The organism is Alkalibacterium putridalgicola, from assembly GCF_900109825.1.
Taxonomy (GTDB): domain Bacteria; phylum Bacillota; class Bacilli; order Lactobacillales; family Carnobacteriaceae_A; genus Alkalibacterium; species Alkalibacterium putridalgicola.
The window spans coordinates 1-57,671 of sequence record NZ_FOBL01000015.1 but is presented as its reverse complement, the minus strand read 5'-3'; the positions used below and the strand labels follow the sequence as shown (position 1 = coordinate 57,671).

The following is a 57,671-nucleotide window of genomic DNA, read 5'->3' as shown; positions in this document are numbered from 1 at the left end:
GGCTTCTAATGATTCACTTTAATAATGAAGATTTGGTATACTTAAGTTGCTTAAGAGAAAACTAATCAGATATACAAGGAGAATCACTGTGAAAACCTTAATTATTGTCTCTCACCCGACGGTCGAAGAATCTGGCAGTCAGCAATTCCTGATTCAGTCATTACCGGACGATGAAGAGATCACTTTACATGTACTTGAACAAACCTATCCTGATGGAGAAATCGATGTAGACAAAGAGCAGGCACTTCTTCGCGAACATGATCGGATCCTTTTTCAGTTTCCGTTTTACTGGTATTCCTCGCCGCCGCTTTTAAAGAAGTGGCAGGATGAAGTCTTGACGGACCATTTTGCTTTCGGTTATCGCGGGACCAAACTGCATGATAAAGAGTTCGGACTGGTGCTGGTCATTGGCTTGCCGGAAAAGGAATACCAGACAGGGGGACAGGAAGGGTTCAGTATCAGTGAGTTGACTAAACCCTTTCAGGCCATGGCCAAAAAGACTGGGATGCATTATCTGAAACCTTTAACGATTTTTCAGTTCCCTTATCTGGCGGAACCTGAGAAAAAAGCGCTGCTTGTCGATTACCAGCAGTATCTCAGTCTGCCTCAGCCTATTTCATTGAAGAGAAAGGAAAACTGGGTACTCGATCAGCTGGCAAAGACATCGAAAGAAACCTTGCCGACTGAAGATGCCGCATTCGTTCTTGAAGCCGCTGCGGAGGCTATTGAAGACAATCGCATGGAACTGGACGAGCTGCGTCTGCATATCGATAACTATGATATATAAAGGAAGTAGAGGGATAGTATGGAAGAGCATCAGTGGCTGGTAAAACAGCTGGAACAGCTGGAAAGTGACAGCCGGGACTACAAACAGAAAGCACTGCTTCAGGCAACGATCGCTTTGCTTGAAGAACAGGAAAAACGAAGAGAACAGCTGCAGGGGGAACTGGACGGAACACTCTGGAGTCCGGGAAACTGGAATATTTAAGCGTATATATCTGAAAAAATGAAAAATCAGTCCTAAGACCGTTATCATTCAGACCTGTCTTTTATATACTAGTAACAAGAGGAAAAAATGGAGGACGTACTAATGAAAAATAGTTGGATAGGTTGGATGCTTGTGTTGGTGTTCAGCTCAATGATGGTCAGCGGCACCGTTCATGCTCAGGAAAATGAAATGACTGAGATGCGCGTATCGGTCGAGCTGCTTGAGAACGGGACAGGCATTATTACGGAAGAGAGAGACATGATCCTGGACAGCGGCACGGAACTTTATATCGTCATCAATGAAGAAGATGGGTTGGAACTCCTTGATTTTCAAGTGGATGGTTTGAGGGAAGTAGACGACTGGGATTCTGATCTGTCTCGGGAAGAAAAAGCCGGGACTTATGGAATGATTCAAGACGGGGACAGCATAGAACTGGTCTGGGGCATAAGCGAATACGGAGAACAGTCGTACACACTTTCTTATGCTGTAGCCAATGTGGTCAGACAGTTGAATGACGGGCAGTCGCTGTTCTGGGATTTCAATACTTTCGGAGAACTTGAACCGGAAAATCTGGTTATTGAAATAAGCGGGCCACAGCCTTTTTCTGAAGAAGATACACGTCTTTATGGTTTCGGATATGAAGGGCAAGTGGATCTGGTTGACGGCGTCCTGCGCTCAACTTCAGAAGGTGGAGTCGAAGCCGACCGGCCTGTAGCGATACTGATGCAGTTTATGAATGATCCATTCATCCCGTCTTATTATGTCGATGAAACGCTGGAAGAACAGGTCGAACGTGCTGAGGCGGAAACCAGTCGAGGTGGAGAGGGATCCATTGACAGTTCCATTCTTGCGACGGCCCTCGCTTTTCTTGTCGCGGGCTTTCTGGCCTTTATCTTTGCTTTATTTAATATCGATGCCAGGAAAAAAGAACAAGGCAAAGTCCCGTCGGCATCCATTCAACGCAAACGCAATAAGGGCTTGATGTTTACAGCGATCCCTTACAAAGATGGGGAACTGACGGATATTGCCTATTTCCTTCAACACCTTCACAAAGGGACATATGAGCAGTATATCTTTGCCTATTTGCTTAAATGGTCAAAAGAGAAACTGGTTTCTATCAAAACAGAAGCAGATGAGTCAGGTGATGCAGAAACAACAGTCCTGACTTTTGCTCCACACACTTTCCGGAAGAAAAGAGAGAACAGTCTGAATACCTCCCATTTTGAACTGGAACTGTGGGAACTCTTCGTGGCAGCATCGGATGACAAGAATCAACTGACAAATGAAGAGATGACCAGTTGGGCAGAGAAGAACGGTAAAGAGCTTCAGGCACTGCAGCAAAGTCTGATGGATGAATCACAGGCTGTACTGATCAAGGAAGGTTACCTGAAAGAGAAAATGCTGAAATTCATGACAATGAAGCTGCCTTTTATGGGGATCACCAAAAAAGGTCAGAAGCTGTATGACCGGTTGACCCAGTTTGAAAATCATATCAATGCCTTGAAAAAAGACCCGTCACTGTCTTACCGACAGCTTATTGAAGAAAAAGATTTTCTGATCTGGGCAAGTCTTTATGGCAAGGAAGAAGATGTCATCAGCCAGCTGGAAGAGGTTGTACCTGAATGGCAGACACAGCTGATCGAGGGGCTCCCTTATTTTTACACAGGCTATTATGGGATTCATATGATGTCGACCAGCGTGCATACCGGTTTGTCCAATGGCGGCTATACGCACACAGGGGGCACGGGTGGCCCGACGTCGATCGGCGGCGGTGGCGGCGCGATCGGTGGAGGCGGTGGCGGTGTACGCTGACTCCGGCGGGATCATCGCCAGGCATGAATAAAAGAGTAGAAAGGATCGAACGGCTGACGTTCGATCTTTTCTACTCTTTTTACTTGCACTCGCTCAGTGCTTCCCGTAAGATAAAAGCAGTTTCAGTCAATTTTACATACAAATGTTTACAGAAAGAGGCAATGATAATCATGAAGAAAACCTCTATAATGAAAGGGCATCCAAAAAAGGAGGATCATTTCAGTTTCGCGCCGAACCTTATCGCACAGGCAAGTGTAAAGGGTTTAGCGATTCCGTATGAGTTCCATTCCCATCAGCAGTTTGAAATCTACGTTCTTCAGGAAGGAAAAGCCCAGTATCTGATCAATAATCAGATATTCGAGCTGCATCCGGGAACGGTTATTCTGCTCGACGGTACGGAACTTCATAAAGTCCAAGTGACCGGGAACGAGAAAGAGTATGTCAGGAGCCATACCCACTTTGATCCGAAGTGGCTGGAGGATTTAATAGCCGGGAGTGATGCGTCGTTTCTTCTTGATTATTTTAAAGCCTTTCACCACCGGATATTTACATTTGATGAGCCGGAAGACTTGGATGAAGTCATCCGGCTCATCGAGAAACTGAGTCACATCACTCATAGAGAACAGTCGGGTGTGAACGAAGCCGATGCCAGGATCACCCTGCTTTATCTCCTGATGAAAGTCTATCGATCAGAAAAGTCTGATGTGATGAAGGACAGTTTTGCCAAGACAGACAAAGCCAGGATGGCGGAAGAGATCGCTTCATATGTCCAGCAGCACTTCAACCAGAAGATGACTATCAAGGGGATCGCCAAAGCGCTGAATCTGAGCGAATCCTATGTGTCGCATCTCTTTAAAGAAGTCACGGGCTACACGGTGATGGAATACCTGATGAATTATCGGCTGATCCAGGCTAAGGCGTACATGGGTCTCGCTCCTCATGAAACGACGATCAAAGAATGTGCGTTGGAATGCGGTTTTGAAAGCGATGCCCATTTTAATCGCTTTTTCAAGAAGCGAACGGGGATGACTCCAAAACAGTATAAAAAAATGATCATAACTGAAAGGGAATAGGTGAATAGAATGAGTAAAAAAGTAAGATTAGGCATTATCGGATTAGGTACACAAGGCGGCATGTATGCGAAATTTATTAAAGACGGCATGGTGCCGAACATGGAGATCGCGGCGATCTGTGATATCGATGTTTCTAAAAAAGAAACAGTAGACGCAGAATATCAAGGCGTTCCTTTTTATGAAGACTACATCGAAATGCTGGACAGCGGCAAAGTGGATGCGATCATTACAACAGTGCCTCACTACCTGCATCCGGAGATGGGTATTGCCGCTTTAAAACGCGATATTCATGCATTAGTTGAAAAACCTGCAGGTGTTTACACGAAACAGGTCAAGGAACTGAACGAATTTGCTGCTTCAAAACCTGAATTGACCTTTGGTATCATGTTCAACCAGCGTAACAACCCTTTATACAAAAAAATCAAAGAGATCGTGGATAATGGTGACATCGGTAAGATCCGTCGTACCAACTGGATCATTACGACCTGGTGGAGACCACAGCCTTATTATGATCAAAGCGAATGGCGTGCAACATGGGGCGGCGAAGGCGGAGGCGTCCTGGTCAACCAGGCACCGCATCAGCTGGACTTATGGCAGTGGATCTGCGGCGTGCCGGAATCTGTTTATTCTAAAGTTTCTTATGGTTTCCGTCGCAATATCGCTGTCGAAGATGAAGTGACTGCAGTCGTTGATTACGGTTACGGCGCGACAGGAACGTTTGTCACAGCCACACATGACATCGTTGGTACAGACCGCTTTGAGATCCTTGGAGATAAAGGTAAAATTGTCGTAGACGGCAGCCAGGTAGCTACTGTGACACGACTGAAAAAACCTGAACAGGAATTAAGCAGCGAAATGGGCATGGAAGATGTTAAAAAACTCTTCATGGGTCAAATGAACATGGATGACTTGTACACACAGGAAACGATCGAGTTCGAAAGTGCCTGGGGCGAACAGCATGCTGGCGTTCTTGAAAACTTTGCAGCCAATGTTCTGGACGGCACACCGCTTCTCGCACCCGGTTCTGATGGGATCAACGGCGTGCGACTGGCCAATGCTATCCACTTGTCAAGCTGGACTAAAAAAGAAGTCAGCCTGAAAGATCTGGACGAAGATTTCTATCTGGAAGAATTGAACAAGCACATCAAAGAAGAAGGCAAATTCGAAACGAAATAATCTGCAAGTCAAAAGCTAAACGAAACGGGAAGTGAGTGTTTTATGTTAAGAGTAGGATTGATCGGTCTGGGCGATGTGTCGCCGATACATGTGCATGCGATTCATGTAAGTGACCATGGTGAACTAGTGGCAGTCTGTGATACGAATACGGAACTCAGTTCAAATTTTCCTGAGATCCCTTTTTTCTCCAATGTCGACCGAATGCTTGAGAAAATGAATCTGGATATTGTGCATGTCTGTCTGCCTCATGACTTGCATTATCCGATCACACAGAAATGTGTGGAACACGATGTCCATGTTTATCTGGAAAAACCTGTGGCAATGACTTACGAAGAGGCGCTTGAACAATTAGAGGTAAAGAATAGGACAGACAAAAAGATATGTGTGAGTTTTCAGAACCGCTATAATGCCAGCTTTATCCGTCTTATGGAGATCCTTAGAAATGAAGATGTCGGAGAGGTGACCTCCATCAAAGGATTGGTCACCTGGTTCCGGCCTGAATCCTATTACACATCTAAACCCTGGCGCGGTCAGAAAGACAGAGCCGGCTATGGTTCGATCATCAATCAGTCGATCCACACACTGGATCTCATTCAGCTCATCGGCGGCGATCTGAAGAGCTGTAAAGCCGTCCTGTCTAACCTGACTGACTATGATATCGAAGTAGAAGATACGGCCAGCGCGACCTTTACCTTTACATCCGGAGTCAAAGCCTTTTTCCATGCGACGAATGCCTATACGGAGAATTCGTCAGTGGAGATCCAGGTCATTACTGAAAAAGAAAAATTCACGATCAAAGACAGCCGCTTATATATCACGAATGATGAAGGCAGAAAAGAAGTAATCGTTGAAGATGACAAACTGCCAGGCTCCAAGTTTTATTACGGTGCCGGTCACATGCATCTGATCGACCGCTTCTATGAAAGTATCTTGAACGATACAGATGATTATGTAACGATCGAAGACTCGATACCTTCTATGCAGATGATCAAGCTGATGGATCTGTCTTCCAATAACACGAAACGACCTGAACGAATCGAACTGGAGGAGATAAACTATGTCACAAGCTAAAATTGGCGTTCAAGCCATGATGTTGAAAGAAAAATTCGAAGAACTGGGTGCCTATGAGACATTAAAGAAAGTCAGCGAATTGGGTTACTATTCGATCGAAGTCTCTCAGATCCCTATGACACCTGAAAATGTGGAAGCCATCAAAAAAGCCTCGACGGACTTCGGTATGGAGATCGCGTCCATGTCAGCCGGACTGAAACCGATGACAGAAGGACAAGAGTCTTTAAGCACACACTTTGATAAAATCGTTGCGGACTGTAAAGCCGTCGGTGCAGAAATACTGCGTATCGGTATGCTGCCGTTCGATGCGATGGCTTCTTTAGATAAAGTCATCGCATTTGCCCGCGAAGCAAACAGCTATGCCGAAAAACTGGCCGAACACGGCATCAAGCTGTATTATCACAACCACCACATCGAATTCACTAAATATGACGGCAAGTTCCTGCTGGATATCATCCGAGAAGAAGCACCGCTTTTAGGGTTCGAACTGGATGTTCACTGGGTCCAGCGCGGCGGCCGCAACCCGATCGAAGTCCTGAAAGAATATGAAGGCAAAGTCGATCTGGTCCACTTGAAAGACTACCGCGTGACACAGCTTCCAGACGAAGCCTTTGAAGCCCTTAATAATGGCGATATGGAAGCCTTCATGCAGGCCTTCACGAATATCATCCAGTTCGCTGAATTAGGTGAAGGGACTCTGGACCTTCCAGGGATCATCGAGCAGAGCCTCAAGAGCGGGGCCCGTTACCTATTAGTCGAACAGGACGACCAGTACGGCAGAGATCCCTTCGACTGTCTGGCGACATCACGGGACTACTTATACGAAAACGGCTATAAAGATCTATTTTAATACTAGAAATAATAAGAGAAGGTGAGAGTATTTGAGTAATAAAGACGGAATGAATTACGCACCTAAAGGGAAAGTGAACCGTGTCGTTGACGAAGGCGAATTTACCTTCGGCGTGGCTGCCTTGGATCACGGACATATCAATGGGATGACCAATGGTTTGCTTGAAGCGGGTGCGACATTGAAATGGGTCTATGATCCTGATCCTGAAAAGGTCAAAGAATACAGAGAACAGTTCCCTCAGGCAGAAGTGGCTGAATCGATCGATCAGATCCTGAAAGATCCGGAAGTCAAACTTGTCGCGGCAGCGGCGATCCCCAACGAGCGCAGTGCTCTAGGGAACCGCGTGATGAAAGCCGGGAAAGATTATTTCTCAGACAAGACAGCTTTCACGACGATGGAACAACTTGAAGAAACCAAAAAAGTCGTTGAAGAGACCGGGCAGAAATACTGGGTGTATTTCAGTGAACGTCTGCATGTGGAAGGCGCGATCTTTGCCGGTCAGCTGATCGAAGACGGCGTGATCGGTGACGTCATTCAGATCACAGGGTTCGGTCCGCACCGCTTGAACAAGGAAAGCCGTCCAGACTGGTTCTTCAATAAAGAACAGTACGGCGGTATCCTCTGTGATATCGGCAGCCACCAGATCGAGCAGTTCCTGACTTTCACAGGCAATAAAGATGCGGAGATCCTTCACAGTAAAGTAGGGAACTATGCGAACCCTGACAAACCGGAACTGGAAGACTACGGCGATGCGACGCTTGTAGGTGAAAACGGAGCGACGTTCATCTTTAAAGTGGACTGGTTCACGCCGGACGGTTTGAGCACCTGGGGAGACGGCCGTATGTTCATCACAGGGACCAAAGGCACGATCGAAGTGAGAAAATATGTGGATGTGGCTAAAGAAGAGAGCGGCGACCATGTTTATCTCGTCAATGAAGAAGGCGAAAAGCATTATCATGTCAGCGGAGAAGTCGGTTTCCCGTTCTTCGGGGAAATGATCAAGGACTGTATCGACCGTACAGAAAATGCGATGACGCAGGAGCATATCTTCAAAGCACAGGAACTCTGCATCCTGGCTCAGGAAAAAGCCATTCGAGTCAAAAATTGAAAAAACAAATCGGAAACGAGATAACATCACCGTTATCTCGTTTTTACTATATAATAATAAAATAAATTCAAATCTGTACAAACGATAAAAAATAGGCTTTATACTTTTTTTGGCAGGTTTGACACATTTGTTTCTGATAAGGTGCTGGAATAAGCGAACTACGTCAACCTCAGCTTATAGAAGGACGGTAAGAGCAGAGTTGAACCAAAAGGAGTCTGAATATAAGTCGGTCAGAGTTATTTTTGTTAATCTATCAGAAAAAGAACGATTTCAGACATTTTTCACGTAAATTTCCGCTAAAAACTAACATTTTTTGCATTTTTGTGTTATATTTTTAGATATTAGTATATAAGATAGCGATTACATAAAAAAGAAGGAAGATAAAAAATGATGCAGAACATTACCTTGCAAGATCAGACATATGAAAAATTACGTGATTTGATTATAAAAACTGAACTTTACCCGGGACAGAAAATATCAGAATCCAGTCTGATGGAACTGCTGGAGGTCGGACGTACTCCTATCAGGGAGTCATTAAAACAGTTGAAGAAACAAGGACTAGTTTATACTTTCCCGCAGTCGGGGACTTATGTTTCAAAAATCGATATGGAGCAGGCGATTCACTCACGCTTTGTCAGAGAATGTATAGAAAAAGAAGTGATGGTCGAATTGAGTGCTAATATGAATAAAAAAGCCGAGACTCGCTTGCAGGCTATTCTGGATAAACAGAAAGTGGAATTTGAGAAAGGCAATATTTCAGGCTATCATGATCTGGATAATGAATTTCACCGAACCTGTTATGAAATCGTAGGGAAAGGTCAGATCTGGAGTTGGATCAAAGAGTTCAGTGTACACTTGGATCGTTTCAGATGGCTGCACCTGAAAAATATCACATTTGATTATAACCAGATCCTGGAAGAACATAAAGATATTCTTGCAGCAATAAAAGCCAGAAAAACGGAAGAAGTAAAATATCTTGTCGTTAACCATATCCACTTCATGGTCAAATCTCAAACAAACATTATTGACAAGTATCCGGAGTTTTTTCTGGAAGAAACGGTACAACCGTTAAATGAAGCAGATGACGCTATATTGTGATAAAAAGAACAGATAAGCATTTTATTCAAATTATCGTCAAAGTTGAATGATTAAAAAAGCCTATAACAACAGCCTTGAGACCAATATCTTCAAGGGGTAGTTGTTGTAGGCTTTTTTTCTTTAAAAAGGGTGTGGATTTATTTTAACACATATGCTAGTATACTAGTATACATGTTAGCGAAAACGATTTAATTGAAAAAAGCACTTATTTTTTAAACGTTTATGTAAGCATATACAAATAAAGAAAAGAGAAGGAGTTTTAGTAATGGATATAGCACAAGAAAACAATAGAGCTCAAGGCGAAGCTAAAGTGAAATCGGTGTCAGGAAAGAAGCGAGATTTCAATAGAGCGAAAGTCTGGCAGATAGGCTTTTTTGCAGCTAACAATACGGCTACGAATGCCTACATGTTCTTAATGATGAACGTTGCTTATTTTGCAACCGGTGTCGTTGGCTTAGGAACAGTACTTGTATCAACGATTATTACGGGCAGCCGTATTTTTGACGGTATCACGGATCCGATCATTGGCATGTGGATCGACAAGACAAATGGAAAGTTCGGTAAATTCAGGCCCTTTATGGTGGGGGGCTATCTGTTAATGACAGCAGTCATGCTGCTTCTCTTCTTTACGAACCAGCTTGTACCTGATTCATTGAAAATGCCATACTTTATTGTATTGTACGCCTTATACATTATCGGTTATACTTTTCAGACGGCTGTAACGAAATCTGGTCAGTCGGTTATCACAAGTGATCCGGAACAGCGCCCGCTGTTTTCAACATTTGATATTTCAATGACGTCCATCTTTTTTGCCGGCGCAGGCATTTACTTGTCAAACTATCTGGTACCCAAATACGGCGGATGGAACAGTGAAGGATTGTTCCACGAATTTGCTTTGACCTTTATCATCTTCTCAGGTGTACTGACTACTTTAGCAGTTATCGGAATCTGGGCAAAAGACCGTCCGGAATTTTTCGGTACGGGGGAAGTCAAAAAAATCACCTTTAAAGATATGTGGCAGATCCTTAAAGGGAACCGACCACTGCAGATGCTGGTCATCACAGCGTCCACAACTAAATTAGGCCAGCAGGTCGCGACAAACTCGATCGTTATGGTTATGCTTTTCGGTATTATCATTGGTGATTATGGCATGTTTGGTATCCTATCGGCTATCATGCTCATTCCCAACGTTGTTATTGCGTTCTTTGGCACACGAATTGCCGGGAAATATGGAACGAAACAAGGCTACATCCTGTCAACCTGGGCTGCCATTGCAACCTTCGTCGGTATGTTCCTGCTGTTAGTTATTGGCGATCCAAGAGCTATTGCGATGGACAACTGGGGTTTCATGACGATCGCCTTCGTTACTCTTTATGTGATCGGTAATGGTGTGCGTACGCTGTCAGGTGGACTGGTCATTCCAATGATCCCGGACGTCACAGACTATGAGACCCATAAAACTGGACGCTATGCACCAGGTGTGATGGGAACCATATTCTCATTCGTTGATAAAATGATCTCCTCATTTGCTCAGACGATCATCGGCTTTTCACTAGCCCTGATCGGTTATGAACAGCTCTTCCCTGATGTCGACACACCATACTCAGATAATATTTTATGGGTCACGATGTTCCTGTTTGTAGGTACGCTTGTATTTGCCTGGGTCGCCTCTCTGATCGCCATGCATTTCTATGACTTAGATAAAGATAAAATGCTGATCATCCAAAATGAACTGCAGGATAAAAAAGGTGAAATACTCGCAAAAAAGGATCAGTAATCAGTGTCTGATTTTTTATGAAAAGTTAAGATGTATAAAAAAAGAGATAGCTTCAAAGCTATCTCTTTTTTTCGAAAGATAATGTAAGCCTTACCATAAAAACAAGGGTCATTTTGCAAGAGAACTGGAAGAAGTCCTAATATCTTAACTAGAAAGGAAGGTATGAGCGTGCTGAAAAATATAACGATTCAGGATCAGACATATGAACAGTTGAATGAAATGATCATAAAAACTGAGCTGTATCCAGGACAGAAATTATCGGAATCACGATTGATGAATCTCCTGGAAGTGGGGCGTACGCCGATCCGGGAATCCCTTAAACAACTAAAGAAGCAAAATCTGCTGTATACTTTTCCGCAGTCGGGGACCTATGTATCAAAAATAGACATAGATCAAGCGGACCATTCCAGATTTTTCAGGTTATATACGGAGAGAGAAGTGATGGCTGAACTATGTGATGTTCTCGACCATAACTCTGAGAAAAGCCTGCAAATCATACTCGATCAGCAGAAGCTGGAGTATGAAAATGGCAATATATCTAACTATCACGACCTTGATGATGCATTTCACCGTACCTGTTATGAAATCGTGGGTAAAGGTCAGATCTGGAAGTGGATCAGAAAGACCAGTGTGCATTTGGATCGCTTGAGATGGCTGAACTTAAAAAATATCACCTTTGACTATAATCTGGTTTTAGAGGAACATGAAAATATCCTGGCAGCGATTAAAGCTGGCAATAAGGTAGAAGTGAAAAAGCTTGTCGACAAGCATATCCTCTTTATGGTCAGTTCCAAGACATGCATTATTGACAAGTATCCCGACTATTTTCTCGAAGAAGCAAAACGGTCTATACTAGGTTAGAAAGGTGTTTCGTTGTGATATGATTCCAGTAGATAGGGCAGTTCGAATGACCGTCACACATTCTCTGACCGTTAACACGTCCCTTAACTAAGGCTTACACAGAGCTGCTATATAAATGAGAAAAGGTAGAGATCTGATTTTTTTAAAGAAATTAAGAAAACGGTGTAGATTTATCAAAATACATATGCTAATATACTAGTATACATGTTGTTGAAAACGTTTTATATGGAAGAGCATTTATTTTTTAAGCGTTTTTGTAAGCATATACAAATTCAAATACAGAAGGAGTTTTTCATCATGGATGTAGGACACAGAACAAATGAAGCTAAAGGCGAATCAGATATGAAAGCGGTAGCAGGAAAGAAACGGAATTTCAATAGAGCTAAAATATGGCAGATAGGATTCTTTGCGGCTAATAATACGGCAACGAATGCCTACATGTTCCTGATGATGAACGTGGCCTATTTTGCAACCGGTGTCGTGGGCTTAGGTACAGTGATCGTATCTACAGTTATTACCGGGAGTCGTATTTTTGATGGCTTTACAGATCCGGTCATCGGGATGTGGATCGACAAGACAAGCGGTAAATTCGGTAAATTCCGTCCCTTTATGGTGGGTGGTTATCTTTTGATGACGATCGTTATGCTGCTTCTCTTCTTTACGAACCAGCTGGTCCCTGATGCGATGAAGTTACCGTATTTCATTGGATTGTATGCCCTTTATATTATTGGTTATACCTTCCAGACGGCTGTAACAAAATCTGGACAGTCGGTCATCACAAGTGATCCGGAACAGCGTCCGATTTTCTCTACTTTTGATATTTCAATGACGTCAATATTCTTCGCAGGAATCGGTATTTATCTCGCTAACTATCTGGTACCCAAATATGGCGGCTGGAACAGTGAAGCACTGTTCTATGAATTTGCTTTAACCTTTATTGTTTTCTCAGGAATATTGACTACACTGGCCGTCATAGGTATCTGGTCAAAAGACCGTCCCGAGTTCTTCGGTACAGGTGAAGTGGTTAAAATCACCTTCAAAGACATGTGGCAGATCCTTAAGGGGAATCGTCCGCTTCAGATGCTGGTCGTTGCCGCTTCTACAGATAAACTGGGCCAGCAGGTCGCAACTAACTCGATCGTTATGGTCATGCTGTTCGGTATCGTTATTGGGGATTATGGCTTGTTCGGTGTCCTTTCGGGAATCATGCTTATTCCGAACGTGATCATCGCGATATTCGGTACAAGGATCGCGGCGAAATTTGGTACGAAACAAGGCTATATTTTAGCAACATGGGCATCCATCGCCGCTTTCGTCGGGATGTTCCTGCTTATCGTTTTAGGTGATCCTGGTGCAATATCCATGGATAACTGGGGATTCATGACGATTTCATTCGTTACATTATACGTTGTCGGTAATGGAGTACGAACACTTTCCGGTGGTCTTGTCATTCCGATGATCCCGGACGTTACAGATTATGAAACGTATAAATCCGGACGTTATGCCCCGGGTGTCATGGGGACTATCTTCTCATTCGTTGACAAAATGATCTCATCTTTAGCTCAGACTGTTATCGGATTCACGTTAGCTTACATCGGGTTTGAACAGATCTTCCCAGATGTCGATACACCATATACCAGCGAGATTTTATGGGTCACGATGTTCCTGTTTATAGGTATCTTGTTGTTTGCCTGGATCGCTTCACTGATCGCTATGAAATTTTATGACCTGGATAAAGAAAAAATGCTGATGATCCAGAATGAACTGCAGGACAGAAAAGACGAAGTACTGGCTAAGAAAGAAAAAGCGAAAGAAAACCAATAAGAAAAGAGCGGATATGAATGCCTAAATTAGTCGATTTAACAAAGAAACCTTATCAGCTTGACGAAAGTCAGATCAGCTGGGTCGAAGATACGATCAGTAACATGTCTGATGAAGAAAAAGCAGGTCAGCTCTTCACCAACCTCTTTTTCTTTGGAGAAGATAAGTTCAGCGGGAATGATTTCACCAATGACGAGATTATCGAACGGTTCCATATCGGGGGTGCCCGCTATCATGGAAGCAATTCAAAAGAGATTCAGGAACTCATCAACTCGCTGCAGGAAAAATCTAACATCCCGCTGCTCGTCGCTGCGAACTGCGATGCAGGCGGGAACGGTGCAACAAGTGACGGCACGTATATCGCTTCAGGTGCTCAGGCTGAAGCTTCCAGAGATACACAAGTGGCCTATGATGCCGGTTATGTATCGGGACGGGAAGAAACGGCACTCGGTGTCAACGTCAACTTTGATCCCTGTGTAGATATCCTGAAGAACTGGCGCAATACGATCGTCAATACGCGTGCCTATGGAACGAATGCGGACGATGTCATCAAGTACACGACAGCGTACCTTGAAGGACTGACACAGAGCGAAGTCATCCAGTGCATCAAGCACTTCCCGGGTGACGGCACGGAAGAACGCGACCAGCATCTGGTATTAGGCGTTAACGAAATGTCTATAGATGAATGGGAAGACTCCTTTGGACGCGTGTACAGTCATCATATCGATAATGGTGTAGAAATGATCATGGCGGGGCATATCGCTTTGCCGGAATATCAGAAAGCACTCGACCCTGAACTCGAAGACAAAAATATCCTGCCGGCCACTCTGGCACCTGAACTGATCCAGGATCTTTTGAAAACGAAACTGGATTTCAACGGTATGGTCATCACTGATGCGTCTCACATGCTCGGCATGACTGCAGCCATGCGCCGTGAAGACTACGTGCCTCAGTCGATCGCGGCCGGGTGCGATATGTTCCTGTTCTTCAATAATATTGAAGAAGATTTTAACTTTATGCTTAAAGGATACCAGAACGGCGTGATAACTGAGGAACGCATGACTGATGCTTTGCGTCGGATCCTGGGATTGAAAGCCAAATTGAACCTGCCTCAGAAAAAAGAAGCCGGTACATTACTGAAATCAGAAGAAGACCTTAAAGTGATCGGCAGTGATGAACACCTTGAGATGCGAAAAGAAGCGGCAGATAAAGGGATCACGCTGGTCAAAGATACACAGGGAAACCTCCCGATCAGCCCAGAAACGCATCGACGCATCCGTCTATATTACCTTGAAGGGGAAAAAGGCGGCATGATGGCAACAAGTGACGAAACAGTAACCTTCATTAAAGAAGAACTCGAGCGTCGCGGATACGACGTGACATTGAATGACGGTAACTCCCGTGTCAAAGGAAGAACGCTGGAATATCGGGAAAATGTAGACCTCGCTCTGGAAGTGGCTAATGTTGTGGGATACGGTGCACAGAACAACTACCGGATCCAGTGGACAGTGGCCATGTCTAATGAGGTGCCATGGTTCGTTCATGAAGTACCGACTGTGTTCGTCTCATTGAACTACACGACGCATCTGCATGATGCTACGATGGTGAAAACGTACATCAATGCGTATCATGATAATGAAGAAACGATCAGACAGCTGATAGATAAACTTGAAGGGAAATCTGAGTTCAAAGGCGTTCCTAATGAAAATGTCTGGGCAAACAAATGGCAGGCTAAACTGTAAATAATATTAGGAAAACCTCCGATAATTAGAATGTGTCTAATTTATTGGAGGTTTTCTTCCTGTGATATAATTAGAAGGGATTTAACAGGATTTTCTTTAAATTAGTGTTGTAAATGAAGGGGTTTCATGCTAATATACTAGTATATTAGTTTTACAAATCAATTATGAGGTGAAAAAATGAAACAACGCGTAGAAGAGTTCGAAAAAAGGCATGAATATCTAGTCTGTGTGGACTCTGATGGTTGTGCCATGGATACAATGGATATCAAACATTTTCATTGTTTTGGGCCAAGAGCCGTTGACGTATTCGGGATCGAATCAGTAAAAGACGAATTTTTGAAAATCTGGAATGAAATCAATTTATTTTCTATGACACGAGGCATCAACCGCTTTAAGGGTCTGGCTTTATCGTTTGACATTGCTCATGAAAAAGGACTGGATGTTCCTGAACTTGCTCATGTTAAAAAATGGACCGAAGAATCGGATGAACTATCTAAACCTTCTTTACAGAGAGAAATCGAAAAAACTGGAGAAGAAGAACTCAAACTGGCTCTGGAGTGGAGTGACCGTGTGAATCAGTGCATCGAAGGCCTTTCAGGAGAAGATCACCCATTTGACGGTGTCAAGGAAGGCCTGGCAGAACTGAGCAAAGTGGCGGATATAGCAATCGTTTCCTCCGCTAATGGTGAGGCTGTCTATAACGAATGGACGAAACATGATTTGGCTCCTTATGTCGAAGTGATGCTTGGACAGGAAGCTGGATCGAAAGCTTACTGTATCTCTCAGCTGAAAAAGCACTATGATTCAGAAAACCAGATCGTCATGGTCGGTGATGCGCCCGGCGACCTGGATGCTGCGCAGCAGAACGGCGTACATTATTACCCGATCGTTGTCGGTAAAGAAGCAGAATCGTGGGAAAGACTGAAGACAGAAGCAAAAGACAAACTGGTCAATGACGACTTTGACGAAGATTACCAGGAACAGCTTATCAAGGAATTCAAGGATGCATTAAGCAAATAGATCCGTCACTGACACTTACATGGAGGACTAAAATAATGCGACAAATTTTATCATTAAATAAAGACTGGAAATTTACAAAAGAATCAGTGGACACGAATAATCCGGAGAATGCATCTGGGTGGACAGCAGTTTCCGTGCCGCACACATGGAACGCTGTAGACGGCGCAAACGGTTTTGATTTTTATCGCGGCGCCTGCTGGTATGAAAAAACCTTGTCTCTTCCTATAGAAAAGAAAGACCAGCGTGTGTTTATTGAGTTTGAAGGATCGAATAGTGTAACGAATGTTTACATCAATGGTCATCACTTAGGGGAACACCGCGGCGGCTATTCAACCTTCCGTTTCGATCTGACTGAACACTTTACTTTCGGTGAAGACAACACGCTGCTCGTTGAAGTGGATAACTCAGCATTTGAAGACGTTTATCCTCTGATGGCAGACTTCACTTTTTACGGCGGCCTGTACCGTGATGTGAATTTAGTGCTCACCAACCCAGTGCATGTGGATGTTCTGGATCATGGTTCTCAGGGTGTCTACATCAAGCAGCAGGACGTCTCAGATAATGAAGCAAGCTTTGAAGTGGAAACTGGACTGACGAATGACTTGACAGAAGACAGAAAAGTCCGCTTGTGGATCGACATACTCGATCAGGAAGGCCGGGTCGTCAACAGTCGAGCTAAAGATATACAGATGGAAGCGAACAGTAAGAAGACAGTCACCGTACCATTCAAACTGAATGATCCGGTGCTTTGGAACGGTATCGAAAATCCGTACCATTATACAGCTAAGGTAAGCGTTCAGAAGTTCAATGATACGATCGATGAACTGACGATTCCTTTTGGTCTGCGTTATTTCCACGTCGATCCGCAAAAAGGCTTCTTCCTCAATGGCAAGCGTGTGCAGCTGAACGGTGTTTCGCGTCACCAGGACAGAAAAGACATGGGCTGGGCCATCACAGAAAAAGAGCATAAAGAGGATATGGAACTGATCAAAGAAGTCGGGGCCACCTCTATTCGTTTGGCTCACTATCAGCATGACCAGACCTTCTACGATCTCTGTGACCAGGAAGGCATGGTCGTCTGGGCAGAGATCCCATTCATTTCTCGCATGTCAAAAACCGATCTTGAAGGAACGAATGCGATCAGTCAGATGACAGAGCTGATCCGTCAGAATTACAATCATCCGTCCATTATTTTCTGGGGCGTACAGAATGAGATCCAGATCGGCGGCGAGTCTCAGGAAGTTAGAGACGTTGTTAAAAAATTGACTGAACTGACCAAGAAAGAAGACCCGAGCCGTCTGACGACACTGGCAAATGTCATGTTCGTGGATGATGAAGACGACTATAACTACATGACTGATGTCGTGGGCTATAACAAGTATTACGGCTGGTACATGGGTGAAACGGAAGACTTCGGTCCCTGGATGGATACCTTCCACGAGAAGAATCCGGAAACGCCGCTGTGTATCTCAGAATACGGGGCAGAAGGCATCATCGAGTATCACACCGATGAGCCGAAAGTGAAGGATTACACTGAAGAATACCATGCGCTGTATCACGAAAAAGTATGGAAAATGTATTCAGAGCGTCCGTACCTGTGGGCCACTTATGTCTGGAACATGTTTGACTTCGGCGCAAACATCCGTGACGAAGGTGGTGTGAAAGGCCGAAACAACAAAGGCCTGATCACTTACGACCGTAAACTTAAAAAAGATGCGTTCTATATGTATAAAGCCAACTGGACGACAGAGAAATTCGTTCACCTGACTGGCAAGCGTTACATCGAACGTGTGGGCGACGAAACGACGTTCAAAGTGTATACGAACTGTGATTCCGTCACGCTGGTCGTTGACGGCAAAGAAATCGAAACAAAAGAAGCGGTCGACCACAAAGTCGTCTTTGAAAATGTTGCACTGAATGATGACGAGACCTTTGTCAAAGTCGTTGGAGACGACGGCTATACAGACCAGGGTGTGTTTGAAAAAGTTTCCGAACTGCCAGAATACTACAAGGCTCCTGACAGTGAAGAAGGCGGACTGGTATCCAACTGGTTCTCTATGCCTGAGGATGAAGAGGACCTGGAAGACAGTGACGAAGACGTCGTCATTACTGACGATGTGTATTCCTCAAGAGACAAGATCTCGGATCTTATGGAAAACAATGAAATCAAAGCTGTGCTGTCCAAGTTCTTCGGAGATATGGAAGCTTCGCCGATGTATGAGATGATGTCAGGTATGAGTCTGGATATGCTGGCCTCTATGGATGAAGAAACATTGAATCCTAAACTGCTCAATCGATTGAACAGACAATTGACTAAAATCAGCAAAAAATAAAGGAGACGAATTCATGACTTTTATACATGACGATTTCATGCTGCAGAACGATGTAGCCAAGCACTTGTACCACGACTATGCAAAAGACCTGCCGATTTTTGACTATCACTGTCACCTGGATCCTAAGCAGATCGCGGAAGACCACCAGTTTGAAAACCTGACGGAACTATGGCTGGCCGGCGACCACTACAAATGGCGTGCCATGCGTGCGAACGGTGTGTCAGAAGACAAAGTAACAGGCGATGCTTCACCTGAAGAGAAATTCGAAGCATGGGCCGGGACGGCTGAAGTGGCTATCGGGAATCCTCTGTTCCACTGGACTCAGCTTGAACTGAAAAAATATTTCGGTATCGAGGATCTCCTGACCAGCGAAAACTGGAAAGACGTTTATGACCGTGCCAACACGAAACTGCGCGATGAAGGATTGACTGCACGCAAACTGGTCGAAAATTCAAATGTTGCTTTCATCGGAACGACAGATAATCCGACAGACTCTCTTGAATATCACGACCAGATCAAAGCGGACGATTCTTTTGACGTCACTGTAGCACCTTCATTCCGTCCGGACGAAGCCTTCGCGATCGGTGAAGAGAAATTCACGAACTTCCTGAACAAACTGAAAGATGTGACAGGAAAAACAGCTGAAAGTTACGCTGAACTTGTAGCCCTGCTTGAAGAGCGCGTCGAGTACTTTGATCAGCGCGGCACACTGGCTTCAGACCACGGTCTGACAGAACTTCTCTATGCAGAAGCAACAGATGAAGAGATCGATGCCATCTATGTTAAAGCTCTGGCAGAAAAAGAAGTCACAAAAGAAGAAAAAGCCAAGTATCTGACACGTTTGCTGACAGATCTTTCAGCGATGTATGAAAAACGCGGCTGGATCATGCAGATCCACTTTGGCGCGATTCGCAACAACAATGCGAGATCATTTGAAGCGATCGGACCGGATGCCGGTTTCGACTCGATCAATGATCAGACAGATGTTGCTTATGCACTGAACAATCTTCTGAACAGCATGCATAAAAACGGCACGCTGCCTAAAACGATCGTTTACAACCTGAACCCTATGTACAACCATATCGTGGCCAGTACCGTCGCAAACTTCCAGGGCAACGACGAAGGCATCAAAGGCAAAGTTCAATTCGGTGCCGGCTGGTGGTTCAACGACACAGAACAAGGGATGCTCCGTCAGATGGAAACACTGGCTGACCACGGTCTCCTGATGCATTTCGTCGGGATGCTGACAGATTCACGCAGTTTCGTCTCATATCCAAGACACGACTACTTCCGTCGTATTCTATGTAACTTCGTCGGCGAACAAGTCGAACTGGGCAAATTCCCTAACGATGAGAACCTGCTCAAGAAACTGATCGAGAATGTCTCTTATAACAATGCCATTGAGTACTTTAAAAAATAAGTTTCAGATATTAATAAAATAGAAGGTAACTAAATTAGGAGGAAAAGAATTATGCAAATGTCATTCCGCTGGTACGGGACTTCTGACCCCGTATCGTTAGACTATATTCGTCAAATACCAAACATGAAAGGGATCGTATCAGCTATTTACGATATCCCGGTCGGCGAAGTCTGGCCGCTGGAAAAAATCCAGGAACTCAAACAGCAGGTCGAAGATAAAGGTCTCGAGCTTTCAGTCATCGAAAGCGTACCTGTTCATGAAGATATCAAACTGGGCAAACCATCTCGTGATAAATACATCGAAAACTACAAACAAACCCTGCGTAATTTAGGTGAAGCCGGCATTCCTGTGGTCTGTTACAACTTCATGCCAGTCTTTGACTGGACCCGTTCTGACTTGAACTATGAACTGGAAGACGGTTCGCACGCACTGATCTTTGACGAAGAAGAAGTCAACAAAATGGATCCGCGCACGTTGTCACTTCCAGGCTGGGACGAGAGTTATACAGCTGAAGAAATGAACCAGCTGATGGATGAATATAAAGAAGTCGATACAGAAAAACTTTGGGAAAACCTGGAGTACTTCATCAAAGCGATCATGCCGACTGCAGAAGAAGCTGACGTCAAGATGGCGATCCATCCGGATGATCCTCCTTACAGTATTTTCGGCTTGCCACGTGTCATTACCAATAAAGAAGCTCTGAACCGTTTCATCAACTTATATGACTCAAAATACAACGGTGTGACAGCTTGTGTCGGTTCGTATGCATCTGATCCGAAAAATGATGCCGTTGCTATGCTGAAAGACATGCTTGAAAAAGACCGTGTGAACTTTGTGCACGCGCGTAACGTCAAGCTGACAGGTGAAGGTAAATCTTTCGAAGAATCCGCACACTTGTCTAAAATGGGATCCATCGACATGTACGAAGTGGTTAAAGCTTTGTCTGATCACGGATTTGAAGGATCTATCCGTCCGGACCACGGCCGCATGATTTGGGGAGAAACAGGCAAACCAGGCTACGGCTTATATGACCGTGCCTTAGGAGCAACCTATCTGAACGGTTTATACGAAGCAGTACAAAAAGCAGGTAAATAAAAAACCAACCCATAGGAGGAAAATATTATGACAAAGCAACACGCACATGATTTTAAAGGTAAAGTTGTCGTTTTGACAGGGGCAGGCGGCGTTTTAGTTTCGGAATTCGCCAAGCAGTATGCTCAGGCAGGCGCGAAAGTAGCGCTTCTTGATTTAAATGAAGAAGCAGCACAAGGATACGCTGACGAAATCAACAATGCCGGTGGAACAGCTCGTGCATACAAATGTAATGTTTTAGAAAAACCAAGCATCGAAGCGGCCAAAGAAGCTGTAGTCAAAGACTTAGGCGAAGTCGATATCCTTGTCAACGGTGCCGGCGGGAACAATGCTCGAGCAACGACAGACAACGAATTCCACGAAACAGAAGGTCTTGAAGACATGAAGACGTTCTTCGATCTAGACCAGGACGGCATTTCATTCGTATTCAACTTGAACTTCCTGGGAACCCTGTTGCCGACACAGGTCTTTGCTAAAGACATGGTCGGAAGAAAAGGGGCTAACATCCTGAACATTTCAAGCATGAACGGCTTTACGCCACTGACGAAGATCCCTGCTTATTCAGGTGCAAAAGCAGCGATCTCCAACTTTACTGAATGGCTGGCTGTGCACTTCTCACACGTCGGTATCCGTGTCAACGCGATCGCACCAGGTTTCTTAGTGAGCAACCAGAACCGTGCCTTGTTGTTCAACGAAGACGGCACACCAACGGCTCGTGCGAACAAGATCTTGAACAACACACCAATGGGACGCTTTGGTGAAGCTGAAGAACTGATCGGCGGTCTGTTGTTCCTGACTGACGAACATGCAGCCAGCTTTGTCAACGGTGTCGTTTTACCGATCGATGGTGGATTCAACGCTTATTCAGGCGTCTAATAGGTACGTTACATCTTCATGCTGCAAAAAATGCATTGAAAATCCTTCTTTTAGTATGGATTTAGGAGTAAAATGAAGATGGATTTAATGAGGCAGCTTTCTGAAACCGGAAGCTGTCTTTTTTTAAAACATCTTGTATCAATTGGGAGGATAATGATGGATCAGTACTATTTGAACTTGCTCAGAGAAAAATATTCGACACCGGAAGCGGTCTATACAGAGCTTATCAATTTAGAAGCGATACAGAACCTGCCAAAAGGGACAGAGTTGTATCTTTCGGATGTCCACGGTTCTTCTGCAGCATTCGAACATATCCTGCGTACCGGAGCGGGGAATGTACGGGAAAAATTGGAGAACTATTACGGAGACGAGTGGACAGCTGAACAGAAAGACTGGTTCGGTCTGCTTATCAGTTACCCGGAATATGCCTTGAAACACGACCCTTTCGAATCTGCAAAAGACGATGACTGGTATGCAGATACGATCATTCATCTGGTGAAGTTCATGGGCTTCTGTGCAGTCAAGTATACCCGGTCGAAAGTAAGAAAAGCTCTGCCGCAAAAATATACCTACATTATCGAAGAGCTCCTTTATACAGACTTAACTCAAAGAAAAAAGAATTTATATTACAGGAATATCCTGAACCGTCTGATCAGTCTGAAACAGGCAGAGCCTTTTATCATTGCGCTGAGTGAGGTCGTCCAGCGGCTGGTGATTGATCATCTGCATCTGGTGGGGGATGTTTTTGACCGTTCAAGTGGGGAAGAGCAGGTGATGGAAAGGCTGATACAGCACCATTCCGTCGATTTGCAGTGGGGGAATCATGATTTGCTTTGGATGGGAGCTCACTTCGGTTCGAAAGTGAACCTGATCACCCTCCTGCGCATCGCCGCCAGATATGGCTATTTATTTGAACTCGAGAGAACGTACGGGTTGAATCTGCGGCCACTTTTTCTCTATGCGGAGGAAAACTATGAAGTAACAGAAGCCTTCAGACCTAAAGGATTAAAAAACTCATCTCTGCTGCAGGAAGAGAGTGAAGAGCTGCTGGCGAAAGCCCATCATGCGCTGGCAGTGATCCAGTTCAAACTGGAGGAGCAGATCATTGAAAGACGTCCCGAGTTTCAGATGGCCAACCGGCAGTTTCTTGGGAAAGTGGATAAGGTGAATAAAAAGGTCGAGATCGATGGTAAAGACTGCGAGCTGACGGACTTTCCCTATGATCGAATCGATGAAAACGATCCGGCCCGCTTATCTTATGAAGAGGAACACATTGTCGACACGCTGATTGAAAGTTTTCAGCGGTCGGAAAAGATCCGTAAGTATATGACCTTTCTGCTTGAAAAAGGCCGCATGTACCTGGTTTATAATGGCCATTTACTTTTTCATGGCTGTCTGCCGATGGATGAGAACGGTGATTTCCAGTCAGTTGAGTTAGAAGGCCGGAAGGTTCAAGGAAAAGGGATGCTCGATGCCTTCGATATGTACGTCAGAAAAGCCAGTCAGTCTCCGGATTCCAGTGAAGACTATGCTACCGATGTACTTTGGTATGCCTGGGCCGGTGACAAGTCTCCGTTATTTGGAAGAAACAAAATGACAACGTTTGAACGGTACTATATCAAAGATAAAGAAACACATAAGGAAAAGCGGAATGCTTACTTTGACCTGAGAGAAAATGAGGACACAGTGAAAAAAATATTGCGTACCTTTGGACTGGAAAATAAAAGTGCCAGGATAATCAATGGACATACCCCCATAAAAGTTAAAAAAGGGGAAAGCCCGATCAAAGCCGGCGGACGTCTGATCGTCATCGACGGCGGCATGAATGAAGCCTACAGGGCGGCTACGGGGATCGCGGGTTATTCGCTCTTGAACAATTCCTACGGTTTCCAGATCGTGACTCATCAGCCCTTTGAGTCTGTCTCCGGTTTATTTGAACGTGGAAAAGATGAAACAAGTCTGAAACATGTGATCGATGGGAAACTGGAAAGAACATTGATCAAAGATACAACGATCGGGACAGCTATTCAGAAACAGATCGACATCTTACTTGAAGTCGTGGAGTATATCCAGTCGCAGGAAATCTTGAATGAAGATAAGTTCAGCTATGACATGTAAAGTAGCTGTTGAGCTGATATAGAGAAAGCGTTATACTAGTATACAAGTGCATGGAAAATAGGAGGAATATTATGACTAAAAAACAAGGGATTTTATCTCAATTAAAAGAAAACTACTTATTTGCGGTCATCCGCGGAAAGTCTGCTGATGATGCAACGAAAATATCAGAGGCTGTCTACGAAGGCGGCATCAAGAACATCGAGGTGACGTTTACCACACCTCAGGCTGATGAATCGATCAAAACACTGGCTAAAAAATACGCAGACACAGATATGGTGGTCGGTGCAGGGACAGTCATGGATGCCATCACAGCACGTCTGGCTATCATTGCCGGAGCAGAATTCATCGTCAGCCCCAACTTCGTACCTGAAATCTCAACAGTATGTAATACTTATGCAGTCCCTTATCTGCCAGGCTGCGGCACTGTGACAGAAGTGGCGAGTGCTATGGCTACAGGCGTCGAAGTCGTCAAAGTATTCCCAGGCGGAATCTTAGGCCCTGCGTTTATCAAGAATGTGCATGGTCCGATCCCGCATGTGGAAATGATGCCTTCAGGCGGTGTAAGTCTGGACAATATGGATCAGTGGATGGCAAATGGTGCATGGGCAGTCGGTATCGGCAGTGCGCTGACTAAAGGTCTAGAAGGTAATGACTACAGCAAAGCAACAGAAAATGCCAAGGCATTTGTAGATAAATACAATAATTTAAAATAGGATGTGCGAAATGGCTAGCGTTGTATTAATTGGAGAACCAATGGGTTTGTTTAGAGCACAGGAATATGGAGCAGTCAAGGATGTTTCACGCTTTACCCGATCTGTCGCAGGTGCTGAACTTAATGTGGGGATAGGGCTGTCGCGTCTCGATCACAAGGTGAAGTATGTGACCAAGTTAGGCGTAGATCCTATCGGAGAACATATATTGGATTATTTGAATAATGAAGGTATGGACACAAGCAGTGTGCTCTTTTCAGATAACCATGAAACAGGACTTATGCTGAAAAACAAAGTGAGCGACGGGGATCCAGTCACTGCATACTATCGTCGCTACAGTGCGTTTACAACTTTATCTGTTGAAGAAATCAAGAATCTGGATGTCGAATCGATCGAACTCCTGCATATTACCGGCATCCCGCCTGCAGTGAGTTTTTCTGTTAGGGAAGCAATATTCTATCTAATGAAAAAAGCTAAGGAAGCCGGAACGTTTATTACGTTTGATCCCAACATCCGTCCTTCGATATGGGAATCAGAAAAAACGATGATTTCAGTTCTCAACGAACTGGCCAGTTATGCTGATGTCGTTCTCCCCGGTGTAGCAGAAGGAAAGATCCTCATGGGGTCGGACGATGTCGAGGAAATCGCTCATTTTTATCTGGACCAGGGAGCCCAAGTCGTCATTACAAAAAGTGGTGCACATGGTGCCTTTGTGACGGAAAAAGGGAAAGAAACGGTGAATGTCAAAGGATTCAAAGTAGATAAAGTCGTCGATACAGTCGGAGCCGGAGACGGCTTCGCTGTAGGCGTGATTCATGGGTATCTGAATGGCCGGTCATGGACGGAGGCAGCTGTTTACGCCAATGCGATCGGTTCATTGCAAGTTCAGCATTCCGGAGACAATGAAGGACTGCCGACAAGAAGTCGACTTGAAAGTTACATTGCCAATTACAGTTAATGAGATGAAAGGCCAGTACTGCTTATCGCAGTGCTGGCCTTTTTTTACTGGTATATCAGATTTCTTGTTCAGTTATTTTTTTAAGATGGGACGGCCGATTTCAAGATAGTTTATAGCATCATAACCCTTATATGACAAGGTTTATGATGACTGATATACTAATTAGTCACAAATTAGTCACAAAATTCACTATTCTAAAGTAAGCGTTTTTACATAAAATACTAAATTATCATTATCTCAATAATAAATGATAAAAATGGAATAAAAATCAAAATGAAAAGGCTTAATAAAACACTAGCATATCTTTTTATCGTATGCTAATATACTAGTATACAATATAAAGAAAGCGCTTTTACATTTGTATAACGAATAAGTTGTAGAAATCATTTTTTGTGTTTATTGGCTTTAAAACAAAAAAAGGAGTGTTATATCATGCAAACAACGCACAAACCAACTGAAGCTGTAGCGGTAGACAAGATCCTTCCAAAATCAGCTAATCCAAAGAACTATAGACGAGCTAAAATCTGGCAGATGGGATTCTTTGCCGCTAATAATAGTGCGACGAATATTTATATGTTCCTGATGATGAACGTTGCCTACTTTGCTACTGGGGTTGTGGGGCTCGGAACAGTGCTGGTCTCAACGCTAATTACCGGAAGTCGAATGTTCGATGGTATCACCGATCCGATCATTGGATTATGGATCGATAAGACAGATGGGAAATACGGAAAATTCAGACCTTTCATGCTGGCAGGCTATTTGACAATGACTGTCGTGGTACTGCTGCTGTTCTTCACAAACCATTTGGTACCTGATCCATTACGCTTGCCCTATTTCATTTTATTATATCTGCTTTACATTATTGGATACACTTTCCAGACGGCAGTAACTAAGTCTGGTCAATCCGTACTGACCAATGATCCCGAACAGCGACCGCTCTTTTCTACCTTTGATATTTCAATGACGTCATTATTGTTTGCCGGAGCGGGTATTTATCTGGCTAACTATCTGGTTCCAAAATATGGAACATTCAACAGTGCTGCATTATTTGCAGAGTTTACATTGACCGTTATTGCTATCTCTGGAATACTGACGACTCTTGCCATTATCGGAATATGGGAAAAAGATCGTACAGAATTCTTTGGGACGGGTAAAGCAGTAAAAATCACACTCAAAGATATGTGGCAGATCCTTAAAGGAAATCGCCCGCTTCAAATGCTGATCGTGGCTGCTTCTACAGATAAACTGGGCCAGACTATCGCTGGTAACTCGATCGTAATGGTCATGCTTTTCGGTATCATTATTGGAGATTATGGATTGTTTGGTGTGATTTCAGGGATATTATTGATACCGAATATCATCATCGCTATATTCGGCACGCGTATGGCTGGTAAGTTTGGAACCAAAAAAGGATATATAGGCGCTACCTGGCTTTCAATGATCACTTATGGCGGTATGTTCCTGCTGATCGTTTTTGGCGACCCATCACAAATTTCAATGAGCAATATGGGTTTCATGACGATCGCATTCCTAAGTTTATATGTCATCGGTAACGGTGTAAGAACCTTATCCGGCGGACTGGTCATTCCAATGATACCAGATGTGACGGACTATGAGACATATAGAACAGGGCGTTATGCTCCTGGGGTAATGGGGACCATCTTCTCATTTGTTGACAAAATGATTTCTTCATTTGGTCAGACAGTTATCGGAATCACTCTTGCATTTATCGGTTTTGACCAGATTTTCCCGGATGTTACTACACCATATTCAGATGAGATTCTCTGGGTCACAATGTTCTTGTTCGTTGGAACGCTGATGTTTGCATGGATCGCTTCACTCGTTGCAATGAAGTTCTATGATTTAGATAAAGCAAAAATGGAAGAGATTCAGGCTGAAATCGAGTCCAGAAGACAAGAAGTGTTACACAATAAAGAAATTTAAGTTTTAATTAGTTCGAGGACAATGTGCTGAGTTTATTCTCAGTGCATTGTCTTTTTTTATAACGCTGCCATTTCCTTATCTAGCCTTTACAAGCGACTTTGTGAATGGTATAACTTATATGAAGGTGATAATCATTCTCAATTAATTCAGGAGAGCTAGAAAGATGCAGATGGACGTTGACAGTGAGGCGGCTATTACTGCTATGAAAGCGATGGAGTATATGATTATCCAGGCTAAACCTTTCGATTCTGGCATTCTATTAAACGAGAAAATTATCACAGTAGTTAAGGCGACTTGTGGCGGACCTTAATCTTTAACGGCTTCCGATTGTATACCGTAGGATGAAGGAAGGTACGTTACAGAAGAAGCCGAACCGATCGAGATAGTCTTGATTGCAGCACAGCCTGTCTGAGATCCAAAAGAAGGAAAAAACATTGTGTCTTCTCTTAATATAGGCCTAGAGGAGAGAGAAGTATAGACGGACAGATCCTGATACAGAGGAAAGAGAGTAATGATGGATGAAATCAGACGTAAACAACTAACAGATAAAGATATACAGAAACGTTTAATGAGACGGTTGAGTCATTCGCATCCGACGGCTTGGATCTTCTTCACGAGTGGTGTGATCCTGTTTCTGCTGATGCTTCTCTCTCTGCGCTTCGGTGCGGCTGAACTCACGTGGGAAATGATCGGCGAGGCGATATGGAACTTTGATGCAACGGATACTGCGCATGTGATCCTGGTTGATCTGCGTATTCCTCGAGTCCTTGCTGCAGCGGTTGTTGGAGCGTCGTTAGCCGTTTCGGGTGTGATCATGCAGGCATTGACGCTCAATCCACTTGCGTCGCCTTCTATCATGGGTGTGACGTCTGGGTCGGCCTTTATGATCGCGCTTGGCTTTGCCTTGTTCCCACAGCTGTCACATTATCAGCTGATTTTCTGGTCCTTTACGGGAGCAGCATTGGGAGCAGGCATGGTTTTTTCTATAGGGTTCTTCACTCAAAGAGGATTGACGCCTGTAAAACTTGCCTTAGCTGGATCCGCAGTCAGTGCGCTGCTTCAATCATTGTCAACGATGATCGCGATCCATTTTGATGTAGCCAGAGACATGAGTTTCTGGTATGCCGGTGGAGTTGCGGGGGTGAGAATCGAAAGTGTCACGGTGATCGCTCTCATTGGGATCATCGGTTTATTTGCTTCATTAACGCTCTCACGTTCTCTTACGATCCTCTCGCTGGGTGAAGAGATGGCTAGGGGACTGGGACTGAGAATCGGATGGATAAAACTGATTTCTTTACTCATTGTTCTGGTCTTGACGGGGGCAGCTGTTTCCATAGCGGGGGCGGTCGGTTTTATAGGTCTGGTCATCCCGCACATGACGAAAAAAATCGTAGGCCTGGATTATCGATGGGTCCTTCCGATATCTGCTTTATTCGGAGCCAGCCTGCTTGTGCTGGCCGACATTGGTGCCCGTGTGATCAACCCTCCCTATGAAACGCCTGTTGGAACACTGACAGCGCTGATCGGCGTCCCGTTCTTTCTCTTTCTGGCACGTAAAGGAGGGAGAGGATGGAAATGAGGAATCAGAAGTCTGCAGGTCGGTACACCAGACAATCAAAGCGGACGATAAAACTGTTCCTGTTTTTAGTCGGGGTGCTGCTAGTGATGTTTTTTGTCAGTATGGGTGCCGGTCATCTGACCTTGTCACTCATTGACATCTTTAAAACCCTGATCGGTTCAGGGACAGACAGTCATGCCCTGCTCCTGTTTCAGTTTCGGATCCCCAGACTGCTTGTAGCCGTTCTCGTCGGGATCGGTATGGGTGTGGCCGGAGCGGTGTTTCAGGGTATCACTCAAAACGAGCTGGCAGATCCGGGGATCATCGGTATCCATTCTGGATCCGGTCTGTTCGTTGTCATGTTTTTGTACCTCACGTCTTTGTATGAAGGCTCTCAGCCCTGGTGTACGCAACTCAGTCTGCCTTTCGTCGCTTTTATAGGCGGCATTACTGCGGCCCTGATGATATATATCCTGGCCTGGAAAAGCGGCGTGACTCCCGTCCGGCTTATCCTGGTGGGGATCGGGTTGAATGCGGGGTTCTCGGCCCTGCTGCTGTTAGTCCAGCTCAAAATGAGCGACAGTGACTTCAACCGGGCTCTCGTATGGCTGTCGGGATCGATCTGGAATGCTAGCTGGCAGTCTGTCTGGAGTCTTTTACCTTGGATCCTCATCTTCTTGCCATTGACTCTTTACAAGGCACGAATATTGGCGGTGATGCAGCTGGGAGAAGAAATGGCTCTAGGCTTAGGGACACGAGTGGAAAAAGAGAAATTTTTATTACTCATTATCGGCGTGGCGATGGCCGCGGCCAGTGTAGCTGTCGCGGGAGGCATTGCCTTTTTAGGACTGGTGGCTCCGCATTTAAGTCGGCGTCTTGTCGGAGGTAAGTTTCTGAGACTTATTCCAATCACAGCAGTTGTCGGTGCTATCTTGATGGTGGTTTCTGATACCCTGGCACGCACACTGCTTGCGCCTGCTGAAATACCTGTGGGACTGATCGTTTCGGTCCTCGGGGCACCTTACTTTATTTACTTATTAATGACGATTAAAGATTAACGGAGGAAATAGGATGAAAAAATTAGGAATGACGGGTTTGACCCTTGCTTTATTATTGACTGCCTGCGGTGAAGAAAATACTGTTGATGAGACGGAAGAAACAGCTGAAGAGCCAGTTCAAGAGGAAATAGAAACAGGGCCTGTAACGCTGAAGGACGGAATGGGTAGAGAAGTTGAGATCCCTGAAGATCCCGAAAACATTATTGCGTCATATCTGGAAGATTACTTAGTCGCTTTGGATGTCACTCCAGCTGCCCAGTGGTCGATCAGTGACGGTGCAGGGGTCCAGAACTATCTGCAGGAAGAACTGGGAGATGTTCCGACGATCCCTTACGATCTTCCTTATGAATCAGTGCTTGAATTCAGTCCGGACCTATTGATCCTTCGCGATCAGCCGGAAGAAGATATGGTCAGCCAGTATGCACAGATCGCTCCGACTTACGTTCTTGAATCCCAGCCGACAGACTGGCGTGGGACCTTGACGGAAATCGGCGAAGTTTTAGGCGAAGAAACGAAAGCAGAAGAGGTCATTGACGCTTATGATCAGGAAGCGACAGAAGCGAGAGATCTCGTTTCAGAAAATGCTGAAGGTGAATCGGCTGCAGCGGTCTGGATGGTGGATACCAGCTTGTTCGTCGTTCATCCTGAACGTTCAAGCGGCGCTGTTCTCTACGGTGATGCCGGGTTTGAAGTCCCTGAAGTCGTTTCCGATTTATCAGGAGACGCTGACTGGGCTGCCGTTTCATTAGAAGAACTGGCCCAGATGGACGTTGACCGTTTATTCTTCATATCTGATAATGGTGAAGAAGCTTTGACTGAGGACCGTTTATGGCAGAATATTCCTGCAGTAGAAAATGATCAGGTCCATGTCTTTGCTTCTGATTCAGCATGGTTATATTATGGACCGACAGCAAATGAACAGGTCCTCGGTCATATTGAAGACAGTATCGCAAACGACTAACAGGAGGAGGGGATTTCTTGTCCCGGATTGAAGCAAGGGATTTATCAGTCGGCTATGGAAAACGACCAGTTATAGAAGAGATGGATTTGACCATCCCTGAATCTCAGATCACCAGTATCATCGGTCCAAATGGCTGTGGCAAGTCGACGCTGCTGAAAACTGTCGCACGGATACTGAAACCTTCACACGGCTCAGTCCTCCTTGACGGTAAAGCGATCCACAAGCAGTCGACCAGAGACATCGCTAAGAAAATCGCCATTCTTGCACAGTCTCCCCATACTCCGGAGGAAATCACGGTAAAAGACCTGGTGTCATATGGACGGTCACCTTATCAGAAAGGTTTCGGCCAGCTGACAGCGAAAGACTGGGAAATGATCCACTGGGCATTGGGAGAGACCAATCTGCTCGAGTATGCTGACCGGTTTGTGCATTCATTATCGGGCGGTCAGCGTCAGCGTGTGTGGATCGCCATGGCTCTGGCTCAGGATACAGACATCCTGCTGCTTGATGAACCGACCACTTATCTGGATCTCGCCCATCAGCTCGATGTCCTGCAGGTTTTGGAACGACTGAACAAAAAGCAGGGGAAAACCATCGTCATGGTGATGCATGATTTGAATCATGCATCCCGCTTTTCGGATTTCATCGTCTCGATGCGGGATGGCGAAGTCATCAAAGCCGGATCCCCGCGAGATGTAATGACCAATAAAGTCCTGCGTTCGGTATTCGATATCGATGCACATATCGTGGAAGATCCCGCTACTAAGAAACTTGCCTGTCTGACTTATCAGCTGGTAGAAAAAGAATAAATCTATTGAGAAGACAGTGACCGGAACTAAGCGTCCTTTTGGTTATCCTGTCTTTTTTTTGTTATGGTTATAATAGAGTTTAAAAACGAAGGAGCGATAGTATGAATGTATTGATTGTTGGAGCGAATGGTCAGATCGGACAACACTTAGTGGATGAGTTGAAGGATGAAGGTAAACATAAGCCCGTCGCTTTTGTCAGAAAAGAAGAACAGGTAGAAAAATTCAAAGAACAGGACGTCGAAGCAAGACTAGGCAATCTGGAAGACTCTGTAGATGAAATCAAAGAGCGTATGGCTGATATCGATGCTGTGGTCTTTACAGCCGGTTCAGGCGGCAGTACGGGGTCTGATAAGACTCTGCTGATCGACCTGGACGGAGCAGTGAAAGTCATTGAAGCGACCAAAGCCAGCGGAATCGACCGGTTTGTGATGGTCAGTGCCTTTGGGGCCGATGATCGGGACAGATGGAATGAAGAACTCAAGCCGTATTATGTAGCGAAGCACTTTGCGGACATGTGGCTGATGGATTCGAGTCTGAATTATACCATTGTGCGTCCGGGTATGCTTGAAAACAAAGAAACGATCGGCAAAGTCCTTGCCAAAGATGTCATTACCGATTCAGATGTATTCAGTATCCCTCGGGTCGATGTGGCTAAAGTCCTGGCTGCATCTCTTGAAAATGAAAACACCTACCACAAGTCATTTGATCTGGTCACAGGAGATAAGTCTGTTGAAGATGCACTGAACGGCCTTTAATAAACTGAAAATATTTGATGAAGAAGCATCGGCTATAAAGTCGATGCTTCTTTCCCTTAATGGTAAAAGTTTAAATCGTCCTATCAGCTTATTGATCGATTCTTATTTTCTTCAGTTTTAAAGTCATTATATAGGTTGATCATTTATAGTGTGAATAGTCAAAAGTGAAGGAGGGTGGTATACTATATGTGCATTTGATCTAATGCATTTATTTTAAAGGAGAGAAAACGATGATTAAAGAATTGAAAAGAAAACTTGGTTATATTACCGCATTGAGTGTCTTGTCAGTGGTTCCGATGTCGACTGTCAATGCTTCTGAAGGCATCGATACAAGTGTGGTGGATGAAGCCTGGGGACTGCCAACCTTTGTTTATGGCGGCGGGCTGGATGAGGCTCAGATCGCTGAAACAGCGGATCTATTGGGGATCGATAACAGAGAAAACGTTGCAGGCGTGGATGTGACAGGTGAAGATCTGCAGAATTATCTGGGGACCGGATCTGGCAACACGGCCAGCATGATTTCCTCCGTTCTGGTTCAACGTGAGGATGAAGGCGACGGCGTCAGTGTCCTGATCGAAACACCGGATGATATCACGGAAATAACCGAAGAACAGTATGCCAATGCAGCCATCACAGCAGGTGTAGAAGATGTGACCATCATGGTCGCCAGTATCCGTCCTGTTACCGGCGAAAGTGCTTTGACCGGCATTTATAAAGCCTTTGACGTGAACGGTGAAGATCTGGACCAGGACCGCATGGAAGTGGCCCAGGAAGAACTGGAAACGACCAACGATATCGCTCAGGCGAACACCGGGGAAGAAGGATTCGATACCTCCCGCTTTGATCAGGCGATCGTTGAGATCAAACAGCAGCTGGCCGACCTCCGCGAACAGCAGAATGAACTGGCTACACGTGAAGATATTGAGCGCATCATCAATGAAGCGCTGGAAAACAATGATCTGCAGAACGTGATCAGTCAGGAACAGATCGACCGCCTGCTGGCTTTCTTTGAACGCTATCAGCAGACCGGGGCCATCGATTCTGCTCAAGTAAGAGAACAACTGGAGAATCTGTCCACGAACATCAGAGACCGTTTCGGAGATGTCTGGCAGGACGCTGAAGACAGCGGTCTGATCGACCAGATCGGCAACTTCTTCAGTCAGTTATGGGAAGCGATCAGAAATTTCTTCAACTAAAATCCTAAGGGTCGAATCACATGTGAATGTGATTCGGTCTTTTTTTTGATTTCTGAAGGTCGTCTTTTGTTAACTCACTTAGTTATCGACAGGAAGCTGGCAGAAGGGTATAAATGTTATCGGAACAGAAGCAGCCAAAGCTGTCGAGTTACTAGAAGAAGAGGTAACTTCTGTGAACTTAGTATAGAAAATAAGAGCGAGTTACTAGAAGAAGGGTCTTTTTCTAGTATCCCAAATCAAAAAAGGCCCGGAGTTATGAAAAGAAGGGGTGTCTTCTTATAACTCGATGGTAAAAGACTAAAGTGTTGCCAAAAGATGGCCGATCTTCTATGAACTCCTGTGAACATTTCGGTAGCAGCTGCTAAAAGAAGCCAGTTCTTCTCTCAACCTGAAAGATAAATACAGAGGAGTTCATAAAAGCAAAACCGGTTTTTATGAACTCTACATTAAAAAATGCTTTAGTTAATAGATAAAAACGATCCCGCCTTCTTTCTCTGAAGGCGGGATCGTTTTTTTGTTTGTGTATCTATTAAACTAAATGAACCAGGAAGTATTTCTTTTTACCTTTACGTACGATAACAAAACGGCCGTCGAAGCTGTCGTCTTCTGTCACGGTGTAATCGACATCTTTGACTTGAATCCCCTTGAGGCGGATCGCACCGTTTTTGATGTCTTCGCGTGCTTGACGTCGTGACGGTTCGATTTTAGTGATATCCACCAGAAACTCGACCAAACCATGTTCGCCGGCAGGTGCTTCTGATGACGGCACATCTTTAAAGGTGGCGGCGATCTGGTCCGCTGTCAGTTCCTGGATCTCGCCGGAAAAGAGTGCCTGACTGATCTTGATGGCTTCATCCAATGCGTCCTGACCGTGGACAAAACGTGTCATTTCTTCAGCTAAAGCTTTTTGAGCGGCACGCTTGTGCGGCTCGGTTTCTACTTGTTCAGCCAGAGTTTCGATTTCCTCTTTTGAAAGGAAAGTGAAGTACTTCAAGTACTTGACGACATCACGATCATCCTGGTTGAACCAGAACTGGTAGAATTCGTAAGGGGTCGTCTTTTCAGGATCCAGCCAGATCGCGCCGTCTGCTGATTTACCGAATTTTGTGCCATCTGCTTTCAGAAGCAGGGGAATGGTCAGTCCAAAGGCTTTGGACTCTGCGCCTTCTTTTTTACGGATCAAGTCCAGTCCGGCCGTGATATTGCCCCACTGATCGGAACCGCCGATCTGCAGCTGCACGTCTTCGTTCTGGAATAAATGCAGGAAGTCGACAGACTGGATGATCTGATAGCTAAATTCAGTAAAGGAGATGCCAGTATCTAAACGGCTTGACACCACGTCTTTCGCCAGCATCGTATTGATATTGAATTCCTTGCCGAAGTCACGGAGGAAATCCAGGAAAGAGAGTTCTTTCAGCCAGTCATAGTTATTGACGAGTTTGATCCCGGAGTGTTCTGAACCAGCCTCAAACAGCTGGCGCATCTGACTGCTCAGTTTGTTAGCGTTCATCTCGATCTGGTCCATGGTCTGGAGGACACGTTCGGAATTACGTCCGCTGGGGTCTCCGATCGATCCTGTTCCGCCGCCGATCAGGATAACGGGTCTATGTCCCGCCAGTTGGAATCGTTTCAGGATCATGAAGGGGATCAAGTGTCCCACATGCATGCTGTCACCTGATGGGTCGATCCCGCAGTATAAGGCGATATCTTTCTCGTTGGTCAGTTCGCGCAGACCTTCTTCGTCTGTCTGCTGGTTGATGGCTCCGCGCCATTCCAGTTCGTCTAGTATATTCATATTCACGTATTCTCCCTTTTCATGATTGTATGCAATAAAAAAAGCCCCGCAAAAAGCGTGTGCTTTTTGCCGGGACGAACAATGCCGTGGTACCACCCAGATCAAAGTCAATAAAAAAATGACTTCACTCATCCCCATAACGCCGGGTCGCGCTCAAAAGAGAAAAGCTCCGAGGTGTACTTCGTTTTATCTGATCATACGGATTTTCACCAGCCATCCGCTCTCTTACAAAAACCAGAAAAACTACTGCGCCTGTTCATCGCTGAAAGTATTTATCTCAGTTAGTATAAGGGATTAGAGGGTATAAGTCAACCGTCTATAACCACCTGGCAAGTGGACGAGGAGCCCAAAACGTTTCCGTTAGTTTATTAACCTTTTGAATTGTTTTTAAGTGGAGATATATTTGGTGTATGCTAAAATATAAGTAAGAGTGAATGAGAAAGGATGAAGACACTTGGTTAAGAGAAGAAAAGAAGTGTTTAATTTAGATAGGGAGCCAGAAGCTCCAGTTGAATCTCAGGTTATCTGGAAGAATTACCGGTTTACAGTCTTAACCTCTGCGCTTTTTCGTATAGAGTATGATAAGCATGGTGAATTTGAAGACCGTGCGACTCAAACGGTTCTGAACCGCAATTTCCATACACCAGAATTTAATAAAAAAGAAAATGATGAATATATCGAGATCATCACCGCCAAAGCTCACCTCATCTTTCATAAGGAAGAAGGCGGCTTTACTAAAAACAATCTTAGAATAGAAGCCATCGGGAACTATAGTCTTTACCACAGTACTTGGTATTTCGGTGACCGTCCGGACACACTGAAAGGCACGGCTCGGACGCTCGACTTTGCGGATGGAGCTATTGAACTTGAAGAAGGGCTTATGAACAAGAACGGGTACTCGGTCTTTGACGACAGTAAATCCATGCGGCTGACAGATGACGGCTGGGTGGAAAAAAGACCCAAAGGGATCACCGATATGTACTTCTTCGGTTATGGCCGGGATTATCTGGGAACCCTGAAAGACTACCATCATCTGACAGGCAAAACGCCTATGTTGCCTAGATACGCTTTAGGGAACTGGTGGAGCCGTTATTATCCGTATTCTCAAGAAGGATACAAGCGTCTGATCAAAGAATTTGAAACAAGGGATATTCCTTTTTCAGTCGCCGTTATCGATATGGACTGGCATCTCACAGACGTTCCGCCTGAATACGGATCCGGCTGGACAGGGTATACCTGGGATACGGATCTGTTCCCTGACCCCAAGGCATTCCTTGGTTGGCTTGACGACCATGGGCTGCGTACGACGCTGAACCTCCACCCGGCGAACGGGGTACAGCCTTATGAAGAGCAGTATGAACCGATGGCTAAAGCGCTGGACGTTGATATCGAAGAGAAAAAGCCGATCAATTTTGATATCGCCAATCATGAATTTTTAGATGCCTATTTTAAATATCTGCATCACCCGCATGAAGAGATCGGGGTCGACTTCTGGTGGATCGACTGGCAGCAGGGGAGTGTCACAAAAGTGGAAGGACTGGATCCTTTATGGATGCTCAATCACTACCACTTCCTCGATAATGGCAGAGGCGAGAGCCGTCCGCTCGTGTTCTCAAGATATGCCGGCTTAGGTTCACACCGCTATCCGATCGGCTTTTCCGGAGATACGGCTGCGACATGGGATTCACTTAATTTCCAGCCTTATTTCACAGCGACGGCATCCAATGTCGGCTATGGCTGGTGGAGTCATGATATCGGCGGACATTACGGTGGAAAGAAAGACAATGAGCTCTTTGTCCGCTGGGTCCAGTTCGGCGTCTTTTCTCCGATCAACCGGCTGCACAGTCAGGACGGCGAGTTCAGCGGAAAAGAACCTTGGCGCTACGGTAACAATGCAGAAAAAATCGTGACGGAATTCCTGCAGCTGAGACATCGCCTGGTCCCTTATCTGTATACGATGAATGTGATCAATCACTTCGATGATTTTCCGTTGATACGACCGATGTATTACCATTACCCATGGAAGGAAGAAGCGTATGAAGTGCCGAATCAGTATTATTTCGGGACCCAGATGATCGTTGCGCCTGTAACGCAGCCTTTAAGAGACGACTTGCGTTTAGGTAAAGTGAAAGTGTGGCTTCCAGAAGGACGTTGGTATGATTTCTTCATCAACCGGGCGTATGAAGGCGATCGTATGATAGACATGTACCGTTCGCTGTCCGCTTATCCGGTCTTTGTGAAAGCCGGAGGGATCGTTCCACTTGACCAGAGCTACAGTAATCACACAAATAACCCCGAACATATGGAAGTGAAAGTGTATGCCGGGGACAACGGCAGCTTCTCTTTATATGAAGATGACGGATTAGGGCAAGGTCTGGAGGAAGTGACCACGAAAATGTCCCTGATCTGGAAAGAGGAAGAGGGCGAATGGTCGATATTCCAGATCAATGCGCCTGAAGGCAATCAGGATATCCTGCCGGCTGAGCGTCAGTTCACTTTATCATTGATCGGTTTTGCGTGTCAGAAGATGCCGGAAATTTATGTGAATGATGAACAGGTCGATGTTGAAGTGTTCCGCAAAGGTAAAGTGACGAACGTCGTCATACCTAAACAGCCGATAGATTCCACTTATACCGTTCATTTAAAAGAAGTGAAGCTGAAACAGAATGATATGCATGGTGAGCTGTTCCGATTCCTTGATCGCGCACAGCTTCCGGCGAGTCAGAAAGAAAAAATCTACAATACGATCATTAGAGGCAAATCAAGCGCGCGAGTCATCAGTGCACTGCTTGCCTTGGACTTGGGTGAGGACATCATCGATGCCATCAGTGAAATCGTCTGGGCCAATCCCGACGAAGTCGATTAGCATCACAACTAAACAATAGAATAGAGAAGAAGGCAGAACGACAGTCGAAGGACTTCTCAGTATCTGCCTTCTTTTTCTGTATTCTTATAGGTCCGCATGCTTAGACATGATACAATGGAATTGAAGTTTTAAAGGAAGTGAGCCTAGCATATGACAAAAATAGTTTTTCTTGATATAGATGGAACGCTGGTGACCAAGTATAACACTATACCACAGTCGACCAAACGTGCCATCCAGAAATTAAAAGAAAATAACGTAATGCCTGTCATTTCGACAGGTCGTGCCCCCCTTCTCATCGAAGAAGTCCGGCGTGAACTTGGTATCGACAGCTATATCGCCATGAATGGTCAACTCGTGGTCCACGAAGGCGAAGTCGTCTATCATAACCCGATCGAACAAGAAACGGTCGATCAGCTCATCGACCGGGCAGTGGATAAGAATGACGGTATCATTTTGTGCGGAGCTAAAGATATTTTCAGTAATTCCATCGTCTCGCTGGCTAAAAGGAGTTCAGTCCTGACGCTGCTCAAGGGGCTTGTGAAACTGGTCCCCGGCTCCATTCAGCTGTCGTTCTTCAGCCGTCTGATCAAAAAGCCGCCCAAACCGGAAGATTATGAAGGAAAACCCATCTATCAGGTCATTATTGAAACCTCGCAGGAGGAAGAAGAACAGTACAGAGAAGCCTTCGATATGCTGAACTTTGCCAGGTCCAATCATTATACCGTGGATGTCATCAGTAAAGGGATCTCCAAAGCGACGGGGATCGAACATTATCTGAATCATGTCGGCGTGGACCTGAAAGATACTTACGCCATCGGAGACAGCCCCAATGATCTGGAAATGCTGGGATATGTAGAAACCAGTATCGCCATGGGGAACAGCTGGGACAACGTCAAAGAGATCGCCGATTATGTGACGGACGATGTGGATAAAGACGGGATCGAAAAAGCACTGAAGCATTTCGGGCTGATCTGAGACCCTTTATTCCGTTCTTTTTCAGCAGTGTTTCCTGTGCTATACTAGTTAAGAAATGTTTAATGCACAGCGAATAAAAGTTCAAACTAAAGTAAATCAAAGGAGGACATTAAGTTGTCTGAAAGAAAGTCATTTTATATTACAACTCCCATCTACTACCCAAGTGGCCAGCTGCATATCGGTAATGCCTATACCACCATTGCCTGCGATGTTTTGGCTCGCTACAAACGTTTGAAAGGCTTCGATACCTTTTATCTCACAGGGACAGATGAGCACGGTCAGAAAATCGAAACAAAGGCAAAAGAACTGAACCAGACGCCTCAGGAATATGTCGATGCGATGGCAGAAAGCATCCAGTCTTTATGGCAGACTCTGGAAATTTCGAATGATGATTTCATCCGTACCACTCGGCCCAAGCATAAAGAAGTGGTCGCTAAGATCTTTGAAAAACTTCTGGCCCAGGGCGATATCTATCTAGGCGATTATGCCGGCTGGTATTCAGTCTCAGATGAAGAGTTTTTCACGGAAACACAGCTGGCTGAAGTCTTTAAAGACAAAGACGGCAATGTGACCGGCGGAGTAGCTCCAAGCGGGCACAAAGTCGAATGGGTAAAAGAAGAGTCTTACTTCTTCAAAATGAGCAAGTATGCCGACCGTCTGCTGGAATATTATGACGCGCATCCTCAGTTCATCCAGCCTGAATCTCGCAAAAAGGAAATGATCAATAACTTCATTAAACCGGGTCTTGAAGATCTGGCTGTGTCACGTACGACCTTTGACTGGGGCGTTGAAGTGCCTTCCAATCCAAGACACGTCGTTTATGTCTGGATCGATGCCCTGACGAACTATATCACAGCACTAGGTTATGATCCGGATCTGGGCGGCTTTGACGAGCAGCCGGAAACGTTCAGAAAATACTGGCCGGCTGACGTGCACATGGTCGGTAAAGAGATCGTCCGTTTCCATACGATCTACTGGCCGATATTACTGATGGCACTCGATCTGCCTTTGCCTAAACAAGTCTTCGGACACGGCTGGCTGCTGATGAAAGACGGCAAAATGTCCAAGTCCAAAGGCAATGTCGTCTATCCTGAAAAACTTGTGGAACGCTACGGCGTGGATGCGGTCCGCTATTACCTGATGCGCGAAGTGACCTTCGGCAGTGACGGCGTATTCACTCCGGAAGATTTCATTTCCCGCATAAACTATGATTTAGCCAATGATCTGGGGAACCTGGTCAACCGTACAGTTGCCATGATCAATAAATACTTTGACGGAGTGATCCCGGATTATGAGGGAGATGTGACCGCCTTTGATGAAGCCCTGCGTCTGCAGGCACTGGAAACAGTTGATGAATACGAAGTCAACATGTCAGAGATGCAGTTCAGTTCTGCTTTGCAGTCGGTTTGGAAGCTCATTTCACGTTCCAATAAGTACATTGATGAAACAGAGCCTTGGGTGTTAGCCAAAGATGAAACGAAGCGAGAGGAATTAGCCAGTGTCATGGCCCACTTGTCTGAAAGCCTGCGTATCACGGCTGTGCTGCTTCAGCCTATCCTGCTGCACACATCGAAAGCCGTGGCCGAGCAGTTAGGGTTCTCGGAAGAGGATGTCGCTTTTGAAAAAGTGTCATTCATGAAACATGAAGAAGCGAATACGGTCGTTAAAAAAGGCACACCGATCTTCCCGCGTTTAGATGTGGAAGAAGAAGCGGGAGTCATCCAAAGCTGGATGAGCCAGACCTCTACAGATGAAGGAGAGTCAGAAGATATGGAAGCATTCGATCCGGAAGAAACGACACTGACATCGGTTAAAGACAAAGAAATCAAGTACGACGTTTTTGACCGCATGGAGCTCAAAGTAGCGGAAATCGTTGCGGCTGATAAAGTTGAAAAGGCAGATAAACTGCTGAAATTCAGACTGGATGCCGGAGATGAAGGCGGCCACCGCCAGATCTTGTCAGGTATCGCAGCCTTTTATCCTGATCCACAGGAACTGGTCGGGAAGAAAGTCGTCATCGTAGCCAACTTGAAACCGAGAAAAATGCGCGGTGAGATCAGCCAGGGAATGATCCTGTCTGCTGAAGATACAGAAGGTAATTTAACTGTGATCGAAGCACCGGCTCATATGCCGAACGGGTCCATCGTGGCTTAACGCAACTATAACGTTATCAGGAATTCCAGCAAAGAGAGAAGATGCGTCTTTTGACTTTGTTGGAATTTTTCTGTTTATGGTGTATTCTGAAGGAGACGAGTAAGACAAACAAAGGAGAGAAGCCATGCTTTTTGATACACACACACATATAAATGTCGACCGGTTTAAAGGTGAAGAAAAAGAAGCCATCGAACGGGCCAGGGAGAATCAGGTGACCCGCATGGCGGTGGTCGGATTTGATACAGAAACGATCAGAAAATCCCTGGAATTGAGCCGAACTTACGAGGGCGTCTATTCCATCATCGGCTGGCACCCGACTGAAGCGGCGACCTATACAGACGCGGTCGAGAATCAGCTGATGGAACAGCTGACAGGGGATAAAATCGTTGCCATGGGTGAAATGGGTCTGGATTATTACTGGGACACAGCCCCAAAGCCTGTCCAGCATGATGCCTTCAGACGTCAGATCCGAGTGGCGAAAGAATTGAGCCTGCCGGTTTCTATCCATAACCGGGATGCGACAGAAGATACCTATAAAATACTCAAAGAAGAACATGCCGGGGATACTGGCGGAATCATGCACAGCTTCAATCTGGATACCTACTGGATGGAAAAATTCCTGGATATCGGCATGCACATTTCACTTAGCGGGGTCGTTACGTTTAAAAATGCGCCCGAAGTGAAAGAAGTGGCGAAGGCTGTTCCCTTTGAAAAGCTGCTCGTGGAAACCGATGCCCCTTATATGGCTCCGATGCCTAATCGGGGCAAGCGGAATGAGCCGGCCTATGTCAAGTACGTAGCCGAAGAGATCGCCAGACAGCGCGGGCTGAAATTTGAGGAAGTAGCTCAGCAGACGACCCAAAATGCTATGCGTCTATTCAGACTGGAAGAATAAGGTGAGATAGTAATGGAAAAGATCAAAGAAATCATCGTGGTGGAAGGGAAAGACGACACGAAGCGTCTGGCTCTAGCGGTCGATGCCGATACGATCGAAACCCGTGGATCCGCGATCAGCCCGGACATACTGGAACAGATCGCTTTAGCCCAGGAAACGAGAGGGGTCATCGTCTTCACTGATCCGGACGGACCGGGTGAGAAGATCCGTAAAATCATCTCGATGAATGTCCCTGGTGTGAAGCATGCCTTTATTACAAAGGACCAGGGCCGTCATAGAAAATCAGTGAAAGCAAGTCTGGGCATCGAACATGCATCGGTGGAAGACATCCGCGAAGCCCTGGATCAGGTCGTTGAAGAACGTATCGACGCAGAAGAGACCGTGAGTCAGTCTTTCCTGATCAAAGAGGGGCTGATCGGCTCTGATAAAGCGCGGGCATTGCGGGAAGCTCTCGGTGAAGAACTGCGCATCGGCTACACCAACGGTAAGCAGCTGAAGAAACGTCTGACCATGTTCGGTTTTTCAGAGGAAGACGTTAAAGAGGCATTAGCGAAGATACGAAAGGAACAAGCAGACAATGACGCATAAAGATATCGCAACACCTAATCGCACCAAAGAAATACTTCAGACATACGGACTTTCCGCAAAGAAAAGTCTGGGGCAGAATTTTATCATCGACACCAATATATTGAGAAATATCGTGGAGGCGGGGGAGGTTTCCGACCGTACCACAGTGATCGAAGTCGGTCCCGGGATCGGAGCCTTGACGGAGCAGCTGGCCAAACAGGCGGGAAAAGTGATCGCCTTTGAGATCGACGACCGCCTTCTGCCCGTCCTTGCAGATACCTTGTCTCCCTATGACAACATCGAGATCATTCACGAAGACATCTTGAATGTGGACCTGGAGGCTTTTTATGCGTCACATCTAAAGGATGCAGAAGAGATCGTGGTGGTGGCCAATCTGCCTTACTACATCACCACCCCCATCATCTTGAGGTTCCTGGAATCACAGCTGCCTATCGACCGCATGGTGCTGATGATGCAGAAAGAAGTCGCCAGTCGTTTGTCCGCTCAGCCAAGCACAAAAGCCTACGGGTCTTTATCCATCGCCGTACAGTATTATATGGATGCAGAAGTAGCCTTTACGGTGCCCAAGACGGTCTTTATGCCGCAGCCGAATGTGGATTCAGCTATCATCAGACTGAGCAGAAAAGAAACGGAAGGCATAGACGTCAAAGACGAGGAACTGTTTTTCACCCTTACCCGCGCGGCTTTCGTCCAGCGCAGAAAGACTTTATGGAACAACCTGCAGGTAGCTTTCGGCAAAGACCAGACGGTTAAAGAAACAATGTCTGAGGCATTGGCTTCTGCCGGTATCGATCCGAAAAGACGGGGAGAAACTCTGTCTATCGAAGAATTCGGACGCATGTCCAATGCGTTTAGTAAGGCCGGCTTGTCCAGAAAAGATACGGCTGTTTAGATCCGTTGTGGACTGCCAATCCGTCAGGTCAGGAAAACACGAACGTTAGACGCTGTCGATAATCTCTTTCATTAAAAAAACTTCATGTAAGTTGGTATTATATTTGATATATAGGGGATAGCCGCCTCATTATATTTTAATCTTCACAGAAAATCCTATCTTTATCCGCCTGAAAGCTTTTAATTTTCGGTTTTTAGTGGTATAATGAATATACTACTTTGTGAGGTGAGTCGAAATATGCCAACTACTTTAGCGAGCATTAAGAAAACCTTGGACAGTCAAATAGGAAGAGAAATCAAATTGATTGCCCAGGCTGGAAGAAAAAAGACGACAGAACGCAAAGGTATTTTAACAGAAACGTATCCTTCAGTTTTCGTCGTAGAACTTGATCAGGAAGAAAATGCAGTGGAACGAGTTTCTTATAACTATACAGATGTATTGACACATGCTGTGGAGGTCGAGTTCTCTGAAGAAGTCGAACTTGTACTGAACTAAACAGAATTTACAGATCCGGTAGTGTAATTTATTTTAAATTATGCTACTTTTTTTATGCTTGAAAATATTTTCATCAGGTGGAACGGTCCTTTCTTTTTCATTAAAGGGTAAACTCATTTACAATAGGAAATAGATAATCCAAGAATGAGAGGAGGAACGTTCTTGTCTCTATACGAAAAAGCACCGGCTAAAATCAATCTCTGCCTGAATGTTCTCAGAAAAAGAGAGGACGGCTTTCATGAAATGGAAATGCTGATGACACCTATCGATCTGGCGGACCGGCTGACGTTCAGTTTGCTTGACAGGGAGATTTCCTTGGACTCGAACAGCTCGTTCATGCCTTTAGATGAACGGAACATCGTTTACAAGACAGCACAGCTGCTTAAAGATACGTATCAAGTAACTCAGGGAGCGGATATCTATATAGAAAAAAACATACCCATCGCAGCTGGACTGGGTGGGGGAAGCAGCGATGCGGCGGCGACGCTGAGAGGACTGAACCGTTTATGGAATCTGGAACTTTCTCTTGATGAACTCGCTCGGCTGGGAGAACAGATCGGTTCGGATGTGCCGTTCTGTGTCTATAATCAGACAGCTTTCGTGTCCGGTAGAGGGGAAATCGTCGAACCTATCCAACCGTTTCCTAAAGCATGGGTGATCCTTGTCAAACCACCAAAAGGGATCTCCAGCTGGACAGTTTTTAAAGATCTGGATATCAGTCAGCTTTTATCATATGAGATCCAGGCGATGCGTGAAGCAATAGAAAACCATTCCTTTAAGGATGCTGTTCGTTATGCCGGGAATGCCCTGGAAGTTCAGGCCGTGAAACAGAACCCATTGATCATCGAAGTCAAAGATAAGATGCTGCAATTCGGTGCAGAAACAGCACTGATGAGCGGGACAGGTCCGACGGTTTATGGCCTGACTCAGAATATGAAAAAGGCTCAGCGTATCGTCAATGGATTGAAAGGCTTCTGTAAAGAGGTTTATCTGGTTCGAACATTATAAGGAAAAAAATTTGCTTGACAATAGACAGAGAAAAATGCTATTCTTTAAATCGTAATGATTACGATTTGTTAAATTTTGGAGGATAACACGTATGAGAAATTTAAATAAAGTACTTATCTCACTTCTTTCTCTGTCGACACTTGCCGCTTGTGCACCTGAGTCGCAGGAACCTGTTGAAGACAATGAAAGTTCTGAAGCAAATGCAACGAATGAAACGAATGAAGAAACAGATACTGCTTCAACTGAAGAGGAAAAATTATCTGTCGTCACCACATTTTACCCGGTCTATGAATTCACTGACCAGGTTGCTGGCGATCACGCCGATATCGAAATGATGATCACCGGCGGAACCGATGTGCATCACTATGAACCGAGTGCCAGAGACATGGCGATGATCAACGATGCGGACATGTTCGTGTACAGCAGTGATGAAATGGAAACGTGGGTACAGAGCATGCTGGCCTCGCTGGATAATGAAGATCTCGTTGTAGTGGAACAGGCCGCAGCTGTCGACCTGATCGAAGCTGAGGAAGATGAACATGCTGAAGATGAACACGGTCATGAGGATGAAGAAGATGTCCATGCAGTCGATCCGCATATCTGGCTGGATCCTGTTTTGGTTCAGGAACAGGTGGAGACAGTGAAAGAGGCCTTCATCAATATTGATCCGGATCGTTCTGAAAGCTACACAGCGAACGCTGAAGCCTATCAGAGTGACCTGCAGGACCTGCATGAAGAATTTGAAGCAGCGTTCAGTGATGCTGAACAACGACGTTTCGTCACCCAGCATGAAGCCTTCGGTTATATAGCGCACCGTTATGATCTGACTCAAATGGCCGTAGGTGGATTGTCCACTGAGGTCGAAGTCAGTCCTTCAAGGATCGCTGAAATCAATCAGCTCGTTGAAGAGTTCGACATTCCTGTGATCTACTTCCAGGAAGGCGCCAATTCGGCGATCGCAGAAACAGTGGCCAATGAAACAGGGGCAGAAGTCGCTGAATTATACAGTCTGGAATCTCTACCGGCAGCTGTAGAAGATGACGGTCAAGGCTACATCGAAGCGATGAAAAGGAATCTGGAAGCACTGGAAATGAGTATCCAGTAAATCCTGATCTCTTAAACAAGAGTTAAAAATGAAAGCAGGGAATCATATGCAGTATATAAAAGTGGATGACTTGGCCTTTCACTATGAAGATGAACCAGTACTTGAGAATATATGCTTTGAAGTCAATGCCGGAGACTTTGCCATGCTGACGGGTGAGAATGGTGCAGCGAAATCAACACTGCTGCGCAACATTCTCGGTTTACTGAAGCCGACAAAAGGATCAGTCACGTTATCTAAAAAGAATACAGAGGGCGAAAAGCTGGTCGTCGGTTATATCCCTCAGCAAGTGGCTTCTTTTAATGCCGGTTTTCCAAGTACAGTATTGGAACTTGTCAATTCCGGCCGTTATCCTAGAGGGAAATGGTTTAAAAAGCTAGATAAAGAAGATAAAGAACATGTGCGGAAGTCACTGGAATCCGTAGGCATGTGGGAGATGCGGAACAAAAAAATCGGTGAACTCTCCGGCGGACAGAAACAGCGCATATCTATTGCGCGTGTCTTTGCCATGGATCCTGATCTGTTTATTCTGGACGAGCCGACGACCGGTATGGATGTCAACTCCAGAGAAGAATTCTACAAACTTCTTCAGCACGCCAGCGAATATCATGACAAGGGCATTCTGATGGTGACCCACGATCATGAAGAGATCCGGCATTATGCCAACAAACATATCGAGCTGATCAGGAAGGAGGGATCGCCGTGGAGATGTTTCTCTATGGATTCATGCAAAGAGCGTTCCAAGCATCCATCCTCATTTCACTGATCGCGCCTATGCTGGGGTTGTTCCTCATCCTCAGGCGTCAGTCGCTGATGGCGGATACTCTTTCCCATGTATCGCTGGCAGGGGTCGCCTTAGGGCTGCTCCTGGGTTATGACCCTACCTGGATGAATATCCTGGTCGTCGTGATCGTCGCCGGGATCCTGGAATATTTAAGAAAAGTTTACCGGACGTATTCCGAAATCTCGATCGCGATCCTGATGTCTGGAGGGATGGCTGTCGCACTGGTACTCATGGGTCTGAACGACAGCGGAGCCACCGTCAGTATCCAGCAGTTTCTCTTTGGTTCCATTGTGACCATATCCGTCCAGCAGGTCTGGATGCTGCTTATTCTCACCCTTATTATCATCGTATTATACAGTGTGTTTAGAAAGCCGATGTACACGCTGACTTTTGACGAAGAAACGGCTTATACAGCCGGCCTTCCGATCCAGTTCATGTCGGTGATGTTCAATATCCTTACGGGTGTAACAATCGCTTTGATCATGCCGATCGTAGGGGCGCTGCTTGTCTCCGCGATACTTATCCTGCCGGCAGCCATTTCCATAAGGTTGAGCAAGAGCTTCAACGGTGTCATCTTCATCGGTATCGGAGTAGCATTGATAGGTATGATAATGGGACTGGTAGGGTCTTATTATCTGGGAACCCCGCCGGGTGCCACCATCACGCTGATTTATATCAGTATTTTTTCATTACTTGCTGTATTTAAATAAAGGGTTGTTGAATCAGATAATTGAGATGAAAGGCTGGGGATGGTTCCCGGCCTTTTTTGTTCTAAAAACACGAATGAGCGTGAAAGCTGATGAGTGATCACCTTTACTGGCCATAATAGGGAAGAAGGGGAAAAACTCGTGTAAAAAGGAACAGAATGACATAAGCAGAGTAAAGGCCATTTTGTCTCCAGGCCACTAACATGATACACTCTTATTATGTTTAATAATGTAAAAAAATTCCACACAATCAAACAACACACTTAAATAGGATTTTATGAATGAGAAGGGGTATCAGATGGGTCGGGATTTATTTATCAATTTTTCAATCGTTATTTCGCTGATTTTTATCTACATGCAGGTCAGGTGGAAAAGTCACAAAAAATCTTCCATACCAGGGCTGTCGCTAACGATTGATGGACTATGCGGAGGGCTGATGGGCTACCTCCTGATGTCTTTTTCTATTCGTGTCACTTCAAATACGATTTTAGATTTCAGGTATGTGCCAATCATGCTGCTGGTACTCTTTGTGGGGAAACGGCCAGCTCTGATCAGCAGTCTCATTATTGCTTTAAGCCGGTTTCAGATCGGTACAGGGCGATCGGCTGTTTATGCAATCCATATGGCAATGGTGCTCTTAGCAGGTTATATCGTTTTGGACCAAATTTTAAAAAATGAAGAAAGCATGTTGAAAAAAGGGCTGTTCTTCACCCTGTATTCCAATAGTGTTGTGACAGTTTTTCTTATTTACCTGACTGATGGAATAAATCTGGCGCCTCTTACACTGCTGTTCTGGGTGATCTCAACATTAGCCGGGATGTCCGCTGTTTATCTTGTCAATTACATCAGGAATTCGGAATACCTTTTTAATAAGTATCAGATCGAATCTTCGACGGATTTTCTAACGGGTTTGAGCAATGTCAGACGCTTTGAAGATTTCTGGGGAAAAGTCTCGCAGGATGCGCAAGTAAATCAGGAATCCTGTGCCCTCATTCTCCTTGATATCGATCATTTTAAACAGACCAACGATGCCTATGGTCATTCTGCTGGCGATTATGTACTGGTAGAGCTTGGACACATTCTGGAAGAGGTCATTGGAAAAAGAGGAATAGCCTTTAGAAAAGGTGGAGAAGAATTTGCTGTCGTTCTACCAAAGAGTGATAAAGCGGAGGCTGTTAGACTAGCTGAGTCTATAAGAATGAAAGTGGAACAGCATCATTTCATTACCCATAATTTAGTCAGTATCCCAGTAACCGTATCACTAGGCGTGACGGTTTATCCGGAAACGATCAACCATCTGTCAGATATGATCGAAATGGCTGATGTGCTTCTCTACAAGTCCAAGAATGACGGGAGAAACAGAGTCAGTGTATAAATTGAAAGAAAATAAAGGGTGAAAAAAGAGTGCGGATAAGCATTCTTTTTAAATTCTTTTTTATTTAGGCTGAAACTCTGGTAAAATAAGGTGTAAGCTTAGAAAATGATGATAGAATATTCATATAAATAAGGACGAGGTGAAAATTGGATGAAAAAAGTATTAGTCGCCAATAGAGGTGAAATAGCTATCCGCATCTTCAGAGCACTGGCTGAACTGAATATCGATACAGTGGGCATCTATGCACTGGAAGATGAAGCAAGCGTACACCGTTTCAAAGCTGATGAAGCTTATCTCGTAGGCAAAGGTAAAAAACCGATCGAAGCATATCTGGACAGTGAAAGCATCATTCAAGTGGCCAAGGAGGCAGGAGCGGATGCGATTCATCCGGGTTACGGCTTTCTTTCTGAAAATCTGGAATTTGCTGAGCGATGCGAAGCAGAAGGTCTGACCTTTATCGGTCCGGACACACATCATTTAGACATATTCGGAGACAAAATCAAAGCGAAAACTGTAGCAAAGGAAGCCGGTATCCCGACTGTTCCAGGAACTGACGGACCTGTCGATGACGTGAAAGCTGTCCTTTCATTTGGAGAAACATATGGTTACCCGATCATGATGAAAGCGGCAATGGGCGGCGGCGGACGCGGCATGCGTGTTGCAAACAATGAAGTCGAAGCAGCTGAAGGATTTGAAAGAGCCAAAAGTGAAGCAAAAGCGGCCTTTGGTCAGGATGATATCTATATCGAAAAATATATCGCTAATCCGAAACACATCGAAGTGCAGATCTTTGGTGACAGTCACGGCAACATTATCCACTTGTTTGAAAGAGACTGTTCGGTCCAGAGACGCCATCAGAAAGTCGTTGAAGTTGCCCCATGTGTGGACTTGGATCCCGCATTAAGAGAAGAACTGTGTCAGACAGCTGTTAAGCTGATGGAACATGTCGGTTATGTGAATGCTGGAACGGTAGAATTCCTGCTGGAAAATGACGCATTCTACTTTATTGAAGTCAATCCCCGTGTGCAGGTCGAGCATACCATCACTGAAATGGTGACAGGCATAGATATCGTTCAGACTCAGATCCTGATCGCACAAGGCCAGGATCTGCATAAAGATATCGGGATACCTAAACAGGAAGACATTAAACTGAAAGGCGCAGCTATCCAGTGCCGCATCACCACTGAAGATCCGGCCAACGGTTTCCTGCCGGATACAGGAAAAATCAATACCTACCGCTCGCCGGGGGGATTCGGTATACGTCTGGACGCCGGAAACGGTTTTCAGGGTTCTGTAGTCACGCCGTTCTTTGACTCGCTCCTTGTCAAACTGTCGACAGAAGGCCTGGATTATAAACAAGCGGTACAGAAAATGACCCGTGCCCTGATCGAATTCCGCATCCGTGGTGTTGTAACGAATATTCCGTTTCTTATCAATGTTCTGAAACATCCGACTTTCCGAAGTGGGAAAGTGACGACCCGTTTCATCGATGAGACACCGGAACTGTTTGAATACCCTAAAATCAGAGACCGAGGCAACAAGACCCTGAAATATATCGGCAACGTGACGGTCAACGGATTCCCAGGCATAGGTAAAATAGAGAAACGCGCATTTAAAGAACCAAGAATGCCTAAAAAAATCATCCAGCCTTCAAAAGAGCTGGTTTATCCTAAACATATCCTGGATAAAGAAGGACCGGAAAAAGTATCGGAATGGGTCAAAGCACAGGATTCAGTCCTTCTGACAGATACGACTCTGCGTGATGCACATCAGAGTCTTCTGGCCACCCGTATGCGTACACATGACATGCTGGCGATCGCGGAAGAAACGGAGAAAGCCATTCCTGAACTATTCTCTGTAGAGATGTGGGGAGGTGCCACTTTCGATGTGGCCTACCGCTTCCTGACTGAAGACCCATGGATACGTTTGAGAAAGCTGCGGGAGAAAATGCCGAATACACTCTTTCAGATGCTGTTCCGCGGATCCAATGCCGTCGGTTATGACAATTATCCGGACAACGTGCTGGAAGAATTCATCCGACTGGCTGCAGAAAATGGGATCGATGTGTTCCGTATCTTCGATAGCTTGAACTGGATCCCGCAAATGGAGAAAAGCATCCAGTATGTCAGAGACAACAACAAGATAGCCGAAGCAACGATCTGCTATACCGGGGATCTTCTTGACCCGTCTCAGACAAAATACACGATGAACTACTACAAACGCATGGCGAAAGAGCTTGAAGCAACAGGCGCACACATCCTGGCGATCAAAGATATGGCCGGTTTGCTTAAACCGCATGCCGCTTACCGCCTGATCGGGGAATTGAAAGAAACTGTTTCTATCCCCATTCACCTCCATATGCATGACACCAGTGGGAATGGTATTTACACTTACGGTGCAGCGATCCGGGCAGGTGTGGATATCGTAGATGTGGCTCAAAGTGCCTTGAGTGGAAAAACCAGTCAGCCAAGTATGGGAAGTCTGTACTATGCGCTGGAAGGCACCACGCATGCGCCCAAATATAACATCAAGAATGTGGAACAGCTGAATCACTACTGGGAAGATATACGTAAGTACTATGCTGATTTTGAAGAAGGTATGCCGGCGGCTTCAACGGAAGTCTACACGCACCAGATGCCTGGCGGCCAGTACACAAACCTGAAACAGCAGGCCAAGGGGGTTGGTCTTGAAGATCAGTGGGACGATATCAAAGAAATGTATGCTGTGGTCAACCGCATGTTTGGAGATATCGTAAAAGTCACGCCTTCTTCTAAAGTCGTTGGTGATATGGCTCTTTATATGATCCAGAATGAACTGACGGAAGAAGAGGTTTATGAAAAAGGTGAGGACCTGGACTTCCCGACATCAGTCGTGCGTTTCTTCAAAGGTGAACTGGGTCAGCCCGAAGGCGGCTTCCCTGAGAAACTTCAGAAACTGGTTCTGAATGGGGATAAACCTTTAGAAAAAAGACCTGGCGAATATAAAGAACCGCTTGATTTTAATGAAGTGAGAAAAGAATTAAGCGAACACCTGGACCGTGAACCGACGGAAGAAGAAGTTATGGGCTATATCATGTATCCGCAGGTCTTCCTGGACTATACATTCTTCTACAATATGTACGGTGAAGTCACCAAATTCGATACGCCGACATTCTTCTACGGCATGCGAATGGGTGAACAGGTGGAAGTGACCCTGGAAAAAGGGAAAACACTGATCATTAAACTGAATCAAATCGGCGATCCCGATCTGGAAGGAAACCGTGTCCTGTATTTCGAGCTTAACGGACAGGGAAGGCAGATCGAAGTCAAAGATAAAAACGTGACGAATACGAAAGCGGTCCGTAAAAAGGCTGAGCCGACAAACAAAGGTCACGTCGGCGCTACCATGCCCGGTTCTGTACTTCAAGTACTGGTTAATCGTGGTGATAAGGTTGATAAAGGTGATCCGATCGTCATAACAGAAGCCATGAAAATGGAAACGACGATCCGTTCCGGTATCGCCGGGAAAGTCGAGCGTCTCTTTGTCAAAGAAGGCGACACGATACAAACCAATGATCTGCTTGTTGAAATCGAAACAAAATAAGGAAAAGTCTGCGCGAATAAAGCGCAGACTTTTTATCTGATATGAATTACTGAAATCAGTCATCTGTTCATTCTAAGGTCTTTCAGATAGGTGGGATCAGGCTGCAGCCTGATCCAGACCTTATTTGATCGAGTTATCCTGTTTTTACTTTAGTTCAACTATTAACAGTACTCAAGCGGTTTTGCCGGTCAGAACGTCGAATGAGAACGTCAATAGCATTACTCAAGCAGCTTTGGCCGTGAGTACGCCGAATGAAGGCAACATTGGCAGTACTGAAGACCATTTTGTCCGTGGGTACGTCGAATGAGAACGTCATTAGCATTATTCAAGCAGCTTTGGCCGTGAGTGCGTCGAATGAAGGCAGCATTAGCAGTACTCAAGCGGTTTTGTCGGTCAGTACGTCGAATGCAGGCCTCATTAGCAGTACTCAAGGAATTTTGTACGTGAGTGCGTCGAATGAAGGCAACATTAGCAGTGCTCAAGGAGTATTGTCCGTGGGTACGCCGAATGAAGGCAACATTAGCAGTGCTCAAGGAGTTTTTGTCCGTGGGTACGCCGAATGAAGGCAACATTAGCATTACTCAAGCAGTTTTGTCCGCGAGTACGTCGAATGCAGGGAACATTAGCAGTACTCAGTCAAGCGTTTCCGTGAGTGAACTGAATATCAGCTTATTGCTATGCCAATAAAATTTATTGCCTGCCCGAGCGGTGTGACCACCAGTGAGATGGATTCGGAATATCCAGTAAGATTTACAGCTAAATACGAACAATATCAGATGAAATAAGAAGAATGACTATTAATTAACGAATAAAAACGGTAGAATAAGTATCACAGAAATAAGAGCTACATAAAAAAAGAGGTGTTTATAATTGAAAACGAAACGAAGTGAGCGACTGATCGACATGACTCATTATCTGCTGGAGCATCCGCATACCCTGATTCCTTTGACATTATTTTCAAAGAAGTATGAATCTGCAAAATCCAGCATCAGTGAAGACTTAACGATCGTTAAAAACACTTTTGCAGAAAGAGGCATAGGTTTCCTGGAGACTGTTCCCGGTGCTGCCGGTGGTGTGAAGTATATCCCGAAAATGAATAAGAAAGATATCGAAGCTTTCGTAAATGATCTGATCGAAGAACTGAATCATTCCAAACGCCTTCTGCCTGGGGGATATGTCTATTTGTCAGATATGATGGGTGACCCGAAATGGCTGAGACGAATCGGTCGAGCGATTGCCTCTCAGTACATGGGGACCGAAGTCAACAGCGTGATGACTGTAGCGACCAAAGGTGTTCCTATCGCCCAGTCTGTTGCATTTTATCTGAATGTGCCGTTCGTGATCGTGCGACGGGATTCAAAAGTAACAGAAGGGTCTACCGTAAGTATCAATTATGTTTCGGGTTCTTCATTTGATCGGGTAGAAAAAATGGAGTTATCCAGACGCAGCCTGGATATGGGCTCAAAAGTTGTCATCGTAGACGACTTTCTTAAAGGTGGCGGGACGATCAACGGTATGATCAGTCTGATCGAAGAGTTTAATTCAGAAGTTGTGGGAGCCACCGTCATCGCAGAAAACATTTTTAGAGGCGAACGGTCCGTCAAGGATTATACGGCACTCCTGAAAGTGGATAGCGTCAATACAGAAGATCGTACGATCGAAGTTTCTGCCGGAAACTTTTTGTCTTCACTAGATTAAAGCATGCTTCAATAAGGAAAGGTTGAGACCGCTGTCTCAACCTTTTTCGACTGTCGTGGCTATTAAAGAGAACTGAAACCATTGTTTTGCTGAAAACGATAGTTAAGAGGGAAAGCTGCTGGGAGTCTATAAAATAACCAAGCAGAACGAATTACACTAGCGCAAACTCAGCACCACCAAAGAAAAAATGTGGAAAGACCCGGGTAAATCGAGTCTTTCCACATCACTGATTTTAATTTTTATTTTTTCGGACGATTTTCACGTCCCTCCTGTCTGAGTCGATCTTCTGTTGCTTCTCTTTCATCGGCAGCAGCAGCGGTATCTTCCAGCTCCGGTGGCGTGCCGTCTTCAGAATGTGGTTCGACAGGTGGCTGTCCGCCGTCGCCCATACCCTGAACAGAACCCTCATTGGGGAAACCGGCTGTTGTACCTAACGTTTCCATTTGAGGATTCGGAGCAGAGGTGACTTCTTTATCCGAAGCTGTTTCACTATCCCCGGGACGTCTAGTGGAATCATCAACAGCTACGATATAGCGGCCATTTTTCAAGTCATCGCGATAGGGGTGGAGCAGATCATTCTCTGATTTATAGCTTGCATCTTCAAATTCATGGTCTTCTCTGACATGAAAGGCATCACGGATCGATTCCCAGAAGTTTTTATCTTCTTCAGGTGTATCGGTATTTTCATGTGCATCAGGCTCAGGTTGAGCTACTTGTACATTTTCAACCTCTGAGAAAAGATGATGCTTCTCTTCGTTGGTGTAGATCGTCAGCTGGTCTTTTCTGTACCCCTGATCCATTAAATGACGAATCACTCGTTTCGTTTCCTTTTCATCTTCATAACTGCCGATAACACGCTGATCCAAATTATTCATGTTTGGCCTCCTTGAATTTTTTTAAATGGTCTAGTTCTCTATAAGCAAAATGTAAGCCTTTATTATATTCATTATAGGAAAGGTAAGCGTTCAGCTCAAACAATAGACCTTATATGTATGCGTCAAGTTTTTCTCGGTAACCTTTAACTAGTAGAATTAAACAGAAAGTATGTTATATTAACTTTTTTAGGAAAATGCCCGGCCTAATTTTCCAATGAAGCTACTCACAGGGCCATAGTTGGATATCTTCCCAGTTTGAACAGTGCGTGTAGTTGAACGAGGCTTTTTCAAAGCCTGACGTACTGCTCCTTTAAGATCTTCACCTAACGGTTCAACGATAGAATCAACTTCTGTGGACAAAGCTTTTTTCAGAAGACTGTTTTGTTCTGCTGTTAGTAATGCTACGACATTAGCTACACCTGACTTTGTCCAACTACGTCCCTGCCTTTTCGTCCGGTAACTATACACACGATGTCCAGTTTCACAAACGCCTGTCCCATCGGACAGGGGGAGATCACGTTGTTTAAAGCTTTTGATGTATTCCCAATTTCTATACAAATATTTTTTCAGTTTTTCAATTTGATCTTTACGTATTGCTTTGCTTTCTTCTGGTATGTCTATCAATCTGCTTTCAGCTGTTGCACAAACGGATTCCACTAATGACCAGTCATGTTTTTTTACAGCCTTTATCATTAATCCTTCCATTTTTTTATCGAAAGATAAACGTTCTTTTAATTTTCGATAGACGTGGTAGGTATCTCTAAAATGTTCATGCCGATGACAATAGCCAACGATAGTGTCAAATTTATCTTTTTCATATCCACTTCCTCCATCACTGTTTGTGATGACAAGTGTCTCTTTCAAGTCATAGACTTGATTTAAGTAATGAGCAGCTTGCTTAAAAGCATCTTTACTAGAATCTAAACTTGAAAATGCCATTTTGTTTATAAGCGTATGTCTCTGCTTCTTTTTATCAATACCTTCATGTACGATGACGCGATGAATGGTCGGGGAGTCGCCTTGCCTTCCTTTGACAAGCAAACCATCACCTTCAATATATAATGCTTTTACCTTCTTTCGCTTAGTCTTAGGAAGATTTGATTTATAGTTATATTTAGACAGATAGTGTTGAACCTTTTCTCCAACCTCTTGCGTTACACGGTGAATGGTAGAATGGCTAGCTGTCACAGAACTACTTATCAGAAGAGACTTTTTGGCTTGTCTATAAGGCATATTAGCCCCCAATTGAGCCATAACCTTTTGAGTGTTGGGAGAGTAGCGCTTATACTTTTGTAAGCCTAAGGCTTCATCCAAAGCAATAAAAGATGGTTTCCCTTCTTTTCTTAGTCGTCTCCGATAGTAAGTGATCTTACCAAATACAAATTGAACAGTTCGAGGTTCAATATTGTCTACATGCCAGCCTTTATGTTTATACTGCTGGTAAAGTTCTTTATCTATTCTCTCTATGGCATGCTGCATTAACCATTCATTCCAACCTTGAAACCAAAGGTTTAAATTATTTTCTATATCAATAACAGATTCTTCGTTCTTCCAGAGTTCAACTATTTGTGATATTATATGATTCATAACGAGGCCTCTTTTCTACTGGTGTGGTAACTACTAGATTAAAGGTCTCGTTTCTTTTTGTCTAGAAAACGAAATGATATCACTAACCGAGAACTATTTTACACTAAC

47 protein-coding genes and 1 other annotated feature are annotated in these 57,671 nt (G+C 44.9%); of the genes, 44 read left to right on the top strand and 3 right to left on the bottom strand.

From position 1 onward, the window contains the following. Positions 1-88: 88 nt before the first annotated feature. From BMX84_RS06525 to BMX84_RS06390, 29 genes are all read left to right on the top strand, one after another. Positions 89-787 (top strand): NAD(P)H-dependent oxidoreductase, encoded by a 699-nt coding sequence (locus BMX84_RS06525; protein ID WP_091488239.1) that lies wholly within the window; start codon positions 89-91, stop codon positions 785-787. An 18-nt stretch (positions 788-805) separates the two neighbouring features. Next, positions 806-988 (top strand): hypothetical protein, encoded by a 183-nt coding sequence (locus tag BMX84_RS06520; protein ID WP_091488237.1) that lies wholly within the window; start codon positions 806-808, stop codon positions 986-988. Between the two features lie 102 nt (positions 989-1,090). Next, positions 1,091-2,800, top strand: a complete 1,710-nt coding sequence (locus tag BMX84_RS06515; RefSeq protein WP_177165490.1) for a DUF2207 domain-containing protein — start codon at positions 1,091-1,093, stop codon at positions 2,798-2,800. Positions 2,801-2,970: 170 nt separating this feature from the next. Then, positions 2,971-3,873 (top strand): AraC family transcriptional regulator, encoded by a 903-nt coding sequence (locus BMX84_RS06510; protein ID WP_177165489.1) that lies wholly within the window; start codon positions 2,971-2,973, stop codon positions 3,871-3,873. Positions 3,874-3,882: 9 nt separating this feature from the next. Next, on the top strand, positions 3,883-5,049 hold the full coding sequence (locus BMX84_RS06505) for a Gfo/Idh/MocA family protein (RefSeq protein WP_091488232.1): 1,167 nt from the start codon (positions 3,883-3,885) through the stop codon (positions 5,047-5,049). 42 nt (positions 5,050-5,091) lie between these two features. Continuing rightward, positions 5,092-6,120, top strand: coding sequence for a Gfo/Idh/MocA family protein (locus BMX84_RS06500; protein WP_091488230.1), 1,029 nt, complete (start codon positions 5,092-5,094; stop codon positions 6,118-6,120). After that, entirely contained in the window at positions 6,107-6,970 is an 864-nt protein-coding gene (locus BMX84_RS06495) for a sugar phosphate isomerase/epimerase family protein (RefSeq protein ID WP_177165488.1), read from the top strand. The genes BMX84_RS06500 and BMX84_RS06495 overlap by 14 nt, the downstream gene beginning before the upstream one ends. A 31-nt stretch (positions 6,971-7,001) precedes the next feature. After that, entirely contained in the window at positions 7,002-8,078 is a 1,077-nt protein-coding gene (locus tag BMX84_RS06490) for a Gfo/Idh/MocA family protein (RefSeq protein ID WP_091488228.1), read from the top strand. Positions 8,079-8,465: 387 nt separating this feature from the next. After that, positions 8,466-9,176: a GntR family transcriptional regulator gene (locus BMX84_RS06485; RefSeq protein WP_091488226.1), complete on the top strand. Its 711-nt coding sequence runs from the start codon at positions 8,466-8,468 to the stop codon at positions 9,174-9,176. A gap of 265 nt (positions 9,177-9,441) precedes the next feature. Continuing rightward, a complete protein-coding gene (locus BMX84_RS06480; RefSeq protein WP_091488225.1) occupies positions 9,442-10,953 on the top strand; it encodes an MFS transporter in 1,512 nt (503 codons plus the stop codon). Positions 10,954-11,121: 168 nt separating this feature from the next. Then, complete coding sequence (locus BMX84_RS06475) at positions 11,122-11,814, top strand: GntR family transcriptional regulator (RefSeq protein ID WP_177165487.1); 693 nt, start codon at positions 11,122-11,124, stop codon at positions 11,812-11,814. Between the two features lie 297 nt (positions 11,815-12,111). Continuing rightward, the gene (locus BMX84_RS06470) at positions 12,112-13,638 is read left to right on the top strand and encodes an MFS transporter (RefSeq protein ID WP_218142345.1); all 1,527 of its coding nucleotides are present in this window, start codon (positions 12,112-12,114) and stop codon (positions 13,636-13,638) included. Between the two features lie 17 nt (positions 13,639-13,655). Continuing rightward, positions 13,656-15,377, top strand: coding sequence for a glycoside hydrolase family 3 protein (locus BMX84_RS06465; RefSeq protein ID WP_091488221.1), 1,722 nt, complete (start codon positions 13,656-13,658; stop codon positions 15,375-15,377). 177 nt (positions 15,378-15,554) lie between these two features. Continuing rightward, the gene (locus BMX84_RS06460; RefSeq protein ID WP_091488220.1) at positions 15,555-16,397 is read left to right on the top strand and encodes an HAD family hydrolase; all 843 of its coding nucleotides are present in this window, start codon (positions 15,555-15,557) and stop codon (positions 16,395-16,397) included. A gap of 35 nt (positions 16,398-16,432) precedes the next feature. Beyond that, on the top strand, positions 16,433-18,730 hold the full coding sequence (locus BMX84_RS06455) for a glycoside hydrolase family 2 protein (protein WP_091488218.1): 2,298 nt from the start codon (positions 16,433-16,435) through the stop codon (positions 18,728-18,730). A 13-nt stretch (positions 18,731-18,743) separates the two neighbouring features. Further along, a complete protein-coding gene (gene uxaC / locus BMX84_RS06450) occupies positions 18,744-20,150 on the top strand; it encodes a glucuronate isomerase (protein WP_091488216.1) in 1,407 nt (468 codons plus the stop codon). 51 nt (positions 20,151-20,201) lie between these two features. After that, positions 20,202-21,245, top strand: a complete 1,044-nt coding sequence (uxuA, locus tag BMX84_RS06445; protein WP_091488214.1) for a mannonate dehydratase — start codon at positions 20,202-20,204, stop codon at positions 21,243-21,245. A gap of 27 nt (positions 21,246-21,272) precedes the next feature. Next, on the top strand, positions 21,273-22,118 hold the full coding sequence (locus tag BMX84_RS06440; protein ID WP_091488213.1) for an SDR family oxidoreductase: 846 nt from the start codon (positions 21,273-21,275) through the stop codon (positions 22,116-22,118). Positions 22,119-22,274: 156 nt separating this feature from the next. Then, complete coding sequence (locus BMX84_RS06435; protein ID WP_091488210.1) at positions 22,275-24,236, top strand: fructose-1,6-bisphosphatase; 1,962 nt, start codon at positions 22,275-22,277, stop codon at positions 24,234-24,236. 71 nt (positions 24,237-24,307) lie between these two features. After that, the gene (locus BMX84_RS06430; protein ID WP_091488208.1) at positions 24,308-24,949 is read left to right on the top strand and encodes a bifunctional 2-keto-4-hydroxyglutarate aldolase/2-keto-3-deoxy-6-phosphogluconate aldolase; all 642 of its coding nucleotides are present in this window, start codon (positions 24,308-24,310) and stop codon (positions 24,947-24,949) included. Positions 24,950-24,959: 10 nt separating this feature from the next. After that, positions 24,960-25,904 carry a sugar kinase gene (locus BMX84_RS06425; RefSeq protein WP_091488207.1) on the top strand — a complete coding sequence of 315 codons (945 nt, stop codon included), beginning with the start codon at positions 24,960-24,962 and terminating at the stop codon, positions 25,902-25,904. A 432-nt stretch (positions 25,905-26,336) separates the two neighbouring features. Continuing rightward, the gene (locus BMX84_RS06420; protein WP_091488205.1) at positions 26,337-27,848 is read left to right on the top strand and encodes an MFS transporter; all 1,512 of its coding nucleotides are present in this window, start codon (positions 26,337-26,339) and stop codon (positions 27,846-27,848) included. A 163-nt stretch (positions 27,849-28,011) separates the two neighbouring features. Continuing rightward, positions 28,012-28,158, top strand: a complete 147-nt coding sequence (locus BMX84_RS12495) for a hypothetical protein (RefSeq protein WP_177165486.1) — start codon at positions 28,012-28,014, stop codon at positions 28,156-28,158. A gap of 201 nt (positions 28,159-28,359) precedes the next feature. Beyond that, positions 28,360-29,427, top strand: coding sequence for a FecCD family ABC transporter permease (locus BMX84_RS06415; RefSeq protein ID WP_091488204.1), 1,068 nt, complete (start codon positions 28,360-28,362; stop codon positions 29,425-29,427). Beyond that, positions 29,418-30,464, top strand: coding sequence for a FecCD family ABC transporter permease (locus tag BMX84_RS06410; protein ID WP_218142344.1), 1,047 nt, complete (start codon positions 29,418-29,420; stop codon positions 30,462-30,464). Before BMX84_RS06415 ends, BMX84_RS06410 begins: the two co-directional genes overlap by 10 nt. Before the next feature lie 13 nt (positions 30,465-30,477). Then, complete coding sequence (locus BMX84_RS06405) at positions 30,478-31,425, top strand: ABC transporter substrate-binding protein (RefSeq protein WP_091488202.1); 948 nt, start codon at positions 30,478-30,480, stop codon at positions 31,423-31,425. Positions 31,426-31,442: 17 nt separating this feature from the next. Further along, a complete protein-coding gene (locus tag BMX84_RS06400) occupies positions 31,443-32,234 on the top strand; it encodes an ABC transporter ATP-binding protein (protein WP_218142343.1) in 792 nt (263 codons plus the stop codon). 101 nt (positions 32,235-32,335) lie between these two features. Then, positions 32,336-32,989, top strand: a complete 654-nt coding sequence (locus BMX84_RS06395; protein WP_091488199.1) for an SDR family oxidoreductase — start codon at positions 32,336-32,338, stop codon at positions 32,987-32,989. A 230-nt stretch (positions 32,990-33,219) separates the two neighbouring features. After that, the gene (locus BMX84_RS06390) at positions 33,220-34,185 is read left to right on the top strand and encodes a DUF1002 domain-containing protein (RefSeq protein ID WP_091488197.1); all 966 of its coding nucleotides are present in this window, start codon (positions 33,220-33,222) and stop codon (positions 34,183-34,185) included. Between the two features lie 529 nt (positions 34,186-34,714). Here the strand turns inward: BMX84_RS06390 and tyrS are convergent. Further along, positions 34,715-35,980 (bottom strand): tyrosine--tRNA ligase, encoded by a 1,266-nt coding sequence (gene tyrS, locus BMX84_RS06385; protein WP_091488196.1) that lies wholly within the window; start codon positions 35,978-35,980, stop codon positions 34,715-34,717. A gap of 67 nt (positions 35,981-36,047) precedes the next feature. Beyond that, positions 36,048-36,249: a binding site (T-box leader), on the bottom strand. 185 nt (positions 36,250-36,434) lie between these two features. Here tyrS and BMX84_RS06380 point away from each other — a divergent pair. From BMX84_RS06380 to purR, 15 genes are all read left to right on the top strand, one after another. Beyond that, a complete protein-coding gene (locus BMX84_RS06380) occupies positions 36,435-38,846 on the top strand; it encodes a glycoside hydrolase family 31 protein (protein WP_218142342.1) in 2,412 nt (803 codons plus the stop codon). A 150-nt stretch (positions 38,847-38,996) separates the two neighbouring features. Beyond that, a complete protein-coding gene (locus BMX84_RS06375) occupies positions 38,997-39,821 on the top strand; it encodes a Cof-type HAD-IIB family hydrolase (RefSeq protein WP_091488194.1) in 825 nt (274 codons plus the stop codon). 114 nt (positions 39,822-39,935) lie between these two features. Next, entirely contained in the window at positions 39,936-41,975 is a 2,040-nt protein-coding gene (gene metG, locus BMX84_RS06370; RefSeq protein ID WP_091488193.1) for a methionine--tRNA ligase, read from the top strand. Positions 41,976-42,099: 124 nt separating this feature from the next. Next, positions 42,100-42,870 carry a TatD family hydrolase gene (locus BMX84_RS06365; protein ID WP_091488191.1) on the top strand — a complete coding sequence of 257 codons (771 nt, stop codon included), beginning with the start codon at positions 42,100-42,102 and terminating at the stop codon, positions 42,868-42,870. A 12-nt stretch (positions 42,871-42,882) separates the two neighbouring features. Further along, positions 42,883-43,458: a ribonuclease M5 gene (gene rnmV, locus BMX84_RS06360; protein ID WP_091488188.1), complete on the top strand. Its 576-nt coding sequence runs from the start codon at positions 42,883-42,885 to the stop codon at positions 43,456-43,458. Further along, positions 43,448-44,350: a 16S rRNA (adenine(1518)-N(6)/adenine(1519)-N(6))-dimethyltransferase RsmA gene (rsmA, locus tag BMX84_RS06355; RefSeq protein ID WP_091488186.1), complete on the top strand. Its 903-nt coding sequence runs from the start codon at positions 43,448-43,450 to the stop codon at positions 44,348-44,350. Before rnmV ends, rsmA begins: the two co-directional genes overlap by 11 nt. Positions 44,351-44,587: 237 nt before the next feature. Next, positions 44,588-44,845, top strand: coding sequence for a Veg family protein (locus tag BMX84_RS06350; protein ID WP_091488185.1), 258 nt, complete (start codon positions 44,588-44,590; stop codon positions 44,843-44,845). 162 nt (positions 44,846-45,007) lie between these two features. After that, on the top strand, positions 45,008-45,853 hold the full coding sequence (ispE, locus tag BMX84_RS06345; RefSeq protein WP_091488183.1) for a 4-(cytidine 5'-diphospho)-2-C-methyl-D-erythritol kinase: 846 nt from the start codon (positions 45,008-45,010) through the stop codon (positions 45,851-45,853). Between the two features lie 91 nt (positions 45,854-45,944). Further along, positions 45,945-46,958, top strand: coding sequence for a metal ABC transporter solute-binding protein, Zn/Mn family (locus tag BMX84_RS06340; RefSeq protein ID WP_091488182.1), 1,014 nt, complete (start codon positions 45,945-45,947; stop codon positions 46,956-46,958). 46 nt (positions 46,959-47,004) lie between these two features. After that, positions 47,005-47,721 carry a metal ABC transporter ATP-binding protein gene (locus tag BMX84_RS06335; RefSeq protein ID WP_091488245.1) on the top strand — a complete coding sequence of 239 codons (717 nt, stop codon included), beginning with the start codon at positions 47,005-47,007 and terminating at the stop codon, positions 47,719-47,721. After that, complete coding sequence (locus BMX84_RS06330; RefSeq protein WP_177165485.1) at positions 47,658-48,449, top strand: metal ABC transporter permease; 792 nt, start codon at positions 47,658-47,660, stop codon at positions 48,447-48,449. The genes BMX84_RS06335 and BMX84_RS06330 overlap by 64 nt, the downstream gene beginning before the upstream one ends. A gap of 295 nt (positions 48,450-48,744) precedes the next feature. Further along, positions 48,745-49,821: a diguanylate cyclase gene (locus BMX84_RS06325; protein WP_177165484.1), complete on the top strand. Its 1,077-nt coding sequence runs from the start codon at positions 48,745-48,747 to the stop codon at positions 49,819-49,821. Positions 49,822-49,971: 150 nt separating this feature from the next. After that, a complete protein-coding gene (locus BMX84_RS06320) occupies positions 49,972-53,403 on the top strand; it encodes a pyruvate carboxylase (RefSeq protein ID WP_091488178.1) in 3,432 nt (1,143 codons plus the stop codon). A gap of 284 nt (positions 53,404-53,687) precedes the next feature. Then, positions 53,688-53,966 (top strand): hypothetical protein, encoded by a 279-nt coding sequence (locus BMX84_RS06315; protein ID WP_143058679.1) that lies wholly within the window; start codon positions 53,688-53,690, stop codon positions 53,964-53,966. Between the two features lie 307 nt (positions 53,967-54,273). Then, positions 54,274-55,101, top strand: coding sequence for a pur operon repressor (purR, locus tag BMX84_RS06310; protein WP_091488174.1), 828 nt, complete (start codon positions 54,274-54,276; stop codon positions 55,099-55,101). Between the two features lie 239 nt (positions 55,102-55,340). Here the strand turns inward: purR and BMX84_RS06305 are convergent, their stop codons facing one another. Both BMX84_RS06305 and BMX84_RS06300 read right to left on the bottom strand, forming a co-directional pair. Next, complete coding sequence (locus BMX84_RS06305; RefSeq protein WP_091488173.1) at positions 55,341-55,976, bottom strand: general stress protein; 636 nt, start codon at positions 55,974-55,976, stop codon at positions 55,341-55,343. A 186-nt stretch (positions 55,977-56,162) separates the two neighbouring features. Continuing rightward, positions 56,163-57,563 (bottom strand): ISLre2 family transposase, encoded by a 1,401-nt coding sequence (locus tag BMX84_RS06300; protein WP_091487483.1) that lies wholly within the window; start codon positions 57,561-57,563, stop codon positions 56,163-56,165. Positions 57,564-57,671 lie beyond the last annotated feature (108 nt).

Bases quoted from the DNA above. Each gene is read 5' to 3' on its own strand.
- BMX84_RS06520 (WP_091488237.1), top strand. From the start codon at position 806: ATGGAAGAGCATCAGTGGCTGGTAAAACAGCTGGAACAGCTGGAAAGT.
- BMX84_RS06515 (WP_177165490.1), top strand. From the start codon at position 1,091: ATGAAAAATAGTTGGATAGGTTGGATGCTTGTGTTGGTGTTCAGCTCA.
- BMX84_RS06510 (WP_177165489.1), top strand. From the start codon at position 2,971: ATGAAGAAAACCTCTATAATGAAAGGGCATCCAAAAAAGGAGGATCAT.
- BMX84_RS06505 (WP_091488232.1), top strand. From the start codon at position 3,883: ATGAGTAAAAAAGTAAGATTAGGCATTATCGGATTAGGTACACAAGGC.
- BMX84_RS06500 (WP_091488230.1), top strand. From the start codon at position 5,092: ATGTTAAGAGTAGGATTGATCGGTCTGGGCGATGTGTCGCCGATACAT.
- BMX84_RS06495 (WP_177165488.1), top strand. From the start codon at position 6,107: ATGTCACAAGCTAAAATTGGCGTTCAAGCCATGATGTTGAAAGAAAAA.
- BMX84_RS06485 (WP_091488226.1), top strand. From the start codon at position 8,466: ATGATGCAGAACATTACCTTGCAAGATCAGACATATGAAAAATTACGT.
- BMX84_RS06480 (WP_091488225.1), top strand. From the start codon at position 9,442: ATGGATATAGCACAAGAAAACAATAGAGCTCAAGGCGAAGCTAAAGTG.
- BMX84_RS06470 (WP_218142345.1), top strand. From the start codon at position 12,112: ATGGATGTAGGACACAGAACAAATGAAGCTAAAGGCGAATCAGATATG.
- BMX84_RS06465 (WP_091488221.1), top strand. From the start codon at position 13,656: ATGCCTAAATTAGTCGATTTAACAAAGAAACCTTATCAGCTTGACGAA.
- BMX84_RS06460 (WP_091488220.1), top strand. From the start codon at position 15,555: ATGAAACAACGCGTAGAAGAGTTCGAAAAAAGGCATGAATATCTAGTC.
- BMX84_RS06455 (WP_091488218.1), top strand. From the start codon at position 16,433: ATGCGACAAATTTTATCATTAAATAAAGACTGGAAATTTACAAAAGAA.
- uxaC (WP_091488216.1), top strand. From the start codon at position 18,744: ATGACTTTTATACATGACGATTTCATGCTGCAGAACGATGTAGCCAAG.
- uxuA (WP_091488214.1), top strand. From the start codon at position 20,202: ATGCAAATGTCATTCCGCTGGTACGGGACTTCTGACCCCGTATCGTTA.
- BMX84_RS06440 (WP_091488213.1), top strand. From the start codon at position 21,273: ATGACAAAGCAACACGCACATGATTTTAAAGGTAAAGTTGTCGTTTTG.
- BMX84_RS06435 (WP_091488210.1), top strand. From the start codon at position 22,275: ATGGATCAGTACTATTTGAACTTGCTCAGAGAAAAATATTCGACACCG.
- BMX84_RS06430 (WP_091488208.1), top strand. From the start codon at position 24,308: ATGACTAAAAAACAAGGGATTTTATCTCAATTAAAAGAAAACTACTTA.
- BMX84_RS06425 (WP_091488207.1), top strand. From the start codon at position 24,960: ATGGCTAGCGTTGTATTAATTGGAGAACCAATGGGTTTGTTTAGAGCA.
- BMX84_RS06420 (WP_091488205.1), top strand. From the start codon at position 26,337: ATGCAAACAACGCACAAACCAACTGAAGCTGTAGCGGTAGACAAGATC.
- BMX84_RS12495 (WP_177165486.1), top strand. From the start codon at position 28,012: ATGCAGATGGACGTTGACAGTGAGGCGGCTATTACTGCTATGAAAGCG.
- BMX84_RS06415 (WP_091488204.1), top strand. From the start codon at position 28,360: ATGATGGATGAAATCAGACGTAAACAACTAACAGATAAAGATATACAG.
- BMX84_RS06410 (WP_218142344.1), top strand. From the start codon at position 29,418: ATGGAAATGAGGAATCAGAAGTCTGCAGGTCGGTACACCAGACAATCA.
- BMX84_RS06405 (WP_091488202.1), top strand. From the start codon at position 30,478: ATGAAAAAATTAGGAATGACGGGTTTGACCCTTGCTTTATTATTGACT.
- BMX84_RS06395 (WP_091488199.1), top strand. From the start codon at position 32,336: ATGAATGTATTGATTGTTGGAGCGAATGGTCAGATCGGACAACACTTA.
- BMX84_RS06390 (WP_091488197.1), top strand. From the start codon at position 33,220: ATGATTAAAGAATTGAAAAGAAAACTTGGTTATATTACCGCATTGAGT.
- tyrS (WP_091488196.1), bottom strand. From the start codon at position 35,980: ATGAATATACTAGACGAACTGGAATGGCGCGGAGCCATCAACCAGCAG.
- BMX84_RS06375 (WP_091488194.1), top strand. From the start codon at position 38,997: ATGACAAAAATAGTTTTTCTTGATATAGATGGAACGCTGGTGACCAAG.
- BMX84_RS06365 (WP_091488191.1), top strand. From the start codon at position 42,100: ATGCTTTTTGATACACACACACATATAAATGTCGACCGGTTTAAAGGT.
- rnmV (WP_091488188.1), top strand. From the start codon at position 42,883: ATGGAAAAGATCAAAGAAATCATCGTGGTGGAAGGGAAAGACGACACG.
- rsmA (WP_091488186.1), top strand. From the start codon at position 43,448: ATGACGCATAAAGATATCGCAACACCTAATCGCACCAAAGAAATACTT.
- BMX84_RS06350 (WP_091488185.1), top strand. From the start codon at position 44,588: ATGCCAACTACTTTAGCGAGCATTAAGAAAACCTTGGACAGTCAAATA.
- BMX84_RS06340 (WP_091488182.1), top strand. From the start codon at position 45,945: ATGAGAAATTTAAATAAAGTACTTATCTCACTTCTTTCTCTGTCGACA.
- BMX84_RS06335 (WP_091488245.1), top strand. From the start codon at position 47,005: ATGCAGTATATAAAAGTGGATGACTTGGCCTTTCACTATGAAGATGAA.
- BMX84_RS06325 (WP_177165484.1), top strand. From the start codon at position 48,745: ATGGGTCGGGATTTATTTATCAATTTTTCAATCGTTATTTCGCTGATT.
- BMX84_RS06320 (WP_091488178.1), top strand. From the start codon at position 49,972: ATGAAAAAAGTATTAGTCGCCAATAGAGGTGAAATAGCTATCCGCATC.
- BMX84_RS06305 (WP_091488173.1), bottom strand. From the start codon at position 55,976: ATGAATAATTTGGATCAGCGTGTTATCGGCAGTTATGAAGATGAAAAG.
- BMX84_RS06300 (WP_091487483.1), bottom strand. From the start codon at position 57,563: ATGAATCATATAATATCACAAATAGTTGAACTCTGGAAGAACGAAGAA.